Source organism: Micromonospora sp. BQ32, from assembly GCF_059358895.1.
The window spans coordinates 225,274-282,518 of record NZ_JCADBI010000002.1 but is presented as its reverse complement, the minus strand read 5'-3'; the positions used below and the strand labels follow the sequence as shown (position 1 = coordinate 282,518).

The window sequence follows — 57,245 nt, the reverse complement described above, 5'->3', positions numbered from 1 at the left end:
GCGCCGGCGCAGTCGTCACCACCGTGGCCTGCGTACTCCCGGTCTTCCTGCTCGGCGGTCTCGCCGTGCAGATGGGCGCCGACCTCGGCTTCTCGCCGGCCGGCCTGGGCCTGGCCGTCTCCGTCTACTTCGGAGTCAGCGCGCTGGCCTCGGTGCCCTCCGGGCGCCTGGTCGAGCGGTACGGTCCGGCCCTGGTCGCCCGCTGCGGCATCCTGCTGGCCGCCGGGTCGATGCTGGCCGTGGCCGCCTTCGCCCGGTCGTACCCGGTGCTGGTCGGCCTGCTGGCGCTCAGCGCCGCCGCGAACGCGCTCGGCCAGTTGGCCAGCAACGCCGCGCTGGCCCAGCACGTGCCGGCCCGGCGGCAAGGGCTGTCGTTCGGTGTCAAGCAGGCCGCCATCCCGGTCTCCACCCTGCTGGCCGGAGTGGCGGTGCCCACCATCGCGCTCACCGCCGGCTGGCGCTGGGCGTTCGTGGCCGCCGCCGTGGCCGCGCTGACGACGCTGGCCGCCGTACCCCGGCAGTTGCCCGGCCTGACCCGGCGGCCCGGCGCCACCCGCGCCGGGCGGGCGACGGCGGCGCTGGTGGTGCTCGGCGCGGCGGCGACGTTGGCCTCTGGCGCAGCCAACGCGCTGGGCACCTTCCTGGTGGACTCCGCCGCGGCCCGGGGCCTGTCGCCGGGCCTCGCCGGCCTCACCCTGACCCTGGGCAGCGCGGTCTGCGTGGTGGCTCGGGTGGGCGCCGGCTGGTTCGCCGACCGCCGCGAGACCGGCCACGTCGCCCTCATCGCCGCGATGCTGCTCGTCGGCGCGGCCGGGCTGGGCCTGCTCGCATTGACCGGCTCGGTGCCGTTGGTGGTCGGCGTGGTACTCGGCTTCGGCCTGGGCTGGGCCTGGCCCGGCCTGATGAACTTCGCGGTGGTCCGGCTGCACCCACAGTCACCGGCCGCCGCCACCTCGATCACCCAGACCGGGGTGTACGCGGGCGGCTGTCTCGGCCCGCTCAGCCTGGGCCCACTCGCCGCCCACCTCGGTTACCCGACGATGTGGACCGTCGCGGCCGTGGCGATGCTGCTCGCCGCGGCCCTCATGTTGGTCGGCAGTCGGCTGTTGACCCGCGCCGCCGCCGTGGCGGGCCGGGGCGTGGATCAGCTGGTGCGGTCGGCGATGTAGTCACAGAGCGACTCGAGCGCGCTGCGGGACGGGCCGAGCGGCAGCGGAGCGAGCTGCGCGCGGGCCTCCTCGGCGTAGCTGCGCACGGTCTCCCGGGCCCGCTTGAGCGCCGGGCTCTCCCGGAGCAGCCCCAACGCCTCGGCGTGCAGCGCGTCATCGGTCAACGGGCCGGTCGCCAGGATCTCCCGCAGCCGCACCGACGACGCGTCGGAGTCGTCCGCCTCGCGGGCGTAGAGCACCGGCAGCGTCGGGACGCCCTCGCGCAGGTCCGTGCCGGGGGTCTTGCCCGACTGCACCGACTCGGAGGCGATGTCCAGCAGGTCGTCGGAGAGCTGGAAGGCGACGCCGATCGTCTCGCCGTACCCGGCGAGGGCCTCCACGTGCTCCGGGGCGGCGCCACCGAACATGCCGCCGAACCGGGCCGACGTGGCGATCAGCGAGCCGGTCTTCTCGGCGATCACGTGCAGGTAGTGGGTTACCGGGTCGTCGTCGGCGCGCGGACCCACGGTCTCCGCGATCTGGCCGTGCACCAGCCGGGCGAAGGTGCGTGCCTGCAACCGGACCGCCTCGGGGCCCAGGTCCGCGGCGATGTCCGCCGCGCGGGCGAAGAGGTAGTCGCCGACCAGGATGGCGACCGAGTTGGTCCACCGGGAGTTCGCGCTCGGCGCGCCCCGACGGACGGCGGCCTCGTCCATCACATCGTCGTGGTAGAGGGTGGCGAGGTGAGTGAGCTCCATCACCACGGCGGCCGGGACCACCTGCGCACCGGTCGGGTCACCGAACTGGGCGCCGAGCGCCACCAGCAACGGCCGGAAACGCTTCCCGCCGGCCTCGACGAGGTGCCGGGCAGCCTCGGTGACGAACGGATCGGCGCTGGACACGCTGGACCGCAACTCGACCTCGACCGTGTCCAGCAGACCGAGCACGGATGCCTCGACACGGGGATCAGCGAGGTTGAGGCCAAGCGCACCGAACTGACTCGTGCTCGCCCGACCCCGCCGACCGCCGGAGCCGGAGGCACCTGAACGCTCGCCCGCCGGATTCACCACGCTATCAACCATGCCACACCCGTTCGACCTGCTCCGGCCCGGTGATCGATCCTTCGGTTATCGCACGAATTCGGCGGCTCCAGCGGCCAGATCGAGCAGCGGCGCCGGGGCGACGCCCAACACCAGGGTCGCCAGCACACCGATCATCAGCGCGGCGGAGGTGAGCCCACCGGGCACGGTGACGGTCGGGGTGGACTCGCCCGGCTCGGAGAGCCACATCATCACCACGACCCGCAGGTACGGGAACGCGAGCACCATGCTGGTCAGCACGCCGGCGATCACCAGCCACGCCTGGCCACCTTCCAGGGCCGGCCCGAAGACGGCGAACTTGCTGGTGAATCCGCTGGTCAGCGGGATACCGGCGAAGGCGAGCAGGATGAACGTGAACAGCGCGGCGAAGAACGGCGACCGCCGGCCCAGCCCGGCCCAGCGGGACAGGTGGGTGGCTTCGCCGTCGTCGTCCCGCACCAGCGTCACCACGGCGAACGCGGCCAGCACCGAGAAGCCGTATGCGACCAGGTAGAACATCGTGCCGGCGAGCCCGTCGCGACTCGGTGCCAACACACCGACCAGCAGGTAGCCGGCGTTGGCGATCGAGGAGTACGCGAGCAGCCGCTTGATGTCGGTCTGGGTGACCGCGAGCACTGCGCCCACCAGCATGGTCAGCACCGCCACCGCGCCGAGGACCGGGGTGAAGTCCCAGTTGGCGTCGGCGAACGCGACCTGGAAGACGCGCAGCAGGGCACCGAACGCGGCGACCTTGGTGCAGGCTGCCATGAACCCGGTGACCGGGGTCGGGGCGCCCTGGTAGACGTCCGGGGTCCAGACGTGGAACGGGGCCGCCGCGGCCTTGAAGAGCAGACCGATGGCGAGCAGCGCCATGCCGGCGAAGAGCAGCACCGGGCTGGCCGGCGACTCGCTCACCGCCGCGTGGATGGTGGCGAAGTCGACGCCGGCCGGGCGGCCCGGGATGCCGGCGGTGAAGCCGTAGATCAGGGCCACGCCGAACAGGAAGAACGCGGAGGCGTACGCGCCGAGCAGGAAGTACTTCATCGCCGCCTCCTGGCTCAGCAGCCGCCGGCGACGGGCCAGCGCGCAGAGCAGGTAGAGCGGAAGGGAGAAGACCTCCAGCGCGATGAACATGGTCAGCAGGTCGTTCGCCGCCACGAAGATCAGCATGCCGCCGATCGCGAACGTGGTGAGCGGGTAGACCTCGGTGAGACCGTTGCGCCCCTCGGCCTGCCGCCGGTCGTCGGCCGACTCGGCGGTTACCGCGGCCTGGGCGACGAACGCCCCGCCCCGCTCGACCGAACGATCACCGATCAGCAGCAGCGCCATAGCGGCCAGCACCAGGATCGCGCCCTGGAGGAAGAGCGTCGGCCCGTCGATCGCGAGGGCCTGGCCGGCGGTGATGATCCGCTCGTCGGCGCTGAGGACCACCATGGTCAACGCCGCGAGCACCGCGAGCAGCGCCAGGGTCAACTGCACCACGTGCCGCCAGCGCCGAGGCACCAGGGCCTCGACCAGCACGCCGAGCAGCGCGACGCCCAGCATGATCAGGATTGGAGCGATCGCCGCGTAGTTGATCGACGGCAGGTTCAGCTCGGTCACTTTGCCGCCTCCTGGACGGTGCCCACCGACGGGGCCGGGTCGGTTCTACCGATGTCGTCCATGGTCGCCTGGACGGCGGGGTTGATCACGTCGGTGACCGGCTTCGGGAAGAAGCCGAGCAGCACGATCAGCGCGATCAGGGGGGCGACCACGACCTTCTCGCGCAGGTTGAGGTCCCGGCGCATGCCGTCGACCTCGGTCAGCGCCGGGTTGAGGGTGCCCTGGGTGGTGCGCTGCACCATCCACAGCACGTACGCGGCGGCCAGGATGATGCCCAACGTGGCGATGACCGCGACCGGCTTGTTCACCGTGAACGTGCCGATCAGCACCAGGAACTCGGAGATGAACGGTGCCGTACCGGGCAGCGCCAGCGAGGCGAGACCGGCGAAGAAGAGCACCCCGGCGAGCACCGGGACCAGCTTGCCGGCGCCCCCGAAGTCGCTGATCAGCGCCGAACCACGTCGGGAGATCAGCATGCCGACCACCAGGAAGAGCAGACCGGTGGCCAGCCCGTGGTTGAGCATGTAGAGCACCGCGCCGGTGCCGGCCTGGGTGGTGAAGGCGAAGATACCCACCCCGATGAAGCCGAAGTGCGCGATCGAGGTGTACGACACCAGCCGCTTGAGGTCGTTCTGGCCGACCGCCAGCAGCGCGGCGTAGACGATGCCGATCACGCCCAGGGCCAGCGCCCACGGCGCAAACCACTTCGACGCCTCGGGGAAGAGCGGCAGGCAGTAGCGCAGGATGCCGAAGGTGCCGACCTTGTCCAGCACGCCGACGAGCAGCGCCGCCGCTCCCGCCGGGGCGGCGCCACCGGCATCGGGCAGCCAGGTGTGGAACGGGAAGAACGGCGCCTTGATGGCGAACGCGAGGAAGAAGCCGAGGAACAGCCACCTCTCGGTGCCGGTGCTGATGTCGACCTGCGAGAGCGCCTGCCAGTCGAAGGTCTTCCCGCCGACCACCCACAGGCCGATCACCGCGGCCAGCATGAACAGACCGCCGACGAGCGAGTAGAGGAAGAACTTCACCGCCGCGTACTGCCGCTGGTGGCCGCCGTAGCTGCCGATGAGGAAGTACATCGGCACCAGCATGACCTCGAAGAACACGTAGAACAGGAAGACGTCGGCGGCCGCGAAGACGCCGATCATCGTGCATTCGAGGACCAGCAGCAGCGCGAAGTAGACGGGCACCGACCGCTTCGACGACTCGGCGTCGTGCCAGGACGCCAGGATCACCAGCGGCACCAGCACCGCGATCAGCATCAGCATCACCAGCGCGATGCCGTCGGCCGCGAAGGTGAAGCTGACACCCCAGTTGGGGATCCACGAGTACGACTCACGGAACTGGAACCGGTCACCGCCGGCGTTGAAGCTGACCCACATCACCACCGAGAGCACCAGCACGAGCAGCGACCAGGCGAACGCCACCTGCTTGGCCAGCTCCGGGCGGTGGCGCGGCAGGAAGGCCACCACCAGGGCGCCCACCAGCGGCGCCACGGTGAGCACCGAGAGGAACGGGAAGTTGGACATTATGCGGCCTTACCTCCGTCGTCACTGCGTGGTCCGCCGGCGGGGGCGGCCGGAAAGAGGTTGATCACGCCAACCACCCCGCCTGCACCGCCAGGAACGCCGCCATCACCAGCAGCGCACCGGCCAGGATCGAGGTGGCGTACGAGCGGACAAAGCCGGTCTGCATCCGGCGGAGGCGACCCGAGCCCCCGCCGACCGCGGCGGCGAGCCCGTTCACGAGCCCGTCGATGCCCCGGTTGTCGAGGTACACCAGCGCCCGGGTGAGGAAGATGCCCGGCTTCTCGAAGACCGCCTCGTTGACCGCGTCGGTGTAGAGGTTGCGCCGGGCGGCGGTGACCAGCACCCCGGCCGGCTGCGGCGCGGTGGCCGTGCCGGCCCGGAACAGGAACCAGGCGAGCCCGGCGCCGAGCACGGTGACCAGCAGCGACAGCGTGGTGATCACGGCGTGCGAGAGGACCGCCTCGTGCTCGCCATGTTCGCCGCCCAACCCGGCGGTCTCCGTCAGCCAGTCCGGAACGGACGTGGCGAGCAGGAAGCCGGCACCGACGGACCCGACCGCCAGGAGGATCAGCGGGATGGTCATCAGCTTCGGCGACTCGTGCGGGTGCTCGATGTCCTCGGTCCACCGCTGCGGGCCGTGGAAGGTGAGCACGAACAGCCGCGTCATGTAGAACGCGGTCAGCCCGGCACCGAGCAGCGCCGCCCCGCCGAAGAGCCAGGCGGTCCAGTCCTCCCGCTCGAAGGCGGCCACGATGATCGGCTCCTTGGAGAAGAAGCCGGAGAACGGGAACATGCCGATGATGGCCAGCCAGCCCATCATGAAGGTCAGCCAGGTGATCTTCATGTACTTGGACAGCCCACCGAAGCGGCGGATGTCGACCTGGTCCTTCATTCCGTGCATGACCGAGCCGGCGCCCAGGAACATGTTGGCCTTGAAGAAGCCGTGCGCCAGCAGGTGCACGATGGCCAGCGCGTACGCCGCGCCGCCGAGGCCGACACCGAGGAACATGTAGCCGATCTGGCTCACCGTCGACCAGGCGAGCACCCGCTTGATGTCGTCCTTGGCGGCACCGATGATGCAGCCGATCAGCAGGGTGAGCGCGCCGACACTGACCACCACGAGTTGCAGCGTCGAGTTGGCCGAGAAGATCGGGTTGGACCGGGCGATCAGGTAGACGCCCGCGGTGACCATGGTGGCGGCGTGGATGAGCGCCGACACCGGGGTCGGGCCCTCCATCGCGTCCGGCAACCACGCCTGGAGCGGGAACTGACCGGACTTACCGGCCGCTCCGAGCAGCAGCAACAGGCCCAGGACCAGCACGGTGGTGCCGGTCAGCGCGCCGACGGAGTTGAACACCTCGTCGTACTGGGTGGTGCCCAGGGTGGCGAACATGATGAAGATGCCGATGGCCAGGCCGGCGTCGCCGACCCGGTTCATCAGGAACGCCTTCTTGCCGGCGGTGGCCGCGCTCGGCCGCTCGGTCCAGAAGGAGATCAGCAGGTACGACGCCAGACCGACGCCCTCCCAGCCGAAGTACAGCATCACGTAGTTGTTGCCCAGCACCAGCAGCAGCATCGCCGCGACGAACAGGTTGAAGTACGCGAAGAACCGACGACGGCCCGCGTCGTGCGACATGTACTCCACCGCGTACAGGTGGATCAGGAAACCCACCCCGGTGATCAGCAGTACGAAGACCGCGGCCAGCGGGTCGAAGAGCAGGCCGAAGTCGACGCGCAGATCACCGACCGCGATGAAGTCCCAGAGGCTCAGCTCGACCGACTTGTTCTCCAGGCCACGCAGCTGGAAGAAGAAGCTCAGGCCGAGCACGAACGCGACGCCGATGGCGGCGACGCCCAACCAGTGCCCCCAGCGGTCGGCCCGGCGGCCGAGCAGCAGCAGGATGGCCGCGCTGACCAGCGGGATCGCCACCAGCAGCCAGACGCCCCCGAGCAGCCCCGTGGCCTGGGCGTATTCCACAGTCTCTTCCACCGGTGGACCCCTCTAGTACTTGAGCAGGTTGGCGTCGTCGACACTCGCCGAGCGTCGCGTCCGGAAGATGGACATGATGATCGCGAGCCCGACCACGACCTCGGCCGCCGCCACCACCATCACGAAGAACGCCATGATCTGACCGTTGAGATCACCGTTGATCCGGCTGAAGGTGACCAGCGTCAGGTTGGCCGCGTTGAGCATCAGCTCCACGCACATGAACAGCACGATCGCGTTGCGCCGGACGAGCACCCCGGCGGCGCCGATAGTGAACAGCACCGCCGCGAGCACCAGGTAGTAGTCAGGCGTCATTGGTCCGTACCTTTCAGCGTGGTCTCCTGCGCGGTCAGCTCCCGCACCGGCAGGATGTCCGGCGTGCTCCGCTCGGAGAGCCGGCCGTCCGGCAGTCGAGCCGGGGTGGCCACCGAGGACGAGGTCGCGAAGACGCCGGGGCCCGGCTTGGGGCCGGGGTAGTTGCCCGGCGCGAAACGGGCCCGCATCGTCGACGGCTGGTCGACCTTGTCCTGCTTACGGCGCTCGATGTGCGCGAGCACCATGGCACCGACCGCCGCGGTGATCAGCAGCGCCGAGGTCAGCTCGAACGCGAAGACGTACTTGGTGAAGAGCAGTCGGGCGATGCCCTGCACGTTGCCCTCCGCGTTGGCCTGCTCCAGGCCGACCGCGGTGGTCCCATCCAGCGCCCGGTAGAGCGCGCCGCCGACCAGACCGGCGAAGCCCAGCCCCAGCACGATCGCGGCGACCCGTTGACCCCGCAACGTCTCGATCAGCGAGTCGGTGGAGTCCCGTCCGACCAGCATCAGCACGAAGAGGAAGAGCATCATGATCGCGCCGGTGTAGACGATGATCTGCACCATGCCGATGAACGGCCCGGCCTGGAGCACGTAGAACACGCCCAGACAGAGCATGGTGAGCACCAGCCAGAGCGCGGAGTGGACCGCGTTGCGGGCGGCCACCATCCCGATCGCGCCGATCAGCGCGAGCGGACCGAGGATCCAGAAGGTGACCTCCTCGCCACCGGACACCCCACCCGCCGCGGCCAGCACCGTAGACGTGGTCATGCTTTCTCTCCCTTGCCGGCCGCGGCCCGCTGGGCGGCCTGCTCGGCGCCCGGGAACGTCACGCCGGGGTGCTCCTCGACCTGGTAGCGGCCGGGGCCCATCGGGGACGTCTCCGCACCGGCGGAGGTGCCCGGGTTGTCCAGCGCGCCGACGTAGTAGTCCTTCTCGCTGTCACCCAGCCGCATCGGGTGCGGCGGCTGCTCCATGCCCTCGAGCAACGGCGCGAGCAGCTGCTCCTTGGTGAAGATCAGATCCTGCCGGTTGTCCCGGGCCAGCTCGTACTCGTTGCTCATGGTGAGCGACCGGGTCGGGCATGCCTCGATGCACAGCCCGCAGAAGATGCACCGGGCGTAGTTGATTTGGTAGATGCTGGCGTACCGCTCACCCGGCGAGAAGCGCTGCTCGTCGGTGTTGTCGCCACCCTCGACGTAGATCGCGTCCGCCGGGCAGGCCCAGGCGCACAGCTCGCAGCCAATGCACTTCTCCAGGCCGTCCGGGTGCCGGTTGAGGATGTGCCGCCCGTGGTAGCGCGGCGCCGACACCGGCGGCTTGAACGGGTAGTCGGTGGTGACGACCTTCCTGAACATGTGCGAGAAGGTGACACCGAATCCCTTGAACGTTCCGGTGATCGCGCCCACGTCACACCTCCCTGGAGTCCGAGCCGGCAACGATGTTGGCCGGCTCCCGCTCGGCGACCACGCGCGTGATACGCGGGCTCGGTGGTACCTGAAGATCCATCGGTGGCAGCGGGAAGCTCCCGTGCGGCCGGTTGTCGACCTGTTCCTGCGTCGTCGGCTTCGGCTTCGGACGCCGGCTGGGCCAGAAGATCGTGGCGATCAGCAGGATGCCGGCCGGAATGCCGACGGCGATCACCTTGCCGCGGGTGTCCCAGTCCTCGATGGAGCGCAGGCCCGACAGGACCAGGATCCAGACCAGGTTGATCGGCAGCAGCACCTTCCAGCCGAGCCGCATGAACTGGTCGTACCGCAGCCGCGGCAGCGTGCCACGCAGCCACACGAAGACGAAGACCAGCGCGATCACCTTGCCGAAGAACCAGAGCATCGGCCACCAACCGGAGTTGGCGCCCTCCCAGATGGTGATCGGCCAGGGTGCTCGCCATCCGCCCAGGAACAGCGTGGTGGTGACCGCGGACATGGTCACCATCGCGACGTACTCGCTGAGCATGAAGAGCGCGAACTTCAGCGAGCTGTACTCGGTCATGAAGCCGGCGACCAGCTCGGACTCGGCCTCGGGAAGGTCGAACGGCGCCCGGTTGGTCTCACCCACCGTGGCGATGAAGAAGATGATGAAGCTCGGCAGCAGCAGGATGGCGTACCAGCCCGGCGCCGGGATCGTCTGGCCGAAGATGGTCAGCTGGGTGCCGTCGCCCTGGGCGGCGACGATCCCGCTGGTGCTCATCGTGCCGGCGGTCATGAAGACCGCCACGATGCTGAGCCCCATGGCGACCTCGTAGGAGATCATCTGGGCACTCGACCGGAGACCGCCCAGCAGCGGGTACGTCGAGCCGGAGGCCCAGCCGCCCAGCACGATGCCGTAGACGCCCATCGAGGAGCAGGCGAGCAGCAGCAGCACCGCCACCGGCACGTCGGTGACCTGCAACGGCGTGTGGTGACCGAAGATGCTCACCATCGGGCCGAACGGCACCACCGACAGGGCGGTGACCGCGCAGATCACCGAGATCGTCGGGGCGAAGAAGTAGACGACCTTGTCGGCCGCCTTCGGCAGGATGTCCTCCTTGAAGGCCATCTTCAAGCCGTCGGCGAGGGTCTGCAGCAGGCCGAACGGACCGACCTGGTTGGGGCCGGGCCGCACCTGCATGTAACCGACCACGCGCCGTTCGAACCAGACCCCGAGCAGGGTGGCCAGCAGGCCGAAGGCGAACGCGAAGACAATCTTGCCGAGAACCAGCCACCACGGATCCCGGCCGAAGTCGGCCAGCGTCGGATCCTGGGCCAGGTAGATCGGACTCACTGGTTACCCCCGGAGTTGAGGAGCGGACCCGGGAGACCGGTCTCGTCGGCCGCCACGCGTCCGGCCGGGATGGCCGTACTCGGTGCGGGGACGGAGATCCGGACGACCGCGCCGGACGTCGCCCCGAGGCTGCGCCGCACGGTGGAGCCGGGTGAGTTGGTCGGCAGCCAGACCACGCCGTCCGGCATCTCGGTGAGTTCCGCCGGCAGGGTCAGCGCCCCCCGGTCGGTGCCGACCGTGACCGCGTCACCGTCGACCACACCGAGCGCCTCGGCGATGCCCTTACCCAGCCGGACCACCGGCGGACGGGCGGTCCCGGCAAGGTTCTCGTCGCCCTCGGTCAGGGTGCCGAGGTCCACCAGCTGGTGCCAGGTGGCCAGCACGGCCTCCCCGGCGTTCGGCTGCGGCACCCGACCCGGCGCGACCGACGGCGCGGCCGGCCGAGACGTACGCGTCGCCGGCAGCGTGCCCAGCTCGCGACGCACGCTCGGCACGTCGGCCGTGCCGAGGCGCACGTCGAGCAGCGCGGCCAGCGCGTCGAGCACCCGGCCGTCGGTCATCGCGGCGGTGTTCAGCACCGCCTCGAACGGGCGCAGCCGGCCCTCCCAGTCCAGGAAGCTGCCGGCCTTCTCGGCCACCGGGGCGACCGGCAGCACCACGTTCGCCCGTCGGGTCACCGCGCTGGCGCGAAGCTCGAGGCTGACCAGGAACGGCACCGCGTCCAGGGCGGACTCGGCCAGCCGCGGGTCGGCCAGGTCGGCCGGGTCGACACCGCCGACGACCAGCGCGCCGAGCTGGCCGTTGGCGGCCGCGGTGAGGATGCCGTCGGTGTCCCGGCCGGCCTGGCTCGGGATCACCCCGGCCGGGATGTCCCACGCCTCACCCAGCTCGGCCCGGGCGGCCGGCTCGGTGACCAGGCGTCCACCGGGGAGCAGGTTGGGCAGGCAGCCCGCGTCGACCGCGCCGCGGTCACCCGCGCGCCGCGGCACCCAGGCCAGCTTCGCGCCGGTACGCCGGGCCACGTCGGCCGCGGCGGAGAGCCCACCCGGCACGGAGGCCAACCGCTCGCCGACGATCAGGATCGCGCCCGGTGCGCTCAGCGCCTCACTGACCGTGGCGTGCTCGGCGAGCACGCTGGCCTCCTCGCCCGGCACCACCCGGGCCAGCTTGGCACCGAGCTTCTCCAGGCCGCGGGTGGCGAAGGGCGCCAGCGCGTACACCGTCAGGGTCTTCTTCAGGTACGCCTTGCGCAGCCGCAGGAAGAGGATCGGGCACTCCTCCTCGGGCTCCAGGCCGACCAGCACCACCGCCGGCGCGTTCTCCACGTCGGTGTAGGTGACGTCGGTGACCCCGGCGACCGAGCTGGCCAGGAAGTCGGCCTCCTCGCGGGAGACCGGCCGGGCCCGGAAGTCGATGTCGTTGGTGTTCAACGCGACCCGGGCGAACTTGGCGTACGCGTACGCGTCCTCGACGGTCAGTCGACCACCGGTGAGCACGGCCGTGCCCTGCCCGCTCTCCCGGGCCGTGTGCAGCCCCTCGGCGGCGACGGTGAGCGCCTCACTCCAGGACGCCTCGCGCAGCTCACCGGTGTGCTCGTCGCGGACCAGCGGAGTGGTCAGCCGGTCGGCGGCCCGGGTGTACTGGAAGCCCCACCGGCCCTTGTCGCAGTTCCACTCCTCGTTCACCGCGGGCTCGTCGCCGGCCAGCCGGCGCAGCACCTTGCCGCGCCGCCAGTCGGTGCGCTGCCCGCAGCCGGCGGAGCAGTGCTCGCAGACGCTCGGGCTGGAGACCAGGTCGAACGGGCGGGCACGGAAGCGGTACTGAGCACCGGTCAGCGCACCCACCGGGCAGATCTGCACGGTGTTGCCGGAGAAGTAGGAGTTGAACGGAACGTCGCCGGCGTCGCCCTCTTCGCCGTACGCGTCGTCCCGGTAGATGTTGATCTCCTCGGCGGACGACCGGCCCATCAGGTCGATGAACTTGTCGCCGGCGATCTCCTCGGAGAACCGGGTGCACCGCTGGCAGAGCACGCAGCGCTCGCGGTCCAGCAGCACCTGGCTGCTGATCGCCATCGGCTTCTCGTACTCCCGCTTGTGCTCGTGGAAGCGCGAGTCGGTGCGGCCGGTGGACATCGCCTGGTTCTGGAGCGGGCACTCACCGCCCTTGTCACACATCGGGCAGTCCAGCGGGTGGTTGAGCAGCAGCAGCTCCATCACCCCCTCCTGCGCCTTCTTGGCCACCGGGGAGGTGATCTGGGTGCGCACGACCATGCCGTCGGCGACGGTCTGGGTGCAGGAGGCCACCGGCTTGCGCTGCCCCTCCACCTCGACCAGGCACTGCCGGCACGCGCCGGCCGGAGCCAGCAGCGGGTGGTCGCAGAACCGGGGGATCTCGGTGCCCATCTGCTCGGCGACCCGGATCAGCAGCGTCCCCTTGGGGGCGGTGACCTCGACGCCGTCGATGGTGAGGGTGACGGTCTCGGTCTGCTTGGCTACGTCGGTCATCAGTGCGCCCCTACCAGGGTCTTCTCCGACAGCTTGGGTGCGGTCCGACCCTCGATGTAGTCGAGGTAGTCCTGCTTGAAGTACTTCAGCGAGGAGGTCACCGAGCTGGTCGCGCCGTCACCGAGGCCGCAGAACGAGCGGCCGAGGATGTTGTCGCAGGTGTCCAGCAGGGTGTCCAGGTCTTCGTGGGTGCCCTGACCGGCGAGGATCCGCCGGTAGACCCGGACCATCCAGTAGTTGCCCTCGCGGCACGGGGTGCACTTGCCGCACGACTCGTGGTGGTAGAACTCCAGCCACCGGTACGTCGCGTAGACCGGGCAGTCCTGGTCGGAGAAGATCTGGGTGGCCGTGGTGCCGAGGATCGAGCCGGCCGCCGCCACCCCCTCGAAGTCCAGTGGCACGTCCAGGTGCTCGGCGGCGAGCAGCGGGGTGGACGAGCCGCCCGGGGTCCAGAACCGCAGGTTGTGGCCGGGCTGCATACCACCGGCCAGCTCCAGCAGCTCGCGCAGCGTGACACCCATCGAGCACTCGTACTGGCCAGGGTTGGCGACCCGGCCGGAGAGCGAGTAGATCATCGGCCCGGAGGACTTCTCGGTGCCCATGCTCTTCCACCAGTCGGCCCCACCGAGCACGATCGGCGGCACGCTGGCGATGGTGCCGACGTTGTTCACCACCGTCGGGCTCGCGTACAGGCCGTGGGTGGCCGGGAACGGCGGGCGCAGCCGGGGCTGCCCCCGGAACCCCTCCAGCGAGTCCAGCAGCGCCGTCTCCTCGCCGCAGATGTACGCCCCGGCGCCGGAGTGCACCACCAGTTCCAGGTCGTAGCCGCTGCGCAGGATGTTCCGGCCCAGGTAACCCTTGTCGTACGCCTCCTGGACCGCGTTGCGCAGCCGACGCGCGGCGTGCACCGCCTCGCCCCGGATGTAGATGTAGGCGCGGGCGGCCCGGATCGCGTACGACGCGATGATCACGCCCTCGACCAGCGAGTGCGGGTCGTGGGTCATCAGCGGCAGGTCCTTGCAGGTGCCCGGCTCGCCCTCGTCGGCGTTGACCACCAGGTAGTGCGGCTTACCGTCGCCCTGCGGGATGAAGCCCCACTTGAGGCCGGTGGGGAAGCCGGCGCCGCCTCGGCCCCGCAGCCCGGAGTCCTTGATCAGCTGGATCAGGTCGTCCGGGTGCGCCTTGAGCGCCTTGCGCAGCGCGGCGTAGCCGTCCAGCTGCTCGTACGTGCCGATTTGCCAGGCGTCCGGCGACAGCCAGCGCTTGGTCAGCACCGGCGTCAGCTTGGCCAGCGTCTCCGGGCGGGGAGTGGTCACTTCTGGGCCCCCGTTTCGTTCGCGTCCGCCGGTCCGGCGCCGTCGGCGTCCGTCCCAGCCTTCGCTTCGGTGAGGTTGCGCTCCTGCGCCCCGGCCTCGTCGCCGGCGGGCTTGCCGTCGCCGGCCGGCGCGTTGGCCGCCACGCCGGCGGCCTCGGCCGACCGCGCGTCACCAGCCTCGGGCGCGGTGCCGGTGCCGTCCGCCGGGACCTTCGTGCCAGGGGCGTCCGGCACTGCCGTGTCCGCGTCCGGCTGCCGGGTCTCGGCGGTACGCACCTGCGGCGACTTGTCGTCGGGTGCCTTCACGTCGCGGGTGGTGCTGCCGGTGGCGGCCTCTGGCTTCGCCGGCCCGGCGACCCCGGCCGCCCCCGTCGGGGCGGACGCCCCGTCGCCACCCTTGACCGGTGCCGCGCTGGCCTCGGCGGGCGCCGGCTTGGCGGCCTCCGCCTTCGCCTTCGCCTCGGCGGCGGCCTTGTCGGCCTCGGCCTTGCTGCGGATCGGCGTGTTCGGGTCGAAGCCCGGCACCGACACGCCGTGCTGCTGGGCCAGCCGCAGCCCGCGCAGGGTGGGCTCGCCCGGCCCGCCGTCGGCGACGGCGCCGTCGCGCTCGTCGGCGAAACCGGCGAGCTGCACCGCCATCTCCTTGAGCGTGCAGAGCCGGGCGCCCCGGGTCGGCATCGGCCGGCCGCCGGCGCGCAGCTCGTCGACCACACCGACCGCGGTGGAGGCGTCCACGCCGTCGAAGAAGTCGTAGTTGACCGTCATCACCGGGCCGTAGTCGCACGCCGCCAGGCACTCGGCGTGCTCCAGCGTGATCGTGCCGTCGGCGGTGGTCTCGTCGTGCCCGACGCCCAGGTGCTCGGCGAGGGTGTCGTAGACCTCCTGGCCACCGAGCACGTTGCACATCGTGTTGGTGCAGACGCTGACCAGGAAGTCACCGGTCGGCTTGCGCTTGTACATCGTGTAGAAGGTGGCCACCGCGCCGACCTGGGCCTTGTTCAGCCCCAGCACCTCGGCACAGAAGGCGACCCCGGCCGGGGAGACGTACCCCTCCTCGGCCTGCACCAGGTGCAGCAGCGGCAGCAACGCCGAGCGGGACCGGTCCGCCGGGTAACGGGCGATGATCTCGCGCGCCCGCTCCCGGGTCTCGTCAGTGAAAGTCGTCGTCATCAGAGCCGCCTTCCGTTCGCGACTGCGGGGCTCGCAAGCTCACTCCTCGCACTCACCTGTCACACCCACCCATGACCGGGTCCAACGAGGCGCCGCCGGCGATCACGTCGGCGATCAGACCGCCCTCGGCCATCGCCGGGAGGGCCTGCAGGTTGACGAAGCTCGGCTCCCGGTAGTGCACCCGGTAGGGCCGGGTGCCACCGTCGGAGACCGCGTGGACACCCAGCTCGCCGCGGGGCGCCTCGATGGCGACGTACACCTGGCCGGGCGGGACCCGGAAGCCCTCGGTCACCAGCTTGAAGTGGTGGATCAGCGACTCCATCGACTGACCCATGATCTTCGCGACGTGCTCCAGCGAGTTGCCCATGCCGTCCACGCCGATGGCCAGCTGCGCCGGCCAGGCGATCTTGCGGTCGGCGACCATCACCGGGCCCGGGCGGAGCCGGTCCAGCGCCTGCTCGACCAGCTTCATCGACTCCCGGATCTCGGCGAGCCGGACCTGGTAGCGGCCCCACACGTCACCGTCGGGGTGGGTCGGCACGTCGAACTCGTAATTCTCGTAGCCGCAGTACGGCATGGTCTTGCGCAGGTCCCAGGCGAGGCCGGCGGAGCGCAGCACCGGGCCGGTGATGCCGAGGGCCACGCAGCCGGTCACGTCCAGCACCGCGACGTTCTTCGTCCGCTCGGTCCAGATCGGCTGACCGGAGAGGAGGTCCTCGTACTCCTTGAGCTTCTTCGGCATCATCTTGAGGAACTCGCGGATCTTGACGATCGCGTCGTCCGGCACGTCCTGCGCCACACCGCCCGGCCGGACGTACGCGTGGTTCATCCGCAGGCCGGTGATGGTCTCGAAGATGTCGAGGATGTACTCCCGCTCGCGGAAGCCGTACAGCATGATCGAGATCGCGCCCAGCTCCATGCCGGTGGTGGCCAGCCAGACCAGGTGCGACGAGATCCGGTTGAGCTCCATCATCAGCACGCGGATGGTGGTGGCCCGCTCGGTGATGTCGTCGGTGATGCCGAGCAGCTTCTCGACCGCGAGGGCGTACGCCGTCTCGTTGAAGATCGGGGCGAGGTAGTCCATCCGGGTCACGAACGTCGAGCCCTGAACCCAGTTGCGGTATTCGAGGTTCTTCTCGATGCCGGTGTGCAGGTAGCCGACGACCGAGCGGGCCTCGCGGACCGTCTCGCCCTCCAGCTCAAGGATCAGCCGCAGCACCCCGTGCGTGGACGGGTGCTGCGGACCCATGTTGACCACGATCCGCTCGTCGTTGATCGGGTCGGTGCCCGCGACGATCGTGTCCCAGTCCCCGCCGGTGACGGTGAAGACCCGACCCTCGTCGGTCTCGCGCTCGCTGGCGTAGTTCGACGTCGTCACAGTGCCGGCCCTCCGATCGCGACTGCGGGGCTCCGCTCCGCTGCACTCCTCGCGCTCACTGGTACGACCTCCGCGTGTCCGGCGGCTGGATCTCCGCGCCCTTGTACTCGACGGGGACGCCGCCGAGCGGGTAGTCCTTGCGCTGCGGGTGGCCCTCCCAGTCGTCCGGCATGAGGATCCGGGTCAGGCTGGGGTGGCCGTCGAAGACGATGCCGAACATGTCGTACGCCTCGCGCTCCTGCCAGTCCGCCGTCGGGTAGACGGCGGTCACGCTGGGCAGGTGCGGGGCCTCGACGGAGACCGCGGCCTCCAGCCGGACCCGCCGCCGGTACGTCATCGAGGTGAGCAGGTAGACCACGTGCAGCCGGCGTTCGTCGGCGCCCAGGTAGTCCACGCCGGACACCGAGGAGCACAGCTCGAACCGCAGCGCCAGGTCGTCCCGCATCACCTGGCAGACCTCGGCGATCCGCTCCGGGCGTACGTGCAGGGTCAGCTCACCCCGGTCGACCACGACCTTCTCGATCGCGTCACCGAAGGCCGGGTACGCCTCCTCCAGCGCGTCGCGGACCTCGTCGAAGTAGCCCCCGTACGGCCGGGACGCCTCCTCGATGGGCTGGCGCTGGCGGACCAGGCCGCCGTAACCGGACACGTCGCCGGTGCCCTGGTTGCCGAACATGCCGCGCCCCGCCGGGCTGGCCGGCGGGTACTCGGCCGGGGCGGTGCTGCTGGCGCCGACCGGCGTGACCGGCACCGGCACCCCGCCGTCGTTGGGCTTGTCCGTGGGTGACGTCATTTCGGGCCTACCTGCGGGTGGAGGTGGTTCTGAGCGTTCATCCAGTTCTCGATCCGCAGCTGCTCCTCGCGGCCCTCGCGGACCGCCCGGGTCCACTCGGCGCGCCGGGCCTTGTCGCTGCGGTACGAGGAGGGCATCGAGCCGTAGGGCACGACCGGAACGTCGCCGCGCTCCTGCCGGGCCGCGAGCATCTTGCGACCGTTCGGGCCCAGCGGCTCGTACATGATCTTCTCGCGGAGCTTGAGGATCGCGTCGATGAGCATCTCCGGCCGGGGCGGGCAGCCGGGGAGGTACATGTCGACCGGCACCACGTGGTCGACGCCCTGCACGATCGCGTAGTTGTTGAACATGCCGCCGCTGCTGGCGCAGACGCCCATCGAGAGCACCCAGCGCGGCTCGGCCATCTGGTCGTAGATCTGGCGCAGCACCGGGGCCATCTTCTGACTCACCCGGCCGGCCACGATCATCAGGTCGGCCTGCCGGGGCGACGCCCGGAAGACCTCCATGCCCCAGCGGCCCATGTCGTAGTGCGGACCACCGGCGGCCATCATCTCGATGGCGCAGCAGGCCAGGCCGAAGGTGGCGCCCCACACGGACGACTTCCGAGACCAGTTGACCAGCTTCTCCACCGAGGTGAGCAGGACGCCGGCGGGAAGCTTCTCCTCGATGCCCATCTGACGTTCCTTCCTCAGTCCCAGTCCAGGCCGCCGCGCCGCCACACGTAGGCGTACGCAACGAAGACCGCGACGATGAACAGGACCATCTCCACGAAGCCGAAGATCGGCAGAGCGTCGAACGAGACCGCCCAGGGGTAGAGGAAGATGATCTCGATGTCGAAGACGATGAAGAGCATCGCCGTCAGGTAGAACTTGATCGGGAACCGCCCGCCGCCGACCGGCTGCGGGCTGGGCTCGATGCCGCACTCGTAAGCCTCGAGTTTGGCCTTGTTGTAGCGACGGGGACCGGCGAAGCGGGCGGCGCCAACGGAAAACAGCGAGAACGCCGCGGCGAGGGCGAACAGCCCGATGATCGGTGCGTAAGGCGAGAGCGACATCGTTTTCTCCTGCTCGTCCTTCCCTGCCCTCGGTGCTTGACGAAAATCACACTATTCACGTCCCTCGCAGTGGCAGTCGGCGGGGGTCGATCTTTGTCGGCATCGGGGCCGTGACCAGCACCGATGCCGTCCTACTTATACGGCTGGGGCGGCCTTCGTCATCGCGTTGATGACCCGATCCATCGCGTCCCCGCCGCGCGGGTCGGTCAGGTTGGCCAACAGCTTGAGCACGAAACGCATCAGCGTCGGGTGCGGCATGCCGTGTTTGGTGGCGATCCGCATGATCTCGGGGCGGCCGATCAGTTTCACGAAGATGCCGCCCAGCCGGTAGTAGCCGCCGAGCCGGGCCTTCAGCTCGTTCGGGTACGCCATCAGCGCGCGCTCCCGTTCCGGGCCGGCCGGCCGGGCGAGGGCCTGGACCATGGCCTCCGCGGCGAGTTCGCCGGACTCCATGGCGTACGCGATGCCCTCACCGTTGAACGGGTTGACCATGCCGCCCGAGTCGCCGACCAGCAGCACGCCCCGGGTGTAGTGGGGCACCCGGTTGAAGCCCATCGGCAGCGCGGCACCGAGGATCGGACCGTCGGCGTTGGTCTCGTCGGTCATCCCCCAGTCTTCCGGGGTGTTGGCGAGCCAGTCGGTGAGCAGCCGGCGGTAGTTGGTCTTGCCGAAGGCCGAGGACGAGTTGAGCACGCCGAGGCCGACGTTGACCCGCCCGTCACCGAGGCCGAAGATCCACCCGTACCCGGGCAGCAGGTTGTCGCCGCTGTCCTTGCTGCGCAGCTCCAGCCAGGACTCCAGGTAGTTGTCCTCGTGCTTGGCCCGCGAGCGGTAGTAGCGGCGGACGGCCACACCGATCGGCCGGTCCTCCCGCTTGGCCAGCCCGAGCGCGAGCGGGAACCGGCCGGAGACGCCGTCCGCCGCGACGACCAGCGGGGCGTGGAAGGTGGTGGGCTCCTTGCCCGGCCCGACCTCCGCCTCGACACCGGTCACGCGGCCGTCGTCGTCGAGCACCGGGCCCAACACGTTGACGCTGGTCCGCAGCTTCGCGCCGGCGGCCACCGCCCGCTGGGCGAGCAGGTCGTCGAAGTCCAGTCGGGTGCGCACCAGACCGTAGTTGGGGAAGCTGGCCAGCTCCGGCCAGTCCAGCTCCAGGCGGACCCCACCGCCGATGACCCGCAGGCCGCGGTTGTGCAGCCAGCCAGCCTCGGGCGAGGTGTCCACACCCATCCGGATGAGCTGGCGCACCGCGCGCGGGGTCAACCCGTCGCCGCAGACCTTCTCCCGGGGGAATTCGGTCTTCTCCAACAACAGCACCCGTACGCCGTGCCGGGCCAGGTGGTACGCAGTCGCTGATCCACCGGGACCGGCGCCCACGACAATGACGTCGGCGTCGTGTTCCACCGCGGTCATTCGCGCCTCCTCCCGCACGCTCGTGAAATGCTTCACAAGCCAGACGGGACGAGTGTATGACCGGCGTCATACCAGCGCAGGATCAGGGGTACCTAACTCGCCGATGTGACAGCAGATGACCGTCCACAGCAGTCAGGTGTCAGGCCGGGCTGGCGGCGTCCAGGCCCGCGTCGACCCGGATCGTCTCCGGCAGATGCTCACGGAGCGCCCCACCGGCCGCCCGGTCCAGTGCCGCCAACACCTCGGCGACCACCTGCCGGACCTCCACCGGGTCGGCCCCGGCCAATTCGCGCAACTGGGCGATGAGTTCGGCCGCGTCGTCGTCGGTGGCGGCCACCGGGTCCGCCGGGTCTGCTCCGGTCATGCGATCGAGCGTACGGGGCAAAGTGGACTAAAGCCGGATATTAGCGGAACGTGAAAAATGTCCGTGCCCGTTGGTGCGGCCCGTCCGCTACTCGCGGATCCCCCGGTGCAGGGCCACCACACCGCCGGTCAGGTTGCGCCACGCCACACGTCCCCACCCGGCCGCGGCCACCCGCCCGGCCAGCGCGGACTGCGCCGGCCAGGCCCGGACCGACTCGGCGAGATAGACGTACGCCTCGGGGTTGCTCGACACCGTGCGGGCCACCGCCGGCAGCGACCGCATCAGGTACGACAGGTAGACCGTCCGGAAGACCGGGTTGACCGGGGTGCTGAACTCGCAGACCACCAGCCGGCCACCCGGCCGGGTCACCCGGGCCAGCTCACGCAGCGCCGCGTCGGTGTCGTTGACGTTGCGCAGCGCGAAGGAGATGGTCACCGCGTCGAAGCTGGCGTCGGCGAACGGCAGCCGCAGCGCGTCCCCCGCCAGCAGCGGCACCTCGGGTCGGGACCGCTTGCCCGCGTACAACATGCCCAGCGACAGGTCGACCCCGACCGCGTACGCCCCGGACTGGGCCAGCTCGCGCGTCGAGACGCCGGTGCCCGCCCCCACGTCCAGCACCCGCTCGCCCGGCCGCAGCCCGAGTGCCGCCCGGGTGGACCGGCGCCAGGAGCGGTCCTGGCCCAGCGAGATCACCGTGTTGGTCAGGTCGTAACGCTCTGCCACGCCGTCGAACATCGCGGCGACCTCGTGCGGCTGCTTGTCCAGACTGGCGCGCTGGCCCTGCGGGGTACGGCTCACCCCTCCACTCTGCCAGCCGCCCGTCAACCGACGCTCGCTGGGTGCCGCGGCACGCACCGGGTACGGGTGAGGGCGGGGTGGTCGCCCACCCCGCCCTCACGTCGTGCCTGCGTTCATGACACCTCGGCCAGAACGCGGGTTGCCCTCGCACTCCTCGCGGTCGCGCCTCTGCCGCGTGCCGCCGGTCAGGCGTCGGTGTCAGTCGGTCGACTTCTCGTCGGTTGGCGAGACCAGGACCACCTTGCGGCGACGGGTGAGCACCAGCAGCGCCCCACCCACGAGCAGGATGATCACACCGATGCCGCCGATCAGGCCGACCTGCACACCGGTCACCGGCAGGCCACCACCGCCCGAGCCGCCACCGTCGGAGCCGCCACCGGCACCCGGCGAGACCGTCGTGCCCGGCGTCGTCGTACCGCTCGGGAGCGGCGTCGGGGTGGCCGTCGCGGTCGGCGTCGGCGTGACCGTCGGCGTCTCCGTCGGCGTCGGGGTCGGTGTCTCGGTCGGAGTGACAGTCGGCGTCGGAGTCGGCGACTCCGACGGGGTAGGCGTCGGCGTAGGCGTCTCCGTCGGGGTGACCGTCGGCGTCGGAATCGGCGACTCCGACGGGGTAGGCGTCGGCGTAGGCGTCTCCGTCGGGCTGACCGTCGGCGTCGGAATCGGCGTCTCCGACGGGGTAGGCGTCGGCGTAGGCGTCGGCGACTCGGTCGGAGTGACAGTCGGCGTCGGCGACTCCGTCGGGGTGACCGTCGGCGTCGGCGTCGGGTCCTCGCTCAGGTCGACGAAGACGTCAAAGATCGCCTGGTTGTCGCCCTCGTCGACCTCGGTGAAGGTCTTCCGCTGAGCGGTGTTGGCCCGCTGCGGCCTCCCCTCGGGCGCACCGGCTGCCGCGTCCAGACCGTGCGCCACCAGTTCGCCGACCCGCAGCACCGGCTCGGTGACGTCCTTGCCGACGGTCACCTTGATGTCCGCCGTGTAGTAGTCCCCGGGCCGGATCACCGCGCCGTCGTCCTGACAGAGCGCCTGAGCGACGCCGAAGGTCTGCGCGGTGCACGTGTCCGGCAGGGTGTCGAAGGTGACGCCCGCCGGGAGGGTGAGCACATAGGCGAGGCCGGTGGCCTTGCGGCTGCCGTCGTTGTAGACCGCCCAGTCGACCGGCACCGTCTCGCCCGGCCGCACCGGCCGAAGGTCGGGGTCGTCGCCGCTGACGCCGTTGACCACGACGTTGGCGTTGACGTCCTGCACCCAGCTGGTCAGGTCGTACCCGGGCTCGGTGACGGTGATGTCGTGCTCGACCTTGTTGTCTTCCTTGTTGGGGTCATCGGTGGCCGAGCGGATGGTGACCACCAGCGTGCCGGCGGCGCCCTTACCACCGGTAGAGAAGATCGGAATGCCGAAGTCCTCGCTGGTGCCGGCGGCCAGATCGCCGAGGCGGCAGGTGAATTTCTTGCCGTCCACCCGGCAGCCGTCGGGCACCACGACCCGGACCTTGTTCGGCTTCAGCTTGCTGGTGTCCACGGTGTAACTGACACCCTTGGCGTCTTCCTCGCTCCGGGAGTTGTCGACCGAGAACTTGAACGGCTTGCTCTTGGCCTCGGTGACACCCTTGGCCAGGTTGTAACTGAGCGGCACCAGGGCCAGATCGGCCTGCTCGGCCGCCAGCACTGGGGCGGCCACGGCGGCGATGCCGCCGGCCGCGAGCAGCGCCACGACGCTGGCACGCACCAACGTCGAGCGGTGGAACGCTGTCATCAGTCCCCCGGGGGTAGGGAAGAGAGAATGGTTGCGGAACGAGCGGACGCTATCGGAGGCCGATGTTCCACGCCAGCAGGCAGAGCCGTTTTCAGCAGCCCGGTCCGAGCTGGGCAGACAGTACGGGCGGGATGGTCGCCCATCCCGCCCGTACCGCCGTGCGTTATATGAACGACCCGCAGCGGGCCGATGGAGGACAGCCCCGTCGGTCGACGGTGGTGACGGATATGAGCCGGGACGCTAGCCGCCGACGATCATTCCCACCACCCCCGCACCGGACAGCTGGACGCTGCGGCGGCGGGGACCACCCGTACCGCCGGGGTGATCCGGCGGGAGCATGAGCGTCGGTCAGCCGAACGGCCGGGCGCCGACAGTCAGCTGACGTCGACCAGGGGCAGAGATCGACCCGCGCCGCCGCCGGGCAGCGCGATCGAGGAGAAGTGCGAGACCACCCGCTCGTCGGTCGGGTCGTCGGCCGGCGTGTGGTGCACGGCCAGCCGGTTGTAGAGGGTGTCGCGCTGGGCGGGGATCCGGTCCGCCGAGCGGATCATGCCGATCAGCTCGTGCAGGTTGGAGCGGTGCCGGGCACCGGCGGAGGAGATGACGTTCTCCTCCAGCATGATCGAGCCGAGGTCGTCCACGCCCATGTGCAGCGCGAGCTGCCCGACGTCCTTGCCGGTGGTCAGCCAGGACGCCTGTAGGTGCGGCACGGTCTCGAAGAAGAGCCGGGCCACCGCGACCAGCCGCAGGTATTCCAAGGTGGTCGCCTGGGTGCGGCCCTTCAGGTGGTTGTTCTCCGGCTGGTACGTCCACGGGATGAAGGACCGGAAACCGCGGGTGCGGTCCTGCACGTCCCGGATCATGCGCAGGTGCTCGATCCGCTCGGCGTGCGTCTCGCCGGTGCCCATCATCATGGTGGCGGTCGACTCGATGCCCTGCCGGTGGGCCAGCTCCATGACCTCCAGCCAGCGCTCGCCCGACTCCTTGAGGGGCGCGATGGCCTTGCGGGGCCGCTCGGGCAGCATCTCCGCGCCGGCGCCGGCGATCGAGTCCAGGCCGGCGGTCTTGATCCGGGCGATTGCCTCGTCCAGGCTCACCCCGGAGACCTTGGCCATGTGCAGGATCTCGCTGGGGCCGATCGAGTGGATGACCAGCTGCGGGTACGCCTGCTTGACCGAGGAGAACAGCTCCTCGTAGTACTCCACGCCGTAGTCCGGGTGGTGCCCGCCCTGGAGCATCACCTGGGTCGCGCCCAGCTCGACCGCCTCGCCGCACCGGCGCAGGATCTCCTCGGTCGGGTGGGTCCACCCTTCCTTGTGTTTGGGAGCGCGGTAGAACGCGCAGAACTTGCACGCCGTCACGCAGACGTTCGTGTAGTTGATGTTGCGGTCGATCAGGTAGGTGACGACGTTGTCCGGGTAGCGCCGCCGACGCACCGCGTCCGCCGCCTCGCCCAGCGCGTGGAAGGGCGCCTCGGTGTAGAGCAGCAGCGCCTCCTCGGGCGTGATCCGCCCGCCGTCCGCGCCGCGCTGCAGGATGTCGTCGATCTCCCGGCTCACCGTCACACCCCGAGCCTACGCCGACGACGCGCCCCTTCCGGGAGGGGTGTTCATGGCTGTGATTCGCTCCGCACACCCTTGAGCGGGCTGGAACCAGAATCTCGACGAGGTCGAGCTGCGCCCTTTCCGCGATCTTGCACTTGCTGTGGCGGCATAGGGGGCGTTCCGCGCATCTCGGCGACCGAAACTGCAAGATCGGCGCGGGCGGAGCGGCCCCGCCCCGCTCACCGAGATGGCCGCCCCGCCCCCGGCACGCGGAGTAGGTCACCCGTCGTAGTCGACCGTGAGCTTGTCGGTGGTCGGGCTGGACTGGCAGGTCAGCACGTAGCCGGCGGCCAGCTCGTCAGGCTCCAGCGCGTAGTTGCGGGCCATCGTGACCGCCCCGTCGACAACCTTCGCCTTGCAGGTCGAGCAGACGCCACCCTTGCAGGCGTACGGCAGCTCGCCGCGCACCTTCAGCGCGGCGTCCAGCACGCGTTCCTCGCGACCCATGGTGAAGCTCGACGACCTTCCGTCCAGCACGATCGTCACCTCGGCCCCGGCGCCCGCCTGGTCGACGGGTCGGCGCACCGGCTCCGGCGGCGTGTCGACGTGGAACAGCTCGGTGTGCACCGCCGACTCGGGCAGCCCGCGTGCGGTCAGCACGTTCCGGACGTCGACCACCATGCCGTACGGGCCGCAGAGGAACCACTCCTCGATCAGGTCGCCCGGCACGATGGTGCCCAGCAACCGGCTCAGCCGCTCGGCGTCGATCCGACCGGAGAGCAGCGGCGACTCGCCCTGTTCCCGGGAGAGGACGTGCACCAGGTGCAGCCGGGTGGGGTGACGGTCCTTCAGGTCGGCCAACTCCTCGGCGAACATCACCGTGTTCGCCGTGCGGTTGCCGTACACCAGGGTGAAGGTGCTGGCCGGCTCGACGGCCAGGGCGGTCGCGACCAGCGCGAGCACCGGGGTGATGCCGGAGCCGGCGACGACCGCGCCATAGTGCCGGGCGCGGTCCGGCGCGAACGCCGTGGTGAAGGTGCCCAGCGGCGGCAGCACCTCGACCGTGTCGCCACCGCGCAGGGCCCCGCAGGCGAACGCCGAGAAGGCGCCGCCGGGGATCTCCCGCACCCCGATCCGCAACCGGCCGTGCCGGGCCAGGTCGTCGGGGGTGGAGCAGATCGAGTACGACCGGCGCACGTCCGCGCCGTCCTCGGCAACTCGCCGGACCGTGAGGTGCTGACCGGCGCGAAACGCGAAGGTCTCCCGCAGTTCCTCGGGTACGGCGAAGGTCACCGCCACGGAGTCGTCGGTGAGCCGGTCGACGGCGGCGACGGACAACGGGTGGAAGACCGGCCGGCGGCGAACCGGGCGGGTGATGGTGACAGTCACAGCGCCTTCAGGTGGTCGAAGGGTTCGGAGCAGGAACGGCACCGCCACAGCGCCTTGCACGCGGTGGAGCCGAACCGGCTGACCTGCTCGGTCTCCGGCGAGCCGCACTGCGGGCAGCGGACCGCGAGGGTCAGCGACACGACGCCGGCGGTGGGCACCGGGGCCGGCGGGGCGATCCCGGCGGCGGCGAGTTTGGCCCGCCCACCCTCGGAGATCCAGTCGGTGCTCCACGGTGGGCTGTAGACGGTCCGGACTTCCGCGTCCGGGTGGCCGGCAGCGGCGAGCGCGCGGCGGATGTCGGCCCGGATCACGTCCATCGCCGGGCAGCCGGTGTAGGTCGGGGTGATGGTGACGGTGACCCGGCCACTGGCCGGATCCTCCTCGACCGCGCGCAGGATCCCCAGCTCGTCGATGGTGATGACCCGGATCTCCGGGTCCACGACGCTCGCGGCGGCCTCCCGCGCGCTCGCCCTGCCGGTGCCGGCCGCGGCTGCCGGGCTCGCGCTCCTCCCGCTCACCAGTGCGCTCCGGGGTGGGCCCGGTGCAGCACCTGCATCTCGGCGAGCAGGTAGGCCAGGTGCTCGGTGTGCACACCGGCCCGCCCGCCGGCCGGGGCCCAGGCGCTGTCCGGCTGGGCGAGCGTCGCCTCGGCCAGCACCGGGCCGACGACCCCGTCGAACGCCGGCCGCAGGGTGGCCGGGTCGACCGGCGCCGCCGGGTCCGCGGCGAACAGCTCATGGGTGTACGGCCACACGTGGTCCACAGCCGCCTGCATCCGACGATGCGACTCCTCGGTGCCGTCACCGAGCCGCTTCACCCACAACGCGCCGTGGTCCAGGTGGTACGCCGACTCCTTGCGCGCCTTCGCGCCGATCGCGGCCAACCGCTCGTCCGCGCAGTCCGTCAGTGCCGTGTACAGCGGCAGTTGGTACGCCGCCAGGAAGAACAGCTTCGCCATCGTCACCGCGAAGTCGCCGTTGGGCAGCTCGACCAGGAGCGCGTTGCGGAACTCGCGATCGTCGCGCAGGTACGCCAGCGCGTCCTCGTCGCGGCCGGCGCCCTCCAGCTCGCCCGCGTACGACAGCAGCAGGCGCGCCGCGCCGAGCTGGTCGAGGGCGATGTTGGCCAGCGCGATGTCCTCTTCCATCTCCGGGGCGCGGGTGGTCCACTCGGCCAGCCGCTGGGCCGTGATCAACGCGTCGTCAGCGAGCGCGAGGGTGAAGTCGAAGGGCCCGTTCACGCGTTCACCTCGCTGTGCTCGGCGGCCACGTTGCTGCGCTGGCTGGTTCGCTCGCTCCGCTCGCTCACAGGTGGGCCACCCCGTCCGGCACCTCGTAGAAGGTGGGGTGGCGGTAGACCTTGTCGGCGGCCGGGTCGAAGAAGGCGTCCTTCTCGTCCGGGCTGGACGCGGTGATCGCGCCCGCCGGCACCACCCAGATCGACACGCCCTCCTGGCGGCGGGTGTAGAGGTCGCGGGCGTTGCGCAGGGCGAGCTCGGCGTCGGGGGCGTGCAGGCTGCCGACGTGGGTGTGCGACAGCCCGCGCCGGGCCCGCACGAAGACCTCCCAGAGCGGGGTGTGTTGCGTCATGCTGCGACCGTCTCCTTCTGTCCCGCCCGCTTCGCGGCGTACGCCGCTGCGGCCTCGCGTACCCAGCTGCCATCGGCGTGCGCGGCCCGGCGGTGGGCCATCCGCTCGCGGTTGCACGGCCCGTCGCCGGAGATCACCCGCATCAGCTCGTCGTAGTCCGGCTGGGTGTAGTCGTACGCCTGCCGCTCGTCGTTCCAGCGCAGGTCCGCGTCGGGGATGCGCAGCCCGAGAATCTCGGCCTGCTGGACGCACATGTCGACGAAGCGTTGCCGCAGATCGTCGTTCGAGAAGCGTTTGATCTTCCAGACCATCGACTGGGCGGAGTGCGTGGAGTCGCCGTCCGGCGGGCCGAACATGGCCAGCGACGGGTACCACCAACGGTCCACCGCCTCCTGGGCCATCGCCTGCTGCCCGGGGGTGCCGTGCGCCAGGGTGTGCAGGATCTCGTACCCCTGCCGCTGGTGGAACGACTCCTCCTTGCAGACCCGGATCATCGCGCGGGCGTACGGGCCGTAGGAGCAGCGGCAGAGCGGCACCTGGTTGACGATCGCGGCGCCGTCCACCAACCACCCGATGGCGCCCACGTCGGCCCAGCTGAGGGTGGGGTAGTTGAAGATCGAGCTGTACTTCTGGCGGCCGTCGAGCAGCAGCTGGACCAGCTCGTCGCGGCTGATGCCGAGGGTCTCGGCGGCGGCGTAGAGGTAGAGGCCGTGACCCGCCTCGTCCTGCACCTTGGCCAGCAGGATCGCCTTGCGCTTGAGCGACGGCGCCCGGCTGATCCAGTTGCCCTCCGGCTGCATGCCGATGATCTCGGAGTGGGCGTGCTGGGCGATCTGCCGGATCAGCGTCCGCCGGTACGCGTCGGGCATCCAGTCGCGGGGCTCGATCTTCTGCTCGGCGTCGACCACCTCGGCGAAGTACGCGGCCAGGTCCTCGTCCGGCGCGGGCCCGCCACGCCGCCCGCGCGCCGCCGCTGCCCGCAGCTCGGCCTCGGCGGCCTCGACCTCGCCCAGCAGGCCGCCGGGCGCCTCGTCCGGGGCACCGTTCGGGGCGGAGAAGTCGTTGCCATACATGAGGCTAAGTGTTACAGCTTACGCCGCGTTGCACCAGGGGGTGTAACAGGAATCCGAGCATCCCATCTGTAAGCGGATGAGCGCTTTGCGCTACCTAACTGCCGACGAATCGCCGTGACGTGGGCCACGAGACAAAGGTGAATCCCTGCAAAAACCTCATAGCGGCCCCATATCCCGCCTTTATCCCGGGTTGCCTAGTGTCGAACCCTGGCGGGTCAGCGAACCGGACGTAGACTTTCGCCGTCACACCGATCGGCTTGAGACAATCGCCGCCAGACACAGGCCATCTCCCCCCGGCCATGGCGATCAGCCGATACGTCCGGACAACAAGCCGGTCCCCCCGGCCCTGACACCTGGAGTTCACCCACTCATGCGATCCCGCGTGACCCTGGTGCTCGCCATCACGGCGGTCGTGCTCGGCGGCGTCCTGCTGGTCCCCACCGCGTACGCCCGACTCGCCAGTGACGGCAGCGGCGGAGGCGGCGGAGGCGGTACGTCGAGCGTCGCCGCGCCCGCACCCACCCCACCACCGCCGCCCACCCTGGCGGCCGGCCCGGTGTCGGTGAGCTTCAAGGGTGAGTTCCTCTCGTGGGCCCTGCTGGACCGGAAGACGGGCAAGATCTCCGGGTCGCCGAACATGACAGCGACCAGCTCCACCGAATCGATGATCAAGGCGTGGATCGTCTCCGACTACCTGCGGCAGCTCGGCGACAAGGAGCCGCCCGCAGCGATGAAGACGATGGCTAGCCTCGCCATCGTCGACAGCAACGACGGGGCGGCCAACAAGATCCACGCCGCTGCGGGTGGCTCCTACAAGCCCTCGTCGAGCAGCATTCCCGACGCGGTGATCCAACGAGCGATCAAGATCTGCGGGCTGACCGACACCAAGCGTGGCAACGTCAAGCCGTACACCGGCTACTGGAGCTTCACCCGGATGTCCCCCCGCGACGCGGCCCGGGTCGGCGACTGCATCGCCGACGGTAAGGCCGCCGGCCCGAAGTGGACCAAGTGGGTGCTGGACCAGATGAGCAAGGTCAGGGGCACCACCGCGACCAAGGATCAGCGGTCCTCGTCCGGCGGTGGCCGCTGGGGGATCATCGACGGGCTACCCAAGTCGATCACCTCGCAGGGTCCGGTCAGCATCAAGAACGGCTGGACCCCCCTCAACTACGACGGCAACTGGCACGTCAACTGTCTCGCCGTCACCAGCAAGTGGAGCCTCGCGGTGATGCTGCGCTACCCGATCAGGAGCGGTCTGGACTACGGCGCGAAGGTCTGCGCCAGTGTGACCACCCAACTGGTCACCCCGCAGCCGGGCGCCGCCCTCAAGGTGCCGCAGCAACCGGTCGGCAAGCTCTGATGGCCGGCAACCGTCGGGTGGACCGCCGCGGCAGCGGCGAGACCTCCCCGATTCGGCTGATCGCCGTCGCGGTCATCCTGATCGGGCTGGTGCTGGTGTCGCTGCGGCTGCTGCCCGGGTCGCCGTTCGAGTCGTCCGCCGCCGCCAGGTGGGGTGACGCCGGCTCCAGCACGAGCGACCGCCCCACCGATGCCGGCACCGACCGCAGCGCCCGCCAGCCGTCCTCGCCGTCACCGAGCCCCAGCCCGTCGCTGGAGCCGCTGCCCTTCGTGGCCAAGGACCTCAAACTGGACATCGAGGGCTGGTATTCCTGGAGCGTCCTCGACCGCCGCACCGGAAAGATCATCGGTTCGAAGAACATGGCCGAGACCAGCACGACCGCCTCGCTGATCAAGGCCTGGATCGTCGCCGACTACCTTCGTCGCGCGGCCGACGCCGGCCAGGCCCCGAGCGACGCGAAGCTCGCCGACGCGACGCGGATCATCCGGGACAGCGACAACACCCGGGCCGAACAGTTCTACAACCAGGTCGACCGGGACGCCTCGATCAAGCGGCTCATCTCCATGTGCAAGCTGACCGACAGCAGCGTTGCCCCCGACGGCGGCTGGAGTCGGACGGCGCTCTCCCCCCGAGACACCGCCCGGATGGGCAACTGCATCGCCACCGGCACCGCCGCCGGGCCGAAGTGGACCAAGTGGCTGCTCAACGAGATGAAGCTGGTTCGCGGCGCCGGCGACTTCGGTATCCGCAAGGCATTCCCGGCCGCCGAGCAGAAGAAGATCGCCATCAAGAACGGGTGGATCGACCGGACCAAGGAGCAGGAGATGCACATCAACTGCCTGGCCATCGGTGACACCTGGACGATGGGCGTGATGGTCAAGTACCCGATCAACATGGGCTACGACTACGGCATGAAGAACTGCGAGAAGATCACCGAGGCACTGCTCCGCCCCGGTACCTGAGCCGTCCACTCCGACCCGGGCCCGACGCTCTGACGGGCCCGGTGCTCTGACGGGCCCGGTGCTCTGACGGGCCCGGCGCTCTGACGGGCCCGGCGGCAGCGGTCAGCCGGCGAAGAACTCCGGGCCGCCGTCCGGCAGCGCCGGGGCCTCGCCGATGGCGGCGGCCCGCCGGGCCCACTCGCGCAGCCCGGCGACCTGCCGGTCGCCCAGGGAGAAGTCAAGAGTCCGGAAGTACGTGGCCAGCGTCTCCGCGTCGAACGTCTCCCAGCGGGCCGCCGCCTCGGCGACCTGGTCCAGCTCCGCCAGGCAGAGGTCCCGCGAGCGCAGGAAAGCCTCGTGCACCTCCTTGACCAGGCCCGGGTGGGCGGCGGCGAAGTCGCGGCGGACCGCCCAGACGGCGAAGACCATCGGCAGCCCGGTCCACTCCCGCCACGCCTGCCCGAGGTCGGTGACCGTGAGACCCTTCTGCGGCGCCTCGTAGTACGCCCGCAGCGCCACGTCCCCGATCAGCACGGCGGCGTCGGCCTCCAGCAGCATCTGGGTCAGATCCGGCGGGCAGCGGAAGTACTCGGGCCGCACGTCGTACTGCTCGGCGAGCAACAGCTGAGCCAGCATGACCCCGGTCCGCGAGGTCGAGCCGAGCGCGACCCGGGCGCCGTCCAACTCGGCGAGGGGTCGGGTGGAGACCATGTTGACCGAGAGCACCGGCCCGTCGCTGCCCACCGCCAGGTCCGGCAGGAGCAGCAGTTCGTCGGCGTGCTTCAGGTACTCCAACAACGTGATCGGGCCGACGTCGAGGTCACCGGCGACCAACGCCGCGCTCAACCGGTCCGGCGAATCCTTGTGCAGGTCGACGTCGAGCAGCGCACCGGAGCGCATCAGACCCCAGTAGATCGGCAGGCAGTTCAGGAACTGGATGTGCCCGACTCGCGGGCGTGCGATGCGCTCAGCCATGGCCCGACCGTATCCCCGGCGTCCGGCTCCGGCTCGGCGGGCCGGCCCGGAGTGGCCAACCCCGCACTTGACCGGCTGATTGCCGGTCGGCTGCCGGCAGGTCGCCGCGAGCAGCACCATCAGGCTGCGCACAGCCAGAGTGGCCAGCACCCCACGTACCAACGCGCCGTCGTCGTCAAGCCGCCTGGCCAGTCGTACGGCGAGCCAGCGGCGGCTCACAATGATCGACGAATTTTAGCTCCCATCCATTGATCAACACTAATCCGAAAGTGTCGTACATCAGTTCTATTCTGGCTTCATGTTGGAGGCGTTGGCGCAGATGGGCGGTGCGGTTGACGACTGCACCGAGACTGCGCCCTGGGGGCTCTCCGATGACGAGTTGCTTGCTTCTCTCGACGCGACTCAGGCGCTGGCGCAGCGGCTGACCACTGTTCAGCTCGGTCTGGTCCGCGAGTTGGACGGTCGCGGGTTGGCGGTCGCCCAGGGCGCCTCGTCCACGGCGGTCTGGCTGCGGGATCGGCTCCGGCTCTCCGGTCGCACTGCGCGCCAACTGGTCCAACTCGCCGCCACCATCGACGCCGCCCCGCCAGCGGTGCGCGACGCGCTGCTCAGCGGTGCCATCACCGTCGAGCAGGGGCGGGTGGTGGCCGAGACGATCGCCGCCCTCCCGGTGGAAGCCGGTCCCGAAGTGGCGGACAAAGCCACCCAACTCCTGGTCACCTGGGCTGACCGTTTCGATCCGACAAGCCTGAGCCGGCTCGGCGAACGCGTTCTCACGCACGTCGCCCCGGAGCTGGCCGACCAGGCTGAGCTCAAGGCTCTGGAGCGGGCCACCGAGCGGGCCGAGGTCCGCCGGCACGTCACGCTCGCCGAGCAACAGAACGGGCAGGTACGCCTCAGCGGCAACCTCGACACCGAAACTGCGAGCCTGCTGCGCGAGGCCATCGATCCGCTCTGCGCCCCAGCCGGTGAGCACGACGACCGCAGTCCTGGTCAGCGCCGCGCCGACGCGTTGGGCGAGATCTGCCGACTGGCGCTACGCACCGGTCAGCTGCCCGACAACGGTGGCGACCGTCCGCAACTGGTGGTGACCGTGTCGCTGGACGAGCTGGTCAACGGCGTACGAGCCGGAACGCTGGAGACGGGCACCCGCCTCACGCCCGGCGCGATCCGCCGCCTGGCCTGCGACGCTGGCGTGCTGCCCGCTGTGCTTGATGGCAACAGTCAGGTGCTGGACGTCGGTCGCCAGCGCCGGCTCTTCACCGGGCCGTTACGGCGCGCGCTGGTCCTGCGGGATGGCGGTTGCGCCTTTCCTGGTTGTGACCGGCCACCAAGGTGGTGCGACGGTCACCACATCCGACACTGGGCCGACGGTGGCGTGACGGCGCTGGGCAACGCGGTGCTGCTCTGCGGCTACCACCACCGGTTCATCCACCGCGGCGACTGGACGGTCCGTATCGCGGCAGACGGTCAGCCTGAGTTCCTCCCGCCCAGCTGGCTCGACCCGCTGCGCACTCCACGTCGCAACCTCTACCACCGGCGCTGCTGATGCCACCGACCACACCCGCACCGCCCGCGCCCGCGCCCGCGCCCGGCGACCGGCGACCGGCGACCGGCGACCAGCGACCAGCGACCAGCGACCAGCGACCAGCGACCAGCGACCAGCGACCAGCGACCAGCGACCATACATTCCTGCTGGCCCTTGCCGCCCCAGCCGCGCCTCCCGGTGATCGACTCCGCTTCCTGGAAACCGCGGTGTCGCAGCGACCCCGACACCGCGACTTCATGAAAATCGAGTCGATCACGGCACGTGCAGGGGGCGGGGCACGACGGGGGCACGGCGCCGCGCGGGGCAGGGGCGCACGTGCGGGTGCACGGAGCAGTGCGCGAGGCACGGCGCACGGGGCGGCGGAGGCACGGCCCAGTGCGCGGGGCACGGCGGGCCAGGGGCGCCTGACCCCGCGTTTCGTCGGCTGGGCCGAACCCCGCTGAGTGCGCGGGGCACGGCTCGGGACGCACGGCGGTCAGCGCGGGACGCAGGGGATCAGCGCGGGACGCAGGGGAACGGCGCGGGGGCGAACAGCGCGGGACGCAGGGGAACGGCGCGGGGCGAACGGCGCGGGACAGGGCGCGGGGGGGTGGTCGCCCGGCGGCACCCGACCTCGGCATCGCGGCGATCTCGATGCCGGCCCACCTGTCAACACGCCGCTTCGGCGGCTCCGCGACCGGGCAACACGCCGTCTCGGATGGGTGGTGGCGTCGGTAATTTGCTGGCTGCGGAGGGGCGAGCAGCGTAGGGTTGCACCCCGCTTGACGGCCGAGGTGAGCTGCACCGGAACGGACGTCTTCGCGCCGGGCGGCCGGCCATCCGCCCCCGGACACGCGAGCGCGCAGCAGATGTGAACGATGGGACGTCAGCATGCCCGCACTTGACCTCGACACCCAGCTCGACACCGACCTCGACGCGGACCTGGCCGCCGAACGCGCGCACCTCACCACCTCGCGGGCGGCGCTGGCTCGGATGCGGGCGCGGGCCGAGTCTCTCTTCGCCACCGGTGACCAGGTGGCCGGCGACGCGTACGCGGCCGAGACGCTCGGCCGCACCCTGGCCCGTCGGGTGGCCGAGCTGGCCGATGACCCGACCACTCCGCTCTTCTTCGGCCGCCTCGACTTCGCCGACGCCACGAACGACCGAACCACCGACAGCGGCACCACGGACCGCAGCACCACGAACAGCGGCACCACGGACAACGGCACCACGAACAGCAGCACCACCGACAGCAGGACCACGAACAGCGGCAGCACGAACACCAGGCCGACAGCCAGCACGACCACGAGCGACCCGACCGCACCCAACACCAGCGGTGATCATCACGGGCGGCGGTATCACGTGGGGCGGCGGCACGTCACTGACGAGCATGGCGAGCCGTTGGTGCTGGACTGGCGGGCGCCGGTTTCCCGTTCGTTCTACCGGGCCAGTGTGCGGGATCCGCAGGGGGTGGCGGTCCGGCGGCGGTTCGGGTTCAGCAGTGGCGTGCTGACCAGCTTTGAGGATGAGCGGCTGGATCGGGGCGAAGAGCTCGGTACGACCAGTCGGATCCTCACCGCTGAGATCGAGCGTCCGCGCGTCGGGCCGATGCGGGACATTGTCGCCACGATCCAGCCGGAGCAGGACGAACTGGTCCGGGCTGACCTGGCCGACTCGATCTGCGTACAGGGTGCGCCGGGTACCGGGAAGACGGCGGTGGGTCTGCACCGGGCCGCGTACCTGCTCTACCTGCACCGGGAGCGGTTGCGGCGGGCGGGTGTGCTGATCGTCGGGCCGAACCGGGCGTTCCTGTCGTACATCGCGGCGGTGTTGCCGGCGCTCGGTGAGGTCGAGGTTGAGCAGGCCACGGTGGAAGAGTTGATTTCTCGGGTGCCGGTTCGGGCGGTCGAGGCGCCGACGGTGGCCGCGCTCAAACACGACGTACGGATGGCGAGCGTGCTGCGGCGCGCGGTGCAGGCACAGATCGGCACCCCGACCGAGTCGATCACCGTGTCGGACGGTTCGTTCCGCTGGCGGATCGGGGTGGAGCCGTTGCACCGGATCGTCGAGGAGACCCGCCGGGAGGGGCTGCCGTACGCCACGGGTCGGGAACGGGTCCAGGCCCGGGTGGTGAGCCTGCTGCAACGGCAGGCCGAGGCGCGGCGTGCGGAGTCGCCCAGCGACGCCTGGCTACGTCGGATGAGCCGCTGCCGGCCGGTGCTCGACTTCCTGGACGCGGTCTGGCCGGCGCTCACCCCGGAAGGGCTGGTGCACGGCCTGCTCTCCGATCCGGTCCGGCTCGCGGCGGCGGCGGATGGCCTGCTCAGCGACACCGAGCAGGCGCAGCTCACCTGGGCCAAGCCGCCCCGTACCCCGAAGGCGACCCGTTGGACCGCCGCCGACGCGGTGCTGATCGACGAGGCGACCGGGCTGCTGGAACGGCTCTCCGGGTTCGGGCACGTGGTGGTGGACGAGGCGCAGGATCTCTCCCCGATGCAGTGTCGGGCCATCGCTCGGCGCAGCGAGCACGGCTCGGTCACCCTCCTCGGTGACCTCGCCCAGGGCACCGCGCCGTGGGCGGCGACGGACTGGAGGGAGTCCCTTGCCCACCTGGGCAAGCCGGACGCGGTGGTGGTGCCGTTGACCGTCGGTTTCCGGGTGCCGGCCGCGGTTGTCGCATTCGCGAACCGGCTGCTCCCGGCGCTCGCGGTGAACGTACCGCCGGCCGAGTCGCTGCGCCACGACGGCGGCCTGGACGTGCGTACGGTGACCGACTTGACCTCGGCGACGGTGGCCGAGGTGCGCGCGGCGCTCACCAACGACGGCTCGGTCGGTGTGATCGCCGCGGACGACGCGGTCGACGGCCTGCGCGCGGCGCTGGCCGAGGCCGGCGTGCAGACCGCGACCGCCGACGACGTGGCGGCCGCGGAGCGGGTCACCGTGGTGCCGGCGACCCTGGTCAAGGGCCTTGAGTACGACCATGTGGTGGTGGTCGAGCCGGCCGCGATCGTCGCGGCGGAGCCACGCGGGCTGCACCGGCTGTACGTGGTGCTCACCCGGGCGGTGTCCCGGCTGGCGGTGCTGCACGTTGCGCCGCTGCCCGCCCCACTCGTCGGCGAGTCGGTCGGCGGGTCAGTCGGCTGACAGGGCCGCCGCGATCTCCCGCAGTGGGCGGCCGGAGTCGGCCAGCGGCACGTGGAACGACAGCCACGACCCGTCGGCGAAGTCGATCCGCAGCCGCTTCCAGTTCAACCGGTACCTGCCGACCCGGGCGGCGACGGTCGCTCGCGGGACCGACCCGAGCAGTTCGATGTCGGTCTGCGCCCGTTCGTCCGCGGCTGAGGTGGAGAGCAGGCCGACGGGTGCGGTCGCGCCGAGCAGCAGCCGCTGGTCGGTGACTCCCAGTACGAGGTTGCGGAGGCCCGAGCCCTTCGCCGCCACGGTCAGGGCATGGTGCAGCACGGAGGCTTGGGAATCCGGTTCGCCTCGACCGCCGACACCGAAGAAGAGCCAGTCGACGGCGCTGTCCGCCCGGCCGAAGGTGATGTTCGGTGACAGCACGTTGAGCAGGACGCCCAGAAAGCCCGGCCCACCCGTGGCGGGTGGCGTCGACGGCTGCGAGGGCGGCGCCGGGGTCAGCCCGGCGCCCGCTCGCACCTGGGCCACCGCGCGAACGTGCTCCCCGGCCGGAAGCAGTCGGGCGATCCCCTCCACGTACCGTGCCTGGCTCTCGTCGACCGTCATCGGTGCCCCTCGTGGTCGTCGGGCTGGCGTGGACCGGCGCCCGGCGAGCCGATGACCTCACCGACCAACTCCCGGACCTGGGCCGCGGCGGCCTCCTGGGCCCGGTTCGCGGCAGCGGTGAACTCCTCGGCCAGGCTGTAGGAGTCCAGTCGCATCGCCCGCGCGTTCAGCTCGGTAGAGACGATCTTGCCGTCGGCGGCGGCGGTGACCCGCACCAGGCCGGAGTCGCTGACGCCCTCGGCGCTGGTCTGTTCCAACTCCGCCATCCGGTCGGCGAGTTGCCGCTGCCATCCGTCCAGGTTGCGAGCCAGCGCCTCGATTCGGTCCAGGGCGGGGAAGGTCATGGCTGCCTCTCAGTTCAGGATGGAGTCGAAGACATTCTGCACACCCACTGTGTACGGGCCCAGGTCCTCGCTGTATGTGCCGTCGACCAGGTAGTTGCGGTCCTTGTGCCCGTCGGAGATGTCGCGCAGGCCCACACCGGTGTCCAGCAGAGCGCCGCCGAACCCGGGGATGTTGACCGGCGAGACCTGGTTGATGACGAACTTGCCCGGAAAGAGGGTCTTGAACTTCTCGACCTGGAAGGCACGCCCCTCGGGCGTCCAGCCGCTCTTGCTGAGCAGCTTGTACTGCTTCTTCCGCTGTTTGAGCTCCATGACGGTGTCCGCGTACTTGCGGAGCTGCCCGGCGACCTTGGCCAACCGGGCGGCGAGGCGGGTGAGCACCTCGGCGAACCGGGCAACGATCTTGACCATCCGACCGACGGTGGTGGCCAGCCGGGCCAGCACCCGGACCACCGTGGCGGCCAGTGAGACGCCGGCGCTCAGCGCCGCGGCCACCGCCGCGATGATCACCTCGGTGAGGAACCAGAGCAGGAACTCGAGGATCAGCTCGACCAGCAGGTTGAACGCGTCCACCGCCGCGTTCGCCGCCTCGACCAGCACGTCCTTGGTGCCGTCGAGCCCCTGGGCCAGCTCCTCGATCGCCGCCTCCACCGACTCCATCGAGGCATGGAAGCTCTCGGCGGCGTCGCCCGTCCAGGCGCCGCGCAACCGGGCCCGGTCGGCGATCTGGTCACCGGCGATCTCCCGGACCGCCGCGCCGGTGTCCAGGCAGAGCTGCGCGGCCCGCATCAGGTCGTCCGGTTCGCCGGCGACCAGCTCCAGCAGCTGCTCGAACGGCCAGAGCACCGCGTTGGAGAGCGGCTTGAAGGGTTCGGGCGTGCCCGACACGATCTGCTCGAAGTAGGTCTTGTTGCGCTGCAACGCCTCGCTGCTCATGCGGGCACCGGCCCGTTCGGAGCACCGGTGCCACCGGACCTGGGGCCGGGTGCGATGACGTCGGAAGCGGGCGGGCGGCCGGGTACGAACAGGTCGGTGTTTGCCGCGTCGGTGCCGGTGTAGGCACCGGCGGTGTCGGTGATCCCCTCCGCGATGTCCGCCATCATCTCGGCGCCGTCGGCGAGCCCTTGCAGGCACGCCTCGAACTGCTCGGCGTACGTCGCCGCGAGGTTGAAGGACGCCGGCATCACCCCGAAGGCGTGTCGTGGCACGTGCCCGTCGCCGAAGGCGCGGTGCAGCTCGCGGAAACGGGCCGCCCGATCCTTGGACCCCGCGGCGAACGCCGTCAGCGCCTCCGGCTGGACTTCCAGCTCATTGCTCGGGCTTGACACGCACCCTCCCCTGTGGCCTGTGCGACGGATCAGTCGTCACGACCCCCCACCATAGGCACTGCTCGCCGCGAGCGGGGGTCCCGTCGGTGATGACGGGGTCACCCATCTCGACTTTGTATCGTAAAGTAGTTTGCGTGGACCTCGACGATGATTCACCACCCACCGATCCGGCGGCGGCGCTCCAGCTGATCCAGGACCAGCGGGCCGCCACGGCACGCCGCCTCGATCCCGACGCCCGGCTGCTCTACTGGCCGTGGGGTGCCGCCTGGCTGGTCGGCTTCGGGCTGTTCTTCCTGCGGTTCACCCCCGGCGAGCGGGCGCTGGTCGACCTGCCGAGCTGGCTGCCGCTGACCGTCCTCTTCGTACTCTTGCTGGCCGCCGCCGCGGTGCAGGCGACGGCCATGGAGCGCGCCTACGACCAGGTGACCGGTGACTCCGCGCGGCGTGGCCGCTGGTACGGGTACGCCTGGGGCCTGGGTTCGCTGAGCGTCTACGCGGGGCTCGGCCGGATCAGTGGGCACCTGCCGGACGACCTGGCGGCGCTGCTCTGGTCGACCACCGCCGTCGGGCTGATCGGCGCGCTACAGATCGCCGGCGGTGCGATCTGGCTGAACCGGGACCTGTTCCGGCTGGGCGTCTGGATCACTGTGATCAACCTGATCGGCGCGTTCGCCGGGCCGGGCTGGCACGCACTGGTCGTGGCGGTAGCCGGCAGCGGCGGGATCCTGGTGGCCGGCGCGCTCGCCCGACGACGACAGCAGCAGTTGTCGTGACCGAACTGGATCCGGTCATCCACGCGCAGGCCCGGCTGCGGGTGGTCGCCAGCCTCTCCGCCCTCGGCGAGGGCGACAAGATCGCGTTCCCCCGCTTGCAGGAGCTGCTGGCGATGACCGCCGGCAACCTCTCGGTGCACCTGCGCAAGCTTGAGGACGCCGGCTACGTGGAGATCAGCAAGACCCACCGTGGACGCACCCCGGCGACCCTGGTCCGGCTCAGCCGGCGAGGCCGGCTGGCGTTCGAGGAGTACACCGAAGCGATCCGCGCCCTGCTCGACCCCACCACGTCGAAGGAGCAGTCATGACCCTCGCCCGCGCCGACCAGGCCAGCCGCCGGTACGGCGACGTCCTCGCCCTCGACCGCGTCGACCTGGAGGTCCGGGCCGGTGAGCTGGTCGGCCTGCTCGGGCCGAACGGCGCCGGCAAGAGCACTTTGCTGAACCTGTTGGTGGGCCTGCGCCGTCCCAGCTCGGGGCGGGTCGAGCTGTTCGGCCGCGACCCCCGCGACCCGGCGAGCCGGCGACAGATCGGGGTCACCCCGCAGGAGACCGGTCTGCCCGGCACGCTGCGTGTCGGGGAGGTCGTCGACTTCGTCTCCGCGCACTATTCCGACCCGGTGCCCCGGGTGGAGCTGCTCGACCGCTTCGGCCTCGCCGACCTGGCCCGGCGGCAGACCGGTGGGCTCTCCGGCGGGCAGCGCCGCCGGTTGGCGGTGGCCTTGGCGTTCGTCGGCCGGCCCCGGTTGGTGCTGCTCGACGAACCGACCACGGGCCTGGACGTGGCCGCCCGGCACACCCTGTGGGACGCGATCCGGGCATTCCACGACGACGGTGGCACCGTGCTGTTGAGCAGCCACTACCTGGAGGAGGTGGAGGCGCTCGCCCACCGGGTGGTGGTCATCGGGCAGGGTCGGGTGCTCGCCGACGACAGCGTGGACGCGGTACGCGGCATCGTGGGCGTACGCCGGGTCAGCCTCGTCGCCGATGACCTGCCCGACCTGCCCGGGGTGGTGCGCACCGAACGGATCGACGGTCGGCTGCACCTGCTCACCACCGACGCCGACGAACTGGTCCGAGCGCTGGTCACGGCCCGGACTCCGTTCACCGACCTGGAGGTACGGCCCACGTCGCTGGAGGAGGCGTTCCTCGCCATCACCAGCGGAGAAGCGCCCAGCGGGGACGCGCTCGCCAGCACCGGCCGACCCACCACCGCCGCTGCCGGCGGCCGACCCACCATCGTCTGAGGAGGCGACCGTGCAGCTCGCCCTGGTCCACGCCCGCTACCAACTCCTGGAGATCATCCGGATTCCGGTGGCCGTCTTCGGCAGCGCCTTCTTCCCGGCCGCCGCCATGATCTTCTTCGTGGTGCCGTTCGCCGGTGACGATCCGGTCGGCGCCACCTACGCCACCGCGTCGATGGTCACCTTCTCGGTGATGAGCGCCAACATCTTCCAGTACGGCGTCGGTGTCGCCGAGGACCGCGACCAGCCCTGGAACCCGTACACCCGGACCCTGCCGGCCGGGCCGACGCCGCGGTTCGCCGGCCGGGTGCTGGCCGGCCTGGCGCTGACCTACCTCTCGCTGATCCCGGTCGTGGTGATCGGCGCGACGCTGACCGCTGCCCGGCTCACCCCCGCGGCGATCCTGCTGACGCTCGGCACCGTGGCCGTCATCTCGGTGCCGTTCACGCTGATGGGGCTCGCCATCGGCTACTCGCTGCCGAGCAAGGCGGCGATCGTGGTGGCGCAGGTGGTGTTCCTGCCGCTGGCGTTCGGCGGCGGCCTGCTCTCCGCGCCGGGCGACGCGCCCGGGTTCATCGAGACGATCGCGCCGTACCTGCCCACCCGGGGCGCGGCCGAACTGATGTGGGCGGCGGTGGGCGACCACGCCGTGCGGCCGCTGGCGCTGATCATGCTCGGGGTCTGGGTGGTGCTGCTCGCCACGCTCGCCGGCTGGGCGTACCGGCGGGACGAGGGTCGCCGGTTCAGCTGACGATTCGCCCGTTTCCGCCCCGGGCCGCAGCGGGACGGTGCCAGGATTCCGGCAGGGGGCACCGTGGCCGCCCGGGCCGAGAGGGGTCTTGACGTGAGCACCGTCCCGCCGGGTACGCCCTGCTGGGCCGACCTGGCCACCCCGGACCTGACCGACGCGCGGCGCTTCTACCCGGAGCTGTTCGGTTGGACCGGCCAGGTCACCCCGGAGCCCGAGGCGGGCGGCTACACGGTCTTCCTGCTCGACGGTAGGCCGGTGGCCGGCGCCGGCCCGCCCGCGATCCCCGACCAGATTCCGATCTGGTCGACGTACCTCGCCACCGACGACGCCGAGCTGGTCGCCGGCCGGGTCGAACGGGCCGGCGGGCAGGTCGTCGTACCACCGTTCGAGGTCTTCGACCGGGGCTGGATGGCGGTCTTCGCCGACCCGGCCGGGGCCACCTTCAGCGTCTGGCAGCCGCTGGCCATGGCCGGTGCCGAGGTGTTCAACGTGCCCGGCGCGATGAGCTGGAACGAGCTGGTCACCCCCGACCCCGAGGGCGCGAAGGTCTTCTACGAGCTGGTGTTCGGTTGGCAGCCCGACGACCAGGCGGTGGGCGCAATGACGTACACCGGGTGGCGGCTCGGTACGCAGATCGTCGCCGGGATGATGCCGCCGCTGGCCGACGACTTCCCGGCCGACCTGCCCGCGTACTGGACGGTGTATTTCGCGGTGGCCGACGCGGACGCCGCCGCGGCCCGCGCCTCCGAGCTGGGCGGAACGATCCTGGTCCCGCCCCGCGACATCCCGGCGGGCCGATTCGCCGCCCTGCGCGACCCGCAGGGCGCCCTCTTCTCCGTCATCGACCTGGGCCCCTGACCCAGCGCCACCCCGGCTCAGGGACGGGTGGGGCGGACCGGGACCACCAGGGGACCGTGGGCACCGGGGACCACCCGGACGCTGGCCCGGTAGTGGGTGGCGAGCAGCTCCTCGGTCAGCACCTCGGGCGGAGTTCCGGCGGCCACCACCCGACCGCCGGCGAGCATCACCATCCGGTCGGCGTACTCGCCGGCCAGGGAGAGGTCGTGCATCGTGGCCAGGACGGTCAGGCCGTGCTCGCGGCGTAGCTGGTCGACGACTTCGAGCACCTCCTGCTGGTGCCCGATGTCGAGCGCGCTGGTCGGCTCGTCGAGCAACAGCAGCGTCGCGCCCTGGGCGAGCGCGCGGGCGAGGAACACCCGCTGCCGTTCGCCGCCGGAGAGGGTGGCGAGTTCGCGCCGGTGGAAGCCGGCGAGGTCCAACCGCCCCAGCACCTCGTGCACGGCGTCGACGTCGGCGGTCGACTCCCGACCCAGGGTCGGGATGTACGGGGTGCGGCCGAGCAGCACGTAGTCCAGCACCGACATGCCGGGCGGCACCACCGGGGACTGTGCCACCGTGGCCACGATCCGGGCGCGGTCCCGACGGCGCAGCGCGGCGCTCGGCGTACCGAAGAGGGTGATCGCCTTCGGCGCGGGCAGCAGGCCGCCGACGGCGCGCAACAGGGTGGATTTGCCGGCGCCGTTCGGGCCGATCACGGTGACCCACTCGCCGACGGCGACGGTGAGATCGACGCCGGTCAGGATCGGCGTGCCACCGAGGGCGACATGCAGCCCGCGCACCTCGACGGCCGGCGCGGCGTCGGCGGGCGCACCGTCGGCGGGTTCGCGGCTCACGTGAGCACCCGGCGGGCGGTCCGCAGCACGAGGACGAAGAACGGGCCGCCCAGCAGGGCGGTCACCACTCCGATCGGCAGCTCGGACGGAGCGGCGGCGGTGCGGGCGACCACGTCGGTCAGCGCCAGGAACGCGCCGCCGAACAGCAGTGACATCGGCAGGATCACCCGGTAGCTGGACCCGGCGAGCAGCCGGACGGTGTGCGGCACGATGATGCCGACGAAGCCGATCAGCCCGGTCGCGGAGACCGCCGCCGCGGTGCCCAGGGAGGCGGCGGCGATCAACAGGTAACGGGTGCGCTGCGGGTGCAGGCCCAGGCTTCTCGCCTCGTCGTCGCCGACCGCGAGGACGTCCAGCTCGCGGCGGTGCAGCAGCACCACCACGCTGGTCAGCGCGGCGTACGGCAGCACCAGCAGCACGTCGTGCCAACCGGCGGTGGCCAGTCGGCCGAGCAGCCAGGAGTAGACCGGCTGGATGCTGTCGGCGTGGCGTTGCAGGAGGTACGTCTGCCCGGCGGAGAGAAACGCGGAGACCGCCACCCCGGCCAGGATCAGCATCGCCGGTGAACCGCGTCGCCCGCCGGCCGCGCCGAGCACGTAGGTCATCGTGACGGCCAGCAGGGAACCGGCGAACGCGGCCAGCGGAATGGTCATCGGCAGCCCGGAGAGCGTGCCCTGCCGGCCGGCGCCGCCGAGGGCGATCGCCGCGGTGACCGCGAGGCCGGCGCCGGCGGCCACCCCGAGCAGGTACGGGTCGGCCAGCGGGTTGCGGAACACCCCCTGGTAGCAACCACCGGCGAGGGCGAGCAGACCGCCGACGAGCAGGCCGAGCACCACCCGGGGCAGGCGCAGCTCGGTGACGATGGCGATCTCGCGCTCGGTCAGCCCGCTGTCCAGGTGCACCCCGGGAAACAGGTTGAGCAGCTCGGCGGCGACGCTGCCCGGGGGCAGGCTCACCGGGCCGAGCGACACCCCGACGACGAGCGCGACCAGCACCGCGAACACCCCCGCGACCAGCCACCGCTTGCGCAGCCCGGCAGGCCGGGCCACGGACAGCGGCCCGGCGGGCCGGGCCACGGACGACTGCCCAGCGGGCCGGGCCACCGGAGGCTCGGCCCGCTGGGACGACGACGGCGGCGGCTCGGCCGGCCGGCTGGTTGGTGCCGGATCGGACACCTGTCGCGGCCCGGTCACCGACGGACGACGGTCACGCGGGCACCTTGGCGACCGCGTCGATGATCACCCGGAGCAGGTCCACGACCCGTGGGCCCCAGCGGGAGGCGATGTCGTCGTCCAGGGCGACCACCTGGTTGTTCTTCACCGCGGTGAGGCCGGCCCAGCCACTGCGCGCCTTGACCGTGTCGGCGCTCTGCTGGCAGCACTTGGCGTCGGCCAGGAAGACGAAGTCCGGGTCGGCCTTGACGATGAACTCCTGGGACAGCTGCGGGTAGCCGAAGTTCTTGCCGTCCGCGTCGGCCGGGTCGGCGATGTTGGTCAGGCCGACCTGGCTGTAGAGCGAGCCGATGAAGGTCTTGCTGGTGGCGCTGTACAGCTCCGGGCCCAACTCGTGGAAGTAGGTGAGCTTCTCGGCGCGCTGCGGCAGGTCCTTGATCAGCCTGCTGATGTCGTCCTTCATCCGGGTGGTGACGTCGGTGGCCTGGTCGGCGTGCCCGGTCAGCGTGCCGAGCTCGGTGAGCTGCCGGTACGAGTCGTCGAGCGTGATCGCCGCCGGGGTCTGGTACACCGGGATCTTCAGCTTGCCGAGCTGTTCGACGATCTTGTTGCGGTCGTCGGAGAGCACCACGAGGTCGGGGTTCTTACCGGCGATCGCCTCGGCGTTCGGCTGGAAGGCGGAGAGGTCGGTCTTGGGCGCCTCAGCCGGGTAGTTCGACTGGTCGTCGACGGCGGTCACCTGCGGGCCGGCACCGATCGCGAAGAGCATCTCGGTGGCGGTGGGCGACAGCACGACGATCTTCTCGGGACGCTTGTCGAGGGTGAGCGCGCCGACCGTGACCGGGTAGGCGGCGGCCGCGGTGCCGGCGCTCGGCTGGTCGTCGGCCTTCTCGGCGCAGGCGCCGAGGGCGAGCGCGGTGACCGCGAGGGTCGCCGCGAAGAGCCGAGGGGTACGTCTGAACATGGGGGCCTCCTGTCGGTCGAGGAGTGTGGTGCTTCGCCGACAGGGACTTTCGTACGCCCGCCCACGAGGCGCCCTTCCTCGAGAGCGCGTATCGCGACCGATCCGTAGGCGACCTGGCTCGTCCCCACCGACCGGTGGGGCATCACAGTTGCGGGACAGCGCCGGGTTTCGCACCGGCTTCGCTGCGGACTGGTCGCTAAGACGGTAGCGCACCGCCAGGACGTGCCGGATCGATCAAGGGCTGGTCGGCAGCCGTCGATACCTCGGACACCCGCACCACGCGGGGCGGGGAGGCATATGTCCAAGATCCTGAGGTTTCGGAACGGGTGGCGGGGCCCCGCCGGGGCGGGACGGGGCCCCACCCGATCAGGAGGACGTGATGGTGACGTTGTCCACAGCCGCCTCCACCAGGCTGGCTCCGGAGGCATCCGCCGCCTCGACGAGCACGCGGACCGACTGGCCGGCGTACGGGGTGAGGTTGAGGTTCGCGACCGCCCAACTTCCGTTGCGGTTGCTGGCCGCGCCGGCCTGGGTGAGCAGCGCGGTGGCGCCGCCGTTGTGCACCACGCTCACCCGCAGGTAGTCCGCCGACGAGGCGTTCGAGCCGTGCGCCAGGTACCAGGCGAGCGACAGGGTCAGCGTGCCGGACGACGGCAGCGTCACCGCCGGGGACCGGGCGCTGCTGACTCCGCCGTCGAGGTCGTAGTCACCGGCCGCCGAGCCGGCCAGCCGGCCGGTGACCAGGTCGTTGGATCCGGCGTACGGGGTGAGCTGCTTGGCTCCGGAGGACGTGGTCGCCTGGGCGGCGCCCCGTTCCCACGCCCCGAGGGTGGCGGTGTCGGTGCCGGCCGGGTTGATGGTCCAGCCGGTGGCGGTCTCGAAGGTGTCCGACCAGACCGTGGTGCCGCCACCGCCGCCGCAGTACTGCGCCTGCTTGCCGATGGCCCGGTACGGGCAGTCGGCGTACTCGCTGAGAAGCAGCACCGCCTCCCGGTTGCGCGAGGTCTGTGCCGGGATCACCTCGTCGGGCGGGTAGAAGCCGCCGCCGCCGGACGAGCCCGGGTACATCTCGAAGGTGTACGCCCAGATGTTGTGAGTGGCCCACATCCAGTCGATGCTGTCGCCGTCGGTGATGTACAGGTCGCTGGACTGTTGCGGGGTGTAGTTGTTGGTGGCCGCCATCTGCTGGCCGATGGTGGCGAAGGTGTTGTACTGGTCCGCGTTCATCCCGGTCGCGGTGTTCGCGGTGGTGTAGCCGTACGGCCAGAGCACCAACTGCGAGTAGGTGTGGAAGTCGATGTTGGCCTTGATCTGTTGCACACCGCCGACCACCCGGCCGTTGACGAAGTTGCGCAGCGCCTGGGTCTCGGGTGCGGAGAACGCCGACGGCCCCCGGTAGGTCTCCGACGAGGTGCTGCCGGACGAGCCGCCGCAGCATCCCCAGTTGTAGGACCAGTTGCGGTTCAGGTCGGTGCCGACGTTCGACGAGCCACTGTTGGGCTGCCGGTTCTTGCGCCAGGACCGGTACGAGCCGGTGGCGATGTCGTACTCGCTGCCGTCCGGGTTGACCGTCGGCACGATCCAGAGCTCCCGGCCGTTGACGATGTTGGTGATCCGGGAGTCGCTGCCGTAGCTGTCGGTGAAGAGGTTGAGCAGGTAGATCGCCATCTCGACGGTCAGGTGCTCACGGGCGTGCTGCTGGGAGTTGAACAGGATCTCCGGCTCGTTCTCGTCGGTGCCGACGTTGTCGGAGATCTTCACGGCCATCAGGTCGCGGCCCTCGTACGACGAACCGATGCTGATCTTGCGGGCGATCGCCGGATGGTCGGCGACGACCTGGTTCACGACGGCGGTCAGTTCCGCGTAGTCGTGGTAGTTCGAGTCGGCCGGCGGGAAGGCCAGCGCGCCGATCTCGCCGGCGCCGCGCTCGGCGTTCGGCGGCGGGGCGAGCGGCTCCAGCCGGAAGCCCAGCTTGCCGATCTCGGCGGCCTCGGCCGCGGTGGCCGAGATGTGCAGCACGCCGTGTTCGGAGTAGTCGATGGCGGCTCCGGTGCGGGCCACCGCGTTGCGGTCGGCCAGGGTCCGGGGCCCGAGCACCCGGTAGCCGGCGGCGGCCTGCTCAGCGGTGCGGTCCGGTGCCGGTCGGGCGGCGACCGGACCGGCGGCGACGGTGACGATGCCCAGCCCGGTGACGACGGCGAGCACCAGGACACGGCGGAGGGGGATGGGCGTGCGGAGGGCCATGGACTACCTCCTCGGAGGGCGGGAGATCCCGCTCGGTGAAGGACACTTCACCACCTGTCACATGGTCATATCAATATTGATCGCTGCCTTATGCATCCCAGGCGGATCATCACGGCGGCAATGATTTTCCACCTATCAACGTCTGGCGAAACTTCCCTCCAAGCGGAAAACTGACCAGCGACGATGCCCCCTCGACACCGCGGAGCACCCATGGCCAGATCCCGCCTGCGCGCGGCCGCCCTCGCCGGCGTCACCACGCTCACCCTGCTCACCAGCGCCGCGCCCGCGCTGGCGGCCCATCCGCCCGCCCCCGCCCACGACGAGCAGATCACCTACCAGGACTGGTCCGGGCCCGCCGACTGGCACCGGGGCAGCCGGGCCGGCACCCGCGTCGTGCCCGGCGCCCGAGCGGGCGTCACCCTGGCCCGCCCGGCCGGCACCACCGAGTACGCGGACCCGCACACCGGCGCCACCCGCACCTGGGAGTACGGCACCTGGACCTCGCCGGTGACACGGGTCGGGTTCGACGCCACCGAACTGATCGCCTCCTGGAACGCGGAGACCCCCGCCGGCACCTGGATCCAGGTGGAGATGCAGGGCAACTACACCACCGGCGACCAGACCCCGTGGTACGTCCTGGGTCGCTGGGCGTCCGGCGACACCGACATCAAGCGGACCAGCGTCAACCGGCAGGGCGACCCCTTCTCGACGATCTGGACCGACACCTTCAGCATCGACGACGCCACCGCGGGGGTGCTGCTCCGGTCGTACCAGCTCAAGCTGACCCTCTACCGGGCACCCGGGCAGACCGCCGCCCCGGTGGTCCGGATGCTGGGCGCGATGAGCTCCACCGTGCCGGACCGGTTCACCGTGCCGCCGAGCGCCGGGCACATCGCCTGGGGCCGGGAGCTGCCGGTGCCGCGCTACTCGCAGAACGTGCACTCCGGGCACTACCCCGAGTACGACGGCGGCGGCGAAGCCTGGTGCTCACCCACCTCCACGGAGATGGTGGTCGAGTACTGGGGTCGCAAGCCGTCGGCGGCCGACACCTCCTGGGTGGACCCGACCTACCCCGACCCGACGGTCAACCACGCCGCCCGGATGACCTACGACTACGCGTACGACGGCGCGGGCAACTGGCCGTTCAACACCGCGTACGCGGCCAGCTTCCCAGGGCTGGAGGGCCGGGTGACCCGGCTGCACTCCCTGGACGAGCTGGAGCGTTTCATCGCCGCCGGCATCCCCGTCGTGACCAGCCAGTCCTTCCTCGCCAGTGAGCTGGACGGGGCGAACTACGGCACCTCCGGGCACCTCTTCGTGGTGGTCGGCTTCACCGCCGACGGCGACGTGATCGTCAACGACCCGGCCTCGTCCAGCAACGACGTGGTGCGCAACGTCTACAAGCGTGCGCAGTTCGAGCAGATCTGGCTGCGGACCAAGCGCACCAACGCCAGCGGCGGCGTCTCCGGCGGCTCCGGCGGCATCGCGTACCTGATCAAGCCCATCGCAAAGCCCTGGCCCAAGGTCCCCGGCTCCACCAACTGGTAACCCCCAGCCCGCCCCGCCCGCCGCCCCGCGCGACCAAGCGGGTTGATCAAGAGGTTTGCGTCACCGGAAGCCGTCCTGGTGACGCAAACTTCTTGATCAACGCTGGGAGTCGGGGGCCTGGGGGTCGGGGTTCGGGTTCGGGGTGGGGTGGTCTTCGCCGGCCAGGGCGGAGCGCAGGCGTTCCTTCTCGGCGCGGCGGCGCTCGGTTGCCTCGGCGATCTCCCCGGCCATCTCGTCCCGCCAACCGCGCAGCAGGAAGAAGGAGAGCGCGGCGGAGAACACCAACGCCAGCATCAGCTTCAGGAACACGTTCATGTCGATCAGCCAGAGGCCCGCGAGCACGGCGACGAACAGCCCGATCCGGCCCAGCGTGTACTTCAGCGCGGCGCTCACCTGCACCACTCCGTTCTCTCCGTCGCCCGCCACTGCCGGCGGAAGGGTCGAACCGCCCGACGGGCGGTCGTGGTCAGCCGGTTCGGCGGGCCAGCCAGCGGACGCCCGGGAACCAGAGAGCCGCGTACGCCACGGTGAACGCCCCGGCCGCCAACGCGCCGGAGAGCAGCGGCGGCAGCCCCGCGCCCAGGCCGGCGATCAGCAGGCCCGCGAACACCCCGACGGCAGCGGCGACCACCGCCGCCACCACCCGGGCCGCGCCGAACTCCCAGGCCCGGAAGTCGTCCCAGAACAGCCAGGCCGGCAGGATCACCGCCAGCCACCCGTTGGTGTGCCCGAAGTCGCCGGCACCGATCGAGGCGAACGCCCAGTCGAACAGCACCAGCGCGAGCACGCCGATGACCAGGCCGGCCAGGCACACCCCGAGCAGGTCGCCCAGGGTACGGATGCGCCCCTCGGCGTCCCGGCGGGGAAACCCGCCCTGCTGCTCAGGTCCTCGTTGCTCGGTCATCGACTGCGAGGGTACGTGGTGGCTCAGGCCCACACCTGCTGCGGCTCGGCGCGCCGCTGCGCCAGCGACGGGGCCTTGTCGTACTCCCGGACCACGTTGTAGCGGGTGTCCCGCTCGACCGGCTGGAAGCCGGCGTCCCAGATCAGGTGCAGCAGGTCGTCGCGGTGCATGGTGTTCGGGGTGCCGTACGAGTCGGCGTCGTGCGTGATCTTGTATTCGACGACGGAGCCGTCCAGGTCGTCCACGCCGAAGTTCAGCGACAGCTGAGCCACCGACAGACCGTGCATCACCCAGAAGTTCTTCAGGTGCGGCACGTTGTCGAAGAGCAGCCGGGAGACGGCGAACGTCTTCAGCGACTCGGCCGGCGAGGCCATCGTGGTGCGCGCCTGGATCCGGTTACGGATCTTGCCGTCCGCCGAGTCGACGAAGTCGTGCTGGTAGCGCAGCGGGATGAAGACCGCGAAGCCACCGGTCTCGTCCTGCAACTCGCGCAGCCGCAGCACGTGGTCGACGCGGTGCCGGGGCTCCTCGATGTGGCCGTACAGCATCGTCGCCGGGGTCTTCATGCCCTTGCTGTGCGCCAGGGCGTGGATGCGCGACCAGTCTTCCCAGTGGCAGGCGTGGTCGACGATGTGCTGCCGGACCTCCCAGTCGAAGATCTCCGCGCCACCACCGGTCAGCGACTCCAGGCCGGCGTCCATCAGTTCGTCGAGGATCTCGTCGGCGCTCAGGCCGCTGATCTTCTCGAACCACTGCACCTCGGTCGCCGTGAAGCACTTGAGCTTGACGTTCGGCAGCGCCGCCTTCAGCTCGCGCAGCACCTTCGGGTAGTAACGCCAGGGCAGCGTGGGGTGCAGACCGTTGACGATGTGCAACTCGGTGAGCTGCTCGTCCTCCATCTCCTTGGCCTTGCGGACCGCCTCGTCGATGCGCATCGTGTACGCGTCCTTCTCGCCCGGCTTGCGCTGGAACGAGCAGTACGCACAGGACGCCGAACAGACGTTGGTCAGGTTGAGGTGCCGGTTGACGTTGAACATCACCCGCTCGCCGTTCAACTCGGTGCGCTTGTGGTGCGCCAGCCGCCCCAGCCAGGTCAGGTCGTCGCTCTCGTAGAGGGCGACCCCGTCCTCCCGGGTCAGCCGCTCACCGGCGTACACCTTCGCTTCGAGCTCACGCTTGAGTCCGGCGTCCATGGCACGTCCCTTCCACCTGCGGTCCGGATCGAGCGTACGTCGCGGCGCCGACGAGCCCGGCGGCACGGTCGCCGGCAGCGACCCACTTCACCGAACTCTCAGCCTTCCGTAACCCGGCAAGACATCGACATGAGTGGCGAGGTGCGGTAGTAACAAGGTGGGGCGGAACACACACACTGGTACCGTCCCGACGGTCGCGCCCACCGAGCGCGGCGACGAGCAGTTGGACGGGGAGCGGCATGGTCTACAGCGGGCGCGGGCGACGGCAGCGACGACGGAGCCCGGTGATCTCGCCGGTCCTGCGTCCGAAGCTCTGGGCCGCCCTGCTCGGTGCGATCGCCGCAGCCGTGCTGGCCACCCCCGCGTACGCCGAGCCCGGCGTGCCGACCACCGTGCCGGACACCGGCTCACGCCCGGCCGTCACCGGCTCGCTTCAACTGCCCGGCGGCGCACCGGTCGCGGGCGTGCCCGCCCCGCCGGTGGTCAACATCGGCAACGGCCCCCTGGCCACCGCGATCTCCGCCGGCGAGGTCCAGGTCGGCGCGCTCGGCGAGGCGTTGCTGGTGAGTCGGCAGAAACGCGTCGACGCGCAGGCGCAGCTCGACGCGGCCGGCAAGGCGCTGGCGACCGCACAGGACGCTCTGCTCCGGGCCCAGCAGACGGCCGACACCGCCGCCGGCGAGGCCATCAAGGCCGCCGCCGCGCTGCCGCCGGGCGACCTCGCCCAGGACATCCGCGGGCTGAGCCGCCTCCAGGCGATCACCCGTGGCGAGAAGGTCGACGGCGGCACCACCGGAGTGGCCGGGGAGCTGTCCCGGGCCCGCGCCGGTGAGCAGGCCGCGTACCAGAAGCACACCGAGGCCAAGGAGCTGCTGGCCGCCGCCGAGGCGGAGTTCACCGCGGGTGAGACGGCGCTCCGCGCCGCCGAGGCGAGCCTGCTCAAGCTTCGCCGGGACAACGCCGCCGCGCTGATCGAGATCGAACGTCAGCAGGAAGCCGCCGAGCAGCAGATCGGCGCCGGCTACGTCTCCAACCAGAGCATCAGCGGCATGGCCGCACACCCCCGGGCACAGGCTGCGGTCCGGTACGCGCTCGCCCAGCTCGGCGACCCGTACAAGTGGTCCGAGGAGGGGCCGGACCAGTTCGACTGCTCCGGTCTGATGTGGGCGGCGTACCGCTCCCCCGGCGCCGACTACTTCGACCTGCCCCGGGTCTCCCGTGACCAGTACGCCGCCACCCGTGGCCGCACGGTTCCGCAGAGTGCGCTGCTCCCCGGGGACCTGCTCTTCTTCGCCTCGGGCAGCAGCTGGACGACGATCCACCACGTCGGCATGTACATCGGCAACGGCAAGATGGTGCAGGCGCCCACCACGGGCGACGTCGTCAAGATCTCGGTCGTCCGCTGGTCCCGTTTGTACGCGGCCACCCGGGTGATCGGTGCGGTGCCGGCACCGGTCGTGACCAACCCGACCCCGCCCGTCTCGACCCCGAAGCCGACGCCGACCCCGTCGCCCACCAAGACCACCAAGCCGACGCCGACCCCGTCGCCCACGAAGACCACCAAGCCGACGCCCACGCCGACGCTGACGACCACCCCGACGCCCACGCCGACCGGCAGCACCACGCCGAAGCCGTCGAACACCCCGAGCAACACCCCGAGCAACACTCCGACGACCCTGCCCTCGGCACCGAGCAGCGCGCCGACCAGCATGTCTCCGAGCACCACACCGAAGGCCAGCACGAGCGTGACGGGCAGTAGCAGCGCGACGGGCAGCCCCAGCACCGCGGGCTGATCCGCCACGACCGGCTCCGGCTGTCCGCTCGGGAAGATCTGTGGCACCGTGACAACCAGGCACATCCGACCCGACGTCACGGGTCCGGGTGCGAGCATGGCGCGGAGGGCGGAAATGGCCGAGCAGAGAGATCCGGCGGAGACTGTCGACCCCGTGGTCGACCAGGCCGGCCCACCAGGGCCGGACACCGCCGACCCGGTGGCCGCCAGCGCCACCAGCCCGGCCGCCACCTCGACAGGCACAGGCACCAGCGTGGCCGACACCAGCCCGGCCGCCAGCGACACCAGGGCCGACGCCGGCTCCGCTGACAGCGCCACCAGCCCGGCCGCCGGCGGCACGGCACCGGTCGTCGCGGACGCCTCGACCGACGCCGATGACGACGTACCCGTAACCTCCGGCAACGACGACGTGTCCGCCGGTGCCGACGCCGCTTCCGGCGGCGCGGACGTTTCCGGGACCACGGACGCTGCCGCGGACGTTTCCGGTACCGACGCCGGGGAGTCGGCCGCGGTCGACGCGCGCCCGGGCCAGACCGCCGCACCGGTACGCGCTCGGGCCAGCGTCGTGACCGCCGGGGCTCTCCGCAGCGACCTGCCGGCCAGCGCTCCGGTCACCGCGACCACCTACCGTGCGACCGGCTCGGCCAGCCCAGCCGATGTGCCGTTGCCGGGGCAGCGGAAGGAATCCCCCGCGCCGGCCCGGGCCAGCGCGACGGTTCCGAGCAGCAGCCGAGGGACGGCCGGAGCCCTGGGCGCCCCCGGCCTTCGCGAGGGCACTCCCGCCGTCTACCGAGCCGCGCCGGTGGGTGCCGAGCCGGACCCGGCCCAGCCGTCGCCACCGGAACCGGAGCCGGAGCCCACGCCGCCCGGCCCTGGTCCGACCCAGCCGCCGCCACCGGAGCCGGAGCCCGCGCCGGCCCCAGGTCCGTACCCGCCCGGTCCGATGCCGACGCCGGGCCCCCGTCCCACGCCGCCGCCCAATCCGGTTCCGCCCGTCCCGGGCCCACCCATCCCACCGCCCTCGCCGGTGCCGCCCATCCCCGGCCCGCCGTCGCCGCCCGTTCCGAGCCCGCCGCTGCCGCCACCCGGTCCGCCGGTGCCGGCGCCACCGTCCCCGCCCGGCCCGATGCCGGCACCGCCGTTTCCGCCGCCACCGGCGATGACCGACACGCCCGGCGTACGCGCCACCGCGTCGGTTTCCGCACCGCCGGCCGGGTGGCCGTCCACGGCCGGGGCGACCCGCCCGACGTCCGGCGGTGGGTGGGCCGGGACGGCTCCCTCCGCGCCGCCGGTGGTGCCCGCGCCCGCGTTGCCGAACTGGCCTCCGTCCACCGCCGGGGCGCCCTCGTCGACCGGGAACAGCACCGGAAACTCCCGGATGACCGCGCCGCCGAGCAGCCCACCGGTTGGTTCCGGCGGCCGGGACGCGGCCGGCGGCCGTGGTGGCCGGCACGACGGCGGCTCCGACCTGGCCGGCACCGTCTACGGCAACGGCGAGGGAGCCGGCTTCACCACGATCGCGATACCCGCCAACGCGGTGGAGACTTCCGGCTCGTTGACCGGGCACATCCTGGCCCAGGGCTGGTCGGACACGCCGGCCGAGCAGTCCAGTAACACCCGGGTGATGATCGTCCTGGCGGCCGCTCTGGGGCTGCTGGTGGCGATCAGCGTCGCGGTCGTCCTGCTGGCCGGCGACGCCCTGGACGGACTGGTCGGCAGCGTGCTCAACGGGTGAGCCAGCGAGCGGTGGCGATGGTGAGTCCGCCCACTACGGTCGGTCAACCGGCTGGCGGCTTCGCCAGACCGCCGTACACTGGCTGAGATCACTGACCCGGCGCGCGTGGTGTGCGCCCCTGGGCGATCTTGCGGGCGATCCGGCGGTACAGCCGCGGCAGGCCATCGCGAAGATGCGCCCCGCTCGAAAGGTTTTTGTTGACCACCTCTGCTGACCCCAGCACCGTTACGTCCGTTTTCAACTCAGTCCCGGCGACCGACGCCGCCCGGGAGCAGCTCGACGTCGCTCCGAGCGAGGCCGGCACCGCGCCGGCAGCGAGCGACACCCCCCAGGCCGAGCCCGTGCCGGCGGAGACCGCCGAGCCGATGAGCTTCGCCGCTCTCGGCCTGCCCGAGCCGCTGGTTCGCGCGCTGGCGCAGCAGGGCATCACCAGCCCGTTCGAGATCCAGCGGGCCACCGTGCCGGACGCGCTCGCCGGCCGCGACGTGTTGGGCCGCGGGCAGACCGGTTCGGGCAAGACGCTCGCCTTCGGCCTGCCGATGATCGCCCGGCTGGCCAACCGCAACCGGGCCCGGCCGATGCGTCCGCGTGCCCTGGTCCTGGTGCCCACCCGCGAGTTGGCCATGCAGGTCAACGACGCCCTGGTGCCGCTGGGCAAGTCCGTCGGCATCTTCCTCAAGACCGCCGTCGGCGGTGTCCCGTACGACCGTCAGATCGACGCGCTGCGCCGCGGTGTGGAGATCATCGTGGCCACCCCGGGTCGGCTCGGCGACCTCATCGAGCGGGGCATCTGCCAGCTCGATGACGTCGAGGTGACGGTGCTCGACGAGGCCGACCAGATGGCCGACATGGGCTTCCTGCCCGAGGTGACCGAACTGCTGGCGAAGACGCCCGCGAACGGTCAGCGGCTGCTCTTCTCGGCCACGCTGGACGGTGACGTCGACGCGTTGGTCAAGCGGTTCATGACCGACCCGGTCACCCACTCCACCGCGCCGTCCACCGCCTCGGTGTCCACCATGGACCACCACATGCTGTTGATCCCGCCGCACGAGAAGTTCCCGGTGGCGGCCTCGATCGCCGCCCGGGATGGCCGGACCATGGTCTTCGCCCGTACCCAGCTCGGGGTGGACCGGCTGGTCGAGCAGCTCGCGGCCGTCGGGGTTCGCGCCGGTGGGCTGCACGGCGGCAAGACCCAGCGGATGCGCACCAAGACGCTGGCCGAGTTCCGTGAGGGCCGGATGAACGTGCTGGTCGCCACGGACGTGGCGGCCCGGGGCATCCACGTCGACGGTGTCACCCTGGTGCTGCACGTCGACCCGCCGAAGGACCCCAAGGACTACCTGCACCGCGCGGGGCGTACCGCCCGGGCCGGCGAGTCGGGCGCGGTCGCCACGCTGGTGCTGCCCAAGCAGCGCCGCACCACCCTGGCGATGATGGAGAAGGCTGGCGTCGCGCCGGCCGAGACCCGGGTTCGGGTCGGCGACGCGGCGTTGGCCGAGCTGGTCGGTGCCCGCGAGCCCAGTGGCGTCCCGGTCCGCGTCGAGGCGGAGCCTCGGGGCTACGGCGACCGCTCCGGCGGCCCGCGTCGGTTCGGTGACCGTTCGGGCGGCGAGCGCCGCTACGGCGACCGCCCGCAGGGCGACCGACGCTTCGGCGACCGACCCACCGGCGACCGACCCACCGGCGAGCGCCGCTACGGCGACCGGCCGCAGGGCGACCGGGGCTACGGGGACCGCCCGCAGGGCGATCGGCGCTTCGGCGACCGGCCCACCGGCGAGCGCCGCTTCGGCGACCGGCAGCACAGCGACCGCCCGCAGGGCGACCGGGGCTACGGCGACCGGCCGCAGGGCGAGCGCCGCTACGGCGACCGGCAGCACAGCGACCGCCCGCAGGGCGACCGGGGCTACGGCGACCGGCCGCAGGGCGAGCGCCGGTTCGGCGACCGGCCGCAGTTCGGCGACCGGGACGGTCGGGGCGATCGACCGACCGGCGAGCGGCGCTTCGGTGACCGCCCGCAGGGTGAGCGGCGCTTCGGCGACCGGGACGCTCGGGGTGGTTTCCGCCCGGAGAGCCGGGTCCGGGACGACCGGCCCCGCGATGACCGGCCGCGCGACGACCGTCCGCGCGACGATCGGCGCGGTTTCGGCGGGCGACCGCCGGCGCGTACCCACTGATTGATCCACCGAACGCCGTCGCGAAGCTCAGGCTTCGCGGCGGCGTTCGCGCATGCCCTGCCGATACCGAGTAGGTCGCGTAACGTCCGGCTCATGCCGACCATGCCGAAGTCAATCTTCTGGTCCCGGACGGACACCGCCGGCAGTGAGCAGGTTCTGCTCGACGACGGCCGCGGGTTGGCGGCCCGGGGCACCCTGCTCGCCGTGGATCCGATCCCGTGGACCGCCCGCTACCAGCTGACCACCACGCCGGACTGGGCCACCGCCCGGGTCGAGGTCGAGG

General features: G+C 71.1%; 51 protein-coding genes, 1 pseudogene and 1 riboswitch (2 of these 53 only partly in view). Of the genes and pseudogenes, 15 read left to right on the top strand and 37 right to left on the bottom strand.

The annotated features are described in order from the left end of the window. Window positions 1-1,169, top strand: the 3' portion of a protein-coding gene (locus AC5L30_RS04900; RefSeq protein ID WP_494865660.1) for an MFS transporter. The gene continues 61 nt to the left of window position 1, outside the view; 1,169 of the gene's 1,230 nt are visible here — the last part of the coding sequence; its start codon lies off the left edge, out of view; its stop codon occupies window positions 1,167-1,169. Here AC5L30_RS04900 and AC5L30_RS04895 read toward each other — a convergent pair. From AC5L30_RS04895 to paaA, 25 genes and pseudogenes are all read right to left on the bottom strand, one after another. After that, window positions 1,145-2,230: a polyprenyl synthetase family protein gene (locus tag AC5L30_RS04895; RefSeq protein ID WP_494865659.1), complete on the bottom strand. Its 1,086-nt coding sequence runs from the start codon at window positions 2,228-2,230 to the stop codon at window positions 1,145-1,147. The two genes, AC5L30_RS04900 and AC5L30_RS04895, sit on opposite strands and share 25 nt — an antisense overlap. A gap of 45 nt (window positions 2,231-2,275) precedes the next feature. After that, window positions 2,276-3,829 carry an NADH-quinone oxidoreductase subunit NuoN gene (gene nuoN / locus AC5L30_RS04890; RefSeq protein WP_494865657.1) on the bottom strand — a complete coding sequence of 518 codons (1,554 nt, stop codon included), beginning with the start codon at window positions 3,827-3,829 and terminating at the stop codon, window positions 2,276-2,278. Continuing rightward, the gene (locus tag AC5L30_RS04885; RefSeq protein WP_358086504.1) at window positions 3,826-5,358 is read right to left on the bottom strand and encodes an NADH-quinone oxidoreductase subunit M; all 1,533 of its coding nucleotides are present in this window, start codon (window positions 5,356-5,358) and stop codon (window positions 3,826-3,828) included. Before AC5L30_RS04885 ends, nuoN begins: the two co-directional genes overlap by 4 nt. A 64-nt stretch (window positions 5,359-5,422) precedes the next feature. After that, on the bottom strand, window positions 5,423-7,348 hold the full coding sequence (gene nuoL / locus AC5L30_RS04880) for an NADH-quinone oxidoreductase subunit L (RefSeq protein WP_494865655.1): 1,926 nt from the start codon (window positions 7,346-7,348) through the stop codon (window positions 5,423-5,425). Window positions 7,349-7,360: 12 nt separating this feature from the next. Then, on the bottom strand, window positions 7,361-7,660 hold the full coding sequence (gene nuoK, locus AC5L30_RS04875; protein ID WP_030486270.1) for an NADH-quinone oxidoreductase subunit NuoK: 300 nt from the start codon (window positions 7,658-7,660) through the stop codon (window positions 7,361-7,363). Beyond that, a complete protein-coding gene (locus tag AC5L30_RS04870) occupies window positions 7,657-8,427 on the bottom strand; it encodes an NADH-quinone oxidoreductase subunit J (RefSeq protein WP_494865653.1) in 771 nt (256 codons plus the stop codon). Before AC5L30_RS04870 ends, nuoK begins: the two co-directional genes overlap by 4 nt. Further along, complete coding sequence (nuoI, locus tag AC5L30_RS04865; protein ID WP_141907606.1) at window positions 8,424-9,065, bottom strand: NADH-quinone oxidoreductase subunit NuoI; 642 nt, start codon at window positions 9,063-9,065, stop codon at window positions 8,424-8,426. The genes AC5L30_RS04870 and nuoI overlap by 4 nt, the downstream gene beginning before the upstream one ends. A gap of 1 nt (window position 9,066) precedes the next feature. After that, window positions 9,067-10,419 (bottom strand): NADH-quinone oxidoreductase subunit NuoH, encoded by a 1,353-nt coding sequence (nuoH, locus tag AC5L30_RS04860; protein WP_494865651.1) that lies wholly within the window; start codon window positions 10,417-10,419, stop codon window positions 9,067-9,069. Beyond that, window positions 10,416-12,923 (bottom strand): NADH-quinone oxidoreductase subunit G, encoded by a 2,508-nt coding sequence (locus AC5L30_RS04855; protein ID WP_494865649.1) that lies wholly within the window; start codon window positions 12,921-12,923, stop codon window positions 10,416-10,418. Before AC5L30_RS04855 ends, nuoH begins: the two co-directional genes overlap by 4 nt. After that, complete coding sequence (gene nuoF, locus AC5L30_RS04850; RefSeq protein ID WP_494865648.1) at window positions 12,923-14,239, bottom strand: NADH-quinone oxidoreductase subunit NuoF; 1,317 nt, start codon at window positions 14,237-14,239, stop codon at window positions 12,923-12,925. The genes AC5L30_RS04855 and nuoF overlap by 1 nt, the downstream gene beginning before the upstream one ends. Next, window positions 14,236-15,408 carry an NADH-quinone oxidoreductase subunit NuoE gene (gene nuoE / locus AC5L30_RS04845; RefSeq protein WP_494865646.1) on the bottom strand — a complete coding sequence of 391 codons (1,173 nt, stop codon included), beginning with the start codon at window positions 15,406-15,408 and terminating at the stop codon, window positions 14,236-14,238. The genes nuoF and nuoE overlap by 4 nt, the downstream gene beginning before the upstream one ends. Window positions 15,409-15,460: 52 nt before the next feature. Then, a complete protein-coding gene (locus tag AC5L30_RS04840) occupies window positions 15,461-16,786 on the bottom strand; it encodes an NADH-quinone oxidoreductase subunit D (protein WP_387170811.1) in 1,326 nt (441 codons plus the stop codon). A gap of 55 nt (window positions 16,787-16,841) precedes the next feature. Then, window positions 16,842-17,579 (bottom strand): NADH-quinone oxidoreductase subunit C, encoded by a 738-nt coding sequence (locus tag AC5L30_RS04835; protein WP_494865645.1) that lies wholly within the window; start codon window positions 17,577-17,579, stop codon window positions 16,842-16,844. Further along, entirely contained in the window at window positions 17,576-18,253 is a 678-nt protein-coding gene (locus AC5L30_RS04830) for a NuoB/complex I 20 kDa subunit family protein (protein ID WP_088986765.1), read from the bottom strand. The genes AC5L30_RS04835 and AC5L30_RS04830 overlap by 4 nt, the downstream gene beginning before the upstream one ends. 14 nt (window positions 18,254-18,267) lie before the next feature. Next, window positions 18,268-18,633 (bottom strand): NADH-quinone oxidoreductase subunit A, encoded by a 366-nt coding sequence (locus tag AC5L30_RS04825; protein WP_007454588.1) that lies wholly within the window; start codon window positions 18,631-18,633, stop codon window positions 18,268-18,270. A gap of 135 nt (window positions 18,634-18,768) precedes the next feature. Beyond that, window positions 18,769-20,046 (bottom strand): geranylgeranyl reductase family protein, encoded by a 1,278-nt coding sequence (locus AC5L30_RS04820; RefSeq protein WP_494865643.1) that lies wholly within the window; start codon window positions 20,044-20,046, stop codon window positions 18,769-18,771. A gap of 139 nt (window positions 20,047-20,185) precedes the next feature. Next, complete coding sequence (locus AC5L30_RS04815) at window positions 20,186-20,410, bottom strand: hypothetical protein (RefSeq protein WP_410819909.1); 225 nt, start codon at window positions 20,408-20,410, stop codon at window positions 20,186-20,188. 87 nt (window positions 20,411-20,497) lie between these two features. Next, complete coding sequence (locus AC5L30_RS04810) at window positions 20,498-21,208, bottom strand: demethylmenaquinone methyltransferase (protein WP_494865641.1); 711 nt, start codon at window positions 21,206-21,208, stop codon at window positions 20,498-20,500. A 672-nt stretch (window positions 21,209-21,880) separates the two neighbouring features. After that, a pseudogene (locus tag AC5L30_RS04805) lies at window positions 21,881-22,960 on the bottom strand (cell wall anchor protein); the annotation flags it as partial. Window positions 22,961-23,334: 374 nt separating this feature from the next. Beyond that, on the bottom strand, window positions 23,335-24,525 hold the full coding sequence (mqnC, locus tag AC5L30_RS04800; protein WP_494865639.1) for a cyclic dehypoxanthinyl futalosine synthase: 1,191 nt from the start codon (window positions 24,523-24,525) through the stop codon (window positions 23,335-23,337). Between the two features lie 258 nt (window positions 24,526-24,783). Next, the gene (paaE, locus tag AC5L30_RS04795) at window positions 24,784-25,893 is read right to left on the bottom strand and encodes a 1,2-phenylacetyl-CoA epoxidase subunit PaaE (RefSeq protein ID WP_494865637.1); all 1,110 of its coding nucleotides are present in this window, start codon (window positions 25,891-25,893) and stop codon (window positions 24,784-24,786) included. Further along, window positions 25,890-26,411 carry a 1,2-phenylacetyl-CoA epoxidase subunit PaaD gene (gene paaD / locus AC5L30_RS04790; RefSeq protein WP_494865636.1) on the bottom strand — a complete coding sequence of 174 codons (522 nt, stop codon included), beginning with the start codon at window positions 26,409-26,411 and terminating at the stop codon, window positions 25,890-25,892. The genes paaE and paaD overlap by 4 nt, the downstream gene beginning before the upstream one ends. Beyond that, window positions 26,408-27,133, bottom strand: coding sequence for a 1,2-phenylacetyl-CoA epoxidase subunit PaaC (paaC, locus tag AC5L30_RS04785; RefSeq protein WP_494865635.1), 726 nt, complete (start codon window positions 27,131-27,133; stop codon window positions 26,408-26,410). Before paaC ends, paaD begins: the two co-directional genes overlap by 4 nt. A gap of 64 nt (window positions 27,134-27,197) precedes the next feature. Next, window positions 27,198-27,482: a 1,2-phenylacetyl-CoA epoxidase subunit PaaB gene (gene paaB / locus AC5L30_RS04780; protein ID WP_091395615.1), complete on the bottom strand. Its 285-nt coding sequence runs from the start codon at window positions 27,480-27,482 to the stop codon at window positions 27,198-27,200. Next, complete coding sequence (gene paaA / locus AC5L30_RS04775; RefSeq protein ID WP_494865633.1) at window positions 27,479-28,555, bottom strand: 1,2-phenylacetyl-CoA epoxidase subunit PaaA; 1,077 nt, start codon at window positions 28,553-28,555, stop codon at window positions 27,479-27,481. The genes paaB and paaA overlap by 4 nt, the downstream gene beginning before the upstream one ends. Window positions 28,556-28,925: 370 nt before the next feature. Between paaA and AC5L30_RS04770 the strand changes: the two genes are divergently transcribed. Both AC5L30_RS04770 and AC5L30_RS04765 read left to right on the top strand, forming a co-directional pair. Further along, window positions 28,926-29,915: a hypothetical protein gene (locus AC5L30_RS04770; RefSeq protein WP_494865631.1), complete on the top strand. Its 990-nt coding sequence runs from the start codon at window positions 28,926-28,928 to the stop codon at window positions 29,913-29,915. Next, window positions 29,915-30,877, top strand: a complete 963-nt coding sequence (locus tag AC5L30_RS04765; RefSeq protein ID WP_494865629.1) for a serine hydrolase — start codon at window positions 29,915-29,917, stop codon at window positions 30,875-30,877. The genes AC5L30_RS04770 and AC5L30_RS04765 overlap by 1 nt, the downstream gene beginning before the upstream one ends. 102 nt (window positions 30,878-30,979) lie before the next feature. Here the strand turns inward: AC5L30_RS04765 and AC5L30_RS04760 are convergent, their stop codons facing one another. After that, window positions 30,980-31,831 carry a menaquinone biosynthetic enzyme MqnA/MqnD family protein gene (locus AC5L30_RS04760; protein WP_494865627.1) on the bottom strand — a complete coding sequence of 284 codons (852 nt, stop codon included), beginning with the start codon at window positions 31,829-31,831 and terminating at the stop codon, window positions 30,980-30,982. A 298-nt stretch (window positions 31,832-32,129) separates the two neighbouring features. On the opposite strand from AC5L30_RS04760, the gene AC5L30_RS04755 reads away from it, so the two are divergent. Together AC5L30_RS04755 and AC5L30_RS04750 are read left to right on the top strand one after the other, a co-directional pair. Then, on the top strand, window positions 32,130-33,380 hold the full coding sequence (locus AC5L30_RS04755; protein WP_494865625.1) for an HNH endonuclease signature motif containing protein: 1,251 nt from the start codon (window positions 32,130-32,132) through the stop codon (window positions 33,378-33,380). Window positions 33,381-34,250: 870 nt separating this feature from the next. Then, a complete protein-coding gene (locus tag AC5L30_RS04750) occupies window positions 34,251-36,503 on the top strand; it encodes a HelD family protein (RefSeq protein WP_494865623.1) in 2,253 nt (750 codons plus the stop codon). Here the strand turns inward: AC5L30_RS04750 and AC5L30_RS04745 are convergent. Genes AC5L30_RS04745 through AC5L30_RS04730 form a run of 4 tightly spaced genes read right to left on the bottom strand, consistent with a single transcriptional unit; the run spans window position 36,492 to window position 38,775 of the window. Beyond that, window positions 36,492-37,103 (bottom strand): hypothetical protein, encoded by a 612-nt coding sequence (locus tag AC5L30_RS04745; protein WP_494865622.1) that lies wholly within the window; start codon window positions 37,101-37,103, stop codon window positions 36,492-36,494. The two genes, AC5L30_RS04750 and AC5L30_RS04745, sit on opposite strands and share 12 nt — an antisense overlap. Continuing rightward, complete coding sequence (locus tag AC5L30_RS04740; protein ID WP_494865621.1) at window positions 37,100-37,447, bottom strand: YbaB/EbfC family nucleoid-associated protein; 348 nt, start codon at window positions 37,445-37,447, stop codon at window positions 37,100-37,102. The genes AC5L30_RS04745 and AC5L30_RS04740 overlap by 4 nt, the downstream gene beginning before the upstream one ends. 9 nt (window positions 37,448-37,456) lie before the next feature. After that, a complete protein-coding gene (locus AC5L30_RS04735) occupies window positions 37,457-38,383 on the bottom strand; it encodes a WXG100 family type VII secretion target (protein WP_494865620.1) in 927 nt (308 codons plus the stop codon). After that, a complete protein-coding gene (locus AC5L30_RS04730) occupies window positions 38,380-38,775 on the bottom strand; it encodes a type VII secretion target (protein WP_494865619.1) in 396 nt (131 codons plus the stop codon). The genes AC5L30_RS04735 and AC5L30_RS04730 overlap by 4 nt, the downstream gene beginning before the upstream one ends. Before the next feature lie 134 nt (window positions 38,776-38,909). Between AC5L30_RS04730 and AC5L30_RS04725 the strand changes: the two genes are divergently transcribed. The 5 genes from AC5L30_RS04725 to AC5L30_RS04705 all read left to right on the top strand — a co-directional run bounded on the left by AC5L30_RS04725 (window position 38,910) and on the right by AC5L30_RS04705 (window position 42,400). Then, window positions 38,910-39,548: a transporter gene (locus AC5L30_RS04725; RefSeq protein WP_494865618.1), complete on the top strand. Its 639-nt coding sequence runs from the start codon at window positions 38,910-38,912 to the stop codon at window positions 39,546-39,548. Beyond that, a complete protein-coding gene (locus AC5L30_RS04720; RefSeq protein WP_494865617.1) occupies window positions 39,545-39,856 on the top strand; it encodes a transcriptional regulator in 312 nt (103 codons plus the stop codon). The genes AC5L30_RS04725 and AC5L30_RS04720 overlap by 4 nt, the downstream gene beginning before the upstream one ends. Further along, window positions 39,853-40,794: an ABC transporter ATP-binding protein gene (locus AC5L30_RS04715; protein ID WP_494865615.1), complete on the top strand. Its 942-nt coding sequence runs from the start codon at window positions 39,853-39,855 to the stop codon at window positions 40,792-40,794. The genes AC5L30_RS04720 and AC5L30_RS04715 overlap by 4 nt, the downstream gene beginning before the upstream one ends. 10 nt (window positions 40,795-40,804) lie before the next feature. Continuing rightward, window positions 40,805-41,542, top strand: coding sequence for an ABC transporter permease (locus AC5L30_RS04710; RefSeq protein WP_494865614.1), 738 nt, complete (start codon window positions 40,805-40,807; stop codon window positions 41,540-41,542). Between the two features lie 93 nt (window positions 41,543-41,635). Further along, a complete protein-coding gene (locus AC5L30_RS04705; RefSeq protein ID WP_494865613.1) occupies window positions 41,636-42,400 on the top strand; it encodes a VOC family protein in 765 nt (254 codons plus the stop codon). A gap of 17 nt (window positions 42,401-42,417) precedes the next feature. On the opposite strand, the gene AC5L30_RS04700 is transcribed toward AC5L30_RS04705, so the two are convergent. The 4 genes from AC5L30_RS04700 to AC5L30_RS04685 form a co-directional block, all read right to left on the bottom strand. Continuing rightward, complete coding sequence (locus tag AC5L30_RS04700) at window positions 42,418-43,236, bottom strand: ABC transporter ATP-binding protein (protein ID WP_494865611.1); 819 nt, start codon at window positions 43,234-43,236, stop codon at window positions 42,418-42,420. Next, window positions 43,233-44,312, bottom strand: a complete 1,080-nt coding sequence (locus AC5L30_RS04695; protein WP_494866077.1) for a FecCD family ABC transporter permease — start codon at window positions 44,310-44,312, stop codon at window positions 43,233-43,235. The genes AC5L30_RS04700 and AC5L30_RS04695 overlap by 4 nt, the downstream gene beginning before the upstream one ends. A gap of 130 nt (window positions 44,313-44,442) precedes the next feature. Next, on the bottom strand, window positions 44,443-45,372 hold the full coding sequence (locus tag AC5L30_RS04690) for an ABC transporter substrate-binding protein (protein WP_494865610.1): 930 nt from the start codon (window positions 45,370-45,372) through the stop codon (window positions 44,443-44,445). Between the two features lie 112 nt (window positions 45,373-45,484). Next, window positions 45,485-45,550, bottom strand: a riboswitch (cobalamin riboswitch). 188 nt (window positions 45,551-45,738) lie between these two features. Next, entirely contained in the window at window positions 45,739-47,616 is a 1,878-nt protein-coding gene (locus AC5L30_RS04685) for a M14 family metallopeptidase (protein WP_494865608.1), read from the bottom strand. A gap of 210 nt (window positions 47,617-47,826) precedes the next feature. Between AC5L30_RS04685 and AC5L30_RS04680 the strand changes: the two genes are divergently transcribed. Then, window positions 47,827-49,164 (top strand): C39 family peptidase, encoded by a 1,338-nt coding sequence (locus AC5L30_RS04680; RefSeq protein WP_494865607.1) that lies wholly within the window; start codon window positions 47,827-47,829, stop codon window positions 49,162-49,164. Window positions 49,165-49,260: 96 nt separating this feature from the next. Here AC5L30_RS04680 and AC5L30_RS04675 read toward each other — a convergent pair whose 3' ends face one another. From AC5L30_RS04675 to mqnE, 3 genes are all read right to left on the bottom strand, one after another. Then, entirely contained in the window at window positions 49,261-49,557 is a 297-nt protein-coding gene (locus AC5L30_RS04675) for a DUF4229 domain-containing protein (RefSeq protein ID WP_494865605.1), read from the bottom strand. Window positions 49,558-49,630: 73 nt separating this feature from the next. Next, window positions 49,631-50,068, bottom strand: coding sequence for a hypothetical protein (locus AC5L30_RS04670; protein ID WP_366630363.1), 438 nt, complete (start codon window positions 50,066-50,068; stop codon window positions 49,631-49,633). Window positions 50,069-50,091: 23 nt separating this feature from the next. Further along, window positions 50,092-51,261 (bottom strand): aminofutalosine synthase MqnE, encoded by a 1,170-nt coding sequence (gene mqnE / locus AC5L30_RS04665; RefSeq protein ID WP_238683249.1) that lies wholly within the window; start codon window positions 51,259-51,261, stop codon window positions 50,092-50,094. Between the two features lie 239 nt (window positions 51,262-51,500). On the opposite strand from mqnE, the gene AC5L30_RS04660 reads away from it, so the two are divergent. The 4 genes from AC5L30_RS04660 to AC5L30_RS04645 form a co-directional block, all read left to right on the top strand. Then, the gene (locus AC5L30_RS04660; RefSeq protein ID WP_494865604.1) at window positions 51,501-53,054 is read left to right on the top strand and encodes a C40 family peptidase; all 1,554 of its coding nucleotides are present in this window, start codon (window positions 51,501-51,503) and stop codon (window positions 53,052-53,054) included. Between the two features lie 114 nt (window positions 53,055-53,168). Then, window positions 53,169-54,788 (top strand): hypothetical protein, encoded by a 1,620-nt coding sequence (locus AC5L30_RS04655; RefSeq protein WP_494865602.1) that lies wholly within the window; start codon window positions 53,169-53,171, stop codon window positions 54,786-54,788. 197 nt (window positions 54,789-54,985) lie between these two features. Then, the gene (locus AC5L30_RS04650; protein ID WP_494865600.1) at window positions 54,986-56,962 is read left to right on the top strand and encodes a DEAD/DEAH box helicase; all 1,977 of its coding nucleotides are present in this window, start codon (window positions 54,986-54,988) and stop codon (window positions 56,960-56,962) included. Between the two features lie 102 nt (window positions 56,963-57,064). Continuing rightward, on the top strand, window positions 57,065-57,245 hold the start of the coding sequence (locus AC5L30_RS04645) for a putative glycolipid-binding domain-containing protein (protein ID WP_494866076.1). It continues 440 nt past the right edge of the window; the window shows 181 of its 621 coding nt (coding positions 1-181); it begins with the start codon at window positions 57,065-57,067; the stop codon falls past the right edge of the window.

Coding starts and splice junctions, on each gene's coding strand:
- AC5L30_RS04895 (WP_494865659.1), bottom strand. CDS start 2,230: ATGGTTGATAGCGTGGTGAATCCGGCGGGCGAGCGTTCAGGTGCCTCC.
- AC5L30_RS04885 (WP_358086504.1), bottom strand. CDS start 5,358: ATGTCCAACTTCCCGTTCCTCTCGGTGCTCACCGTGGCGCCGCTGGTG.
- nuoK (WP_030486270.1), bottom strand. CDS start 7,660: ATGACGCCTGACTACTACCTGGTGCTCGCGGCGGTGCTGTTCACTATC.
- AC5L30_RS04870 (WP_494865653.1), bottom strand. CDS start 8,427: ATGACCACGTCTACGGTGCTGGCCGCGGCGGGTGGGGTGTCCGGTGGC.
- AC5L30_RS04855 (WP_494865649.1), bottom strand. CDS start 12,923: ATGACCGACGTAGCCAAGCAGACCGAGACCGTCACCCTCACCATCGAC.
- nuoE (WP_494865646.1), bottom strand. CDS start 15,408: ATGACGACGACTTTCACTGACGAGACCCGGGAGCGGGCGCGCGAGATC.
- AC5L30_RS04835 (WP_494865645.1), bottom strand. CDS start 17,579: ATGACGTCACCCACGGACAAGCCCAACGACGGCGGGGTGCCGGTGCCG.
- AC5L30_RS04830 (WP_088986765.1), bottom strand. CDS start 18,253: ATGGGCATCGAGGAGAAGCTTCCCGCCGGCGTCCTGCTCACCTCGGTG.
- AC5L30_RS04825 (WP_007454588.1), bottom strand. CDS start 18,633: ATGTCGCTCTCGCCTTACGCACCGATCATCGGGCTGTTCGCCCTCGCC.
- AC5L30_RS04820 (WP_494865643.1), bottom strand. CDS start 20,046: ATGACCGCGGTGGAACACGACGCCGACGTCATTGTCGTGGGCGCCGGT.
- AC5L30_RS04815 (WP_410819909.1), bottom strand. CDS start 20,410: ATGACCGGAGCAGACCCGGCGGACCCGGTGGCCGCCACCGACGACGAC.
- paaB (WP_091395615.1), bottom strand. CDS start 27,482: ATGACGCAACACACCCCGCTCTGGGAGGTCTTCGTGCGGGCCCGGCGC.
- paaA (WP_494865633.1), bottom strand. CDS start 28,555: ATGTATGGCAACGACTTCTCCGCCCCGAACGGTGCCCCGGACGAGGCG.
- AC5L30_RS04770 (WP_494865631.1), top strand. CDS start 28,926: ATGCGATCCCGCGTGACCCTGGTGCTCGCCATCACGGCGGTCGTGCTC.
- AC5L30_RS04765 (WP_494865629.1), top strand. CDS start 29,915: ATGGCCGGCAACCGTCGGGTGGACCGCCGCGGCAGCGGCGAGACCTCC.
- AC5L30_RS04760 (WP_494865627.1), bottom strand. CDS start 31,831: ATGGCTGAGCGCATCGCACGCCCGCGAGTCGGGCACATCCAGTTCCTG.
- AC5L30_RS04755 (WP_494865625.1), top strand. CDS start 32,130: ATGTTGGAGGCGTTGGCGCAGATGGGCGGTGCGGTTGACGACTGCACC.
- AC5L30_RS04750 (WP_494865623.1), top strand. CDS start 34,251: ATGCCCGCACTTGACCTCGACACCCAGCTCGACACCGACCTCGACGCG.
- AC5L30_RS04745 (WP_494865622.1), bottom strand. CDS start 37,103: ATGACGGTCGACGAGAGCCAGGCACGGTACGTGGAGGGGATCGCCCGA.
- AC5L30_RS04740 (WP_494865621.1), bottom strand. CDS start 37,447: ATGACCTTCCCCGCCCTGGACCGAATCGAGGCGCTGGCTCGCAACCTG.
- AC5L30_RS04735 (WP_494865620.1), bottom strand. CDS start 38,383: ATGAGCAGCGAGGCGTTGCAGCGCAACAAGACCTACTTCGAGCAGATC.
- AC5L30_RS04715 (WP_494865615.1), top strand. CDS start 39,853: ATGACCCTCGCCCGCGCCGACCAGGCCAGCCGCCGGTACGGCGACGTC.
- AC5L30_RS04690 (WP_494865610.1), bottom strand. CDS start 45,372: ATGTTCAGACGTACCCCTCGGCTCTTCGCGGCGACCCTCGCGGTCACC.
- AC5L30_RS04685 (WP_494865608.1), bottom strand. CDS start 47,616: ATGGCCCTCCGCACGCCCATCCCCCTCCGCCGTGTCCTGGTGCTCGCC.
- AC5L30_RS04680 (WP_494865607.1), top strand. CDS start 47,827: ATGGCCAGATCCCGCCTGCGCGCGGCCGCCCTCGCCGGCGTCACCACG.
- AC5L30_RS04670 (WP_366630363.1), bottom strand. CDS start 50,068: ATGACCGAGCAACGAGGACCTGAGCAGCAGGGCGGGTTTCCCCGCCGG.
- mqnE (WP_238683249.1), bottom strand. CDS start 51,261: ATGGACGCCGGACTCAAGCGTGAGCTCGAAGCGAAGGTGTACGCCGGT.
- AC5L30_RS04660 (WP_494865604.1), top strand. CDS start 51,501: ATGGTCTACAGCGGGCGCGGGCGACGGCAGCGACGACGGAGCCCGGTG.
- AC5L30_RS04655 (WP_494865602.1), top strand. CDS start 53,169: ATGGCCGAGCAGAGAGATCCGGCGGAGACTGTCGACCCCGTGGTCGAC.